The sequence below is a fragment of the Alloprevotella sp. Lung230 genome, assembly GCF_014385435.1.
GTDB lineage: Bacteria > Bacteroidota > Bacteroidia > Bacteroidales > Bacteroidaceae > Alloprevotella.
The window spans coordinates 1-57,671 of record NZ_JACSUD010000007.1 but is presented as its reverse complement, the minus strand read 5'-3'; the positions used below and the strand labels follow the sequence as shown (position 1 = coordinate 57,671).

Annotated in this window: 46 protein-coding genes and 2 pseudogenes (1 of these 48 running past the window's edge); 25 read left to right on the top strand and 23 right to left on the bottom strand. The window is 54.3% G+C overall.

The annotated features are described in order from the left end of the window. From H8527_RS05640 to H8527_RS05610, 7 genes are all read left to right on the top strand, one after another. Positions 1-115, top strand: the 3' end of a protein-coding gene (locus tag H8527_RS05640) for an imelysin family protein (protein ID WP_187546380.1). It extends 1,001 nt beyond the left edge of the window; only the last 115 of its 1,116 coding nucleotides appear in the window; its start codon lies off the left edge, out of view; it ends in the stop codon at positions 113-115. A 138-nt stretch (positions 116-253) separates the two neighbouring features. Then, positions 254-1,708, top strand: coding sequence for a di-heme oxidoredictase family protein (locus tag H8527_RS05635; protein ID WP_187546378.1), 1,455 nt, complete (start codon positions 254-256; stop codon positions 1,706-1,708). A gap of 220 nt (positions 1,709-1,928) precedes the next feature. Continuing rightward, entirely contained in the window at positions 1,929-3,155 is a 1,227-nt protein-coding gene (locus tag H8527_RS05630) for a porin (protein WP_187546377.1), read from the top strand. Between the two features lie 21 nt (positions 3,156-3,176). Next, a complete protein-coding gene (locus H8527_RS05625) occupies positions 3,177-3,905 on the top strand; it encodes a hypothetical protein (protein ID WP_187546375.1) in 729 nt (242 codons plus the stop codon). A 137-nt stretch (positions 3,906-4,042) separates the two neighbouring features. Continuing rightward, entirely contained in the window at positions 4,043-5,185 is a 1,143-nt protein-coding gene (locus tag H8527_RS05620; RefSeq protein WP_187546373.1) for a Rid family hydrolase, read from the top strand. Then, on the top strand, positions 5,163-7,190 hold the full coding sequence (gene ccsA, locus H8527_RS09970) for a cytochrome c biogenesis protein (protein ID WP_187546371.1): 2,028 nt from the start codon (positions 5,163-5,165) through the stop codon (positions 7,188-7,190). The genes H8527_RS05620 and ccsA overlap by 23 nt, the downstream gene beginning before the upstream one ends. 730 nt (positions 7,191-7,920) lie before the next feature. After that, positions 7,921-9,156, top strand: coding sequence for an IS4 family transposase (locus tag H8527_RS05610; RefSeq protein WP_187546365.1), 1,236 nt, complete (start codon positions 7,921-7,923; stop codon positions 9,154-9,156). Between the two features lie 175 nt (positions 9,157-9,331). Here H8527_RS05610 and H8527_RS05605 read toward each other — a convergent pair whose 3' ends face one another. From H8527_RS05605 to H8527_RS05570, 8 genes are all read right to left on the bottom strand, one after another. Then, positions 9,332-10,537 (bottom strand): saccharopine dehydrogenase family protein, encoded by a 1,206-nt coding sequence (locus H8527_RS05605; protein ID WP_187546363.1) that lies wholly within the window; start codon positions 10,535-10,537, stop codon positions 9,332-9,334. Between the two features lie 111 nt (positions 10,538-10,648). Beyond that, positions 10,649-11,692, bottom strand: coding sequence for a hypothetical protein (locus H8527_RS05600; RefSeq protein WP_187546361.1), 1,044 nt, complete (start codon positions 11,690-11,692; stop codon positions 10,649-10,651). A 364-nt stretch (positions 11,693-12,056) separates the two neighbouring features. Continuing rightward, a complete protein-coding gene (locus H8527_RS05595; protein ID WP_187546359.1) occupies positions 12,057-14,288 on the bottom strand; it encodes a ComEC/Rec2 family competence protein in 2,232 nt (743 codons plus the stop codon). A 281-nt stretch (positions 14,289-14,569) separates the two neighbouring features. Beyond that, complete coding sequence (locus H8527_RS05590) at positions 14,570-15,337, bottom strand: 1-acyl-sn-glycerol-3-phosphate acyltransferase (protein WP_187546357.1); 768 nt, start codon at positions 15,335-15,337, stop codon at positions 14,570-14,572. Then, a complete protein-coding gene (locus tag H8527_RS05585) occupies positions 15,334-16,251 on the bottom strand; it encodes a vitamin B12 dependent-methionine synthase activation domain-containing protein (protein WP_187546356.1) in 918 nt (305 codons plus the stop codon). Before H8527_RS05585 ends, H8527_RS05590 begins: the two co-directional genes overlap by 4 nt. Before the next feature lie 13 nt (positions 16,252-16,264). Beyond that, entirely contained in the window at positions 16,265-17,623 is a 1,359-nt protein-coding gene (locus H8527_RS05580) for a dihydroorotase (RefSeq protein ID WP_187546354.1), read from the bottom strand. A 78-nt stretch (positions 17,624-17,701) separates the two neighbouring features. Then, on the bottom strand, positions 17,702-18,454 hold the full coding sequence (locus H8527_RS05575) for a polyprenol monophosphomannose synthase (protein WP_187546352.1): 753 nt from the start codon (positions 18,452-18,454) through the stop codon (positions 17,702-17,704). A gap of 183 nt (positions 18,455-18,637) precedes the next feature. Then, positions 18,638-19,585 carry a PfkB family carbohydrate kinase gene (locus tag H8527_RS05570; RefSeq protein ID WP_187546350.1) on the bottom strand — a complete coding sequence of 316 codons (948 nt, stop codon included), beginning with the start codon at positions 19,583-19,585 and terminating at the stop codon, positions 18,638-18,640. A gap of 517 nt (positions 19,586-20,102) precedes the next feature. On the opposite strand from H8527_RS05570, the gene H8527_RS05565 reads away from it, so the two are divergent. From H8527_RS05565 to H8527_RS05555, 3 genes are read left to right on the top strand one after another with little or no spacing between them, the layout of a single operon-like run. Next, positions 20,103-20,558, top strand: coding sequence for an energy transducer TonB (locus H8527_RS05565; protein WP_187546349.1), 456 nt, complete (start codon positions 20,103-20,105; stop codon positions 20,556-20,558). Beyond that, positions 20,555-21,931 carry a sensor histidine kinase KdpD gene (locus H8527_RS05560; RefSeq protein WP_187546347.1) on the top strand — a complete coding sequence of 459 codons (1,377 nt, stop codon included), beginning with the start codon at positions 20,555-20,557 and terminating at the stop codon, positions 21,929-21,931. Before H8527_RS05565 ends, H8527_RS05560 begins: the two co-directional genes overlap by 4 nt. A gap of 34 nt (positions 21,932-21,965) precedes the next feature. Beyond that, entirely contained in the window at positions 21,966-22,694 is a 729-nt protein-coding gene (locus tag H8527_RS05555; protein WP_187546345.1) for a response regulator transcription factor, read from the top strand. A gap of 30 nt (positions 22,695-22,724) precedes the next feature. On the opposite strand, the gene H8527_RS05550 is transcribed toward H8527_RS05555, so the two are convergent. After that, complete coding sequence (locus H8527_RS05550; RefSeq protein ID WP_187546344.1) at positions 22,725-23,435, bottom strand: DNA alkylation repair protein; 711 nt, start codon at positions 23,433-23,435, stop codon at positions 22,725-22,727. A gap of 279 nt (positions 23,436-23,714) precedes the next feature. Here H8527_RS05550 and H8527_RS05545 point away from each other — a divergent pair, with 279 nt between their 5' ends. Together H8527_RS05545 and H8527_RS05540 are read left to right on the top strand one after the other, a co-directional pair. Beyond that, on the top strand, positions 23,715-25,007 hold the full coding sequence (locus H8527_RS05545) for an SO_0444 family Cu/Zn efflux transporter (RefSeq protein ID WP_187546342.1): 1,293 nt from the start codon (positions 23,715-23,717) through the stop codon (positions 25,005-25,007). A gap of 23 nt (positions 25,008-25,030) precedes the next feature. Beyond that, on the top strand, positions 25,031-25,600 hold the full coding sequence (locus tag H8527_RS05540; RefSeq protein ID WP_187546340.1) for an AraC family transcriptional regulator: 570 nt from the start codon (positions 25,031-25,033) through the stop codon (positions 25,598-25,600). Positions 25,601-25,663: 63 nt separating this feature from the next. Here H8527_RS05540 and mutY read toward each other — a convergent pair whose 3' ends face one another. From mutY to H8527_RS05525, 3 genes are all read right to left on the bottom strand, one after another. After that, complete coding sequence (mutY, locus tag H8527_RS05535; RefSeq protein ID WP_187546338.1) at positions 25,664-26,728, bottom strand: A/G-specific adenine glycosylase; 1,065 nt, start codon at positions 26,726-26,728, stop codon at positions 25,664-25,666. A gap of 84 nt (positions 26,729-26,812) precedes the next feature. Continuing rightward, entirely contained in the window at positions 26,813-27,868 is a 1,056-nt protein-coding gene (locus H8527_RS05530; protein ID WP_187546336.1) for a mannose-1-phosphate guanylyltransferase, read from the bottom strand. Between the two features lie 142 nt (positions 27,869-28,010). Continuing rightward, complete coding sequence (locus H8527_RS05525) at positions 28,011-28,412, bottom strand: DUF1573 domain-containing protein (protein ID WP_187546334.1); 402 nt, start codon at positions 28,410-28,412, stop codon at positions 28,011-28,013. A 140-nt stretch (positions 28,413-28,552) separates the two neighbouring features. On the opposite strand from H8527_RS05525, the gene ruvC reads away from it, so the two are divergent. Both ruvC and H8527_RS05515 read left to right on the top strand, forming a co-directional pair. After that, the gene (ruvC, locus tag H8527_RS05520; RefSeq protein WP_187546332.1) at positions 28,553-29,173 is read left to right on the top strand and encodes a crossover junction endodeoxyribonuclease RuvC; all 621 of its coding nucleotides are present in this window, start codon (positions 28,553-28,555) and stop codon (positions 29,171-29,173) included. Between the two features lie 70 nt (positions 29,174-29,243). Continuing rightward, positions 29,244-29,777: a hypothetical protein gene (locus H8527_RS05515; RefSeq protein WP_187546330.1), complete on the top strand. Its 534-nt coding sequence runs from the start codon at positions 29,244-29,246 to the stop codon at positions 29,775-29,777. A gap of 4 nt (positions 29,778-29,781) precedes the next feature. Here the strand turns inward: H8527_RS05515 and H8527_RS05510 are convergent, their stop codons facing one another. The 6 genes from H8527_RS05510 to H8527_RS05485 form a co-directional block, all read right to left on the bottom strand. Beyond that, on the bottom strand, positions 29,782-30,600 hold the full coding sequence (locus H8527_RS05510; protein WP_187546329.1) for a Cof-type HAD-IIB family hydrolase: 819 nt from the start codon (positions 30,598-30,600) through the stop codon (positions 29,782-29,784). A 21-nt stretch (positions 30,601-30,621) separates the two neighbouring features. Beyond that, positions 30,622-31,164 (bottom strand): phosphodiesterase, encoded by a 543-nt coding sequence (yfcE, locus tag H8527_RS05505; protein ID WP_187546327.1) that lies wholly within the window; start codon positions 31,162-31,164, stop codon positions 30,622-30,624. 108 nt (positions 31,165-31,272) lie between these two features. Continuing rightward, complete coding sequence (locus tag H8527_RS05500) at positions 31,273-32,319, bottom strand: endonuclease/exonuclease/phosphatase family protein (protein ID WP_187546325.1); 1,047 nt, start codon at positions 32,317-32,319, stop codon at positions 31,273-31,275. A 4-nt stretch (positions 32,320-32,323) separates the two neighbouring features. Then, a complete protein-coding gene (gene rlmH / locus H8527_RS05495; protein WP_187546324.1) occupies positions 32,324-32,797 on the bottom strand; it encodes a 23S rRNA (pseudouridine(1915)-N(3))-methyltransferase RlmH in 474 nt (157 codons plus the stop codon). A gap of 108 nt (positions 32,798-32,905) precedes the next feature. Beyond that, a complete protein-coding gene (locus H8527_RS05490; protein ID WP_187546322.1) occupies positions 32,906-33,733 on the bottom strand; it encodes a zinc ribbon domain-containing protein in 828 nt (275 codons plus the stop codon). 36 nt (positions 33,734-33,769) lie between these two features. Further along, entirely contained in the window at positions 33,770-34,549 is a 780-nt protein-coding gene (locus H8527_RS05485) for a Nif3-like dinuclear metal center hexameric protein (protein ID WP_187546320.1), read from the bottom strand. Between the two features lie 296 nt (positions 34,550-34,845). On the opposite strand from H8527_RS05485, the gene H8527_RS05480 reads away from it, so the two are divergent. Beyond that, the gene (locus H8527_RS05480) at positions 34,846-36,597 is read left to right on the top strand and encodes a 1-deoxy-D-xylulose-5-phosphate synthase (RefSeq protein ID WP_187546313.1); all 1,752 of its coding nucleotides are present in this window, start codon (positions 34,846-34,848) and stop codon (positions 36,595-36,597) included. Between the two features lie 522 nt (positions 36,598-37,119). Here the strand turns inward: H8527_RS05480 and H8527_RS05475 are convergent. The 5 genes from H8527_RS05475 to H8527_RS05455 form a co-directional block, all read right to left on the bottom strand. After that, the gene (locus H8527_RS05475; protein ID WP_187546307.1) at positions 37,120-39,132 is read right to left on the bottom strand and encodes a family 20 glycosylhydrolase; all 2,013 of its coding nucleotides are present in this window, start codon (positions 39,130-39,132) and stop codon (positions 37,120-37,122) included. A 24-nt stretch (positions 39,133-39,156) separates the two neighbouring features. Beyond that, positions 39,157-40,614 carry a tetratricopeptide repeat protein gene (locus tag H8527_RS05470; RefSeq protein ID WP_187546306.1) on the bottom strand — a complete coding sequence of 486 codons (1,458 nt, stop codon included), beginning with the start codon at positions 40,612-40,614 and terminating at the stop codon, positions 39,157-39,159. Positions 40,615-40,700: 86 nt separating this feature from the next. After that, a complete protein-coding gene (locus tag H8527_RS05465; protein ID WP_187546304.1) occupies positions 40,701-42,440 on the bottom strand; it encodes a glutamine--tRNA ligase/YqeY domain fusion protein in 1,740 nt (579 codons plus the stop codon). Between the two features lie 15 nt (positions 42,441-42,455). Next, a complete protein-coding gene (gene recQ / locus H8527_RS05460) occupies positions 42,456-44,651 on the bottom strand; it encodes a DNA helicase RecQ (RefSeq protein WP_222935112.1) in 2,196 nt (731 codons plus the stop codon). Positions 44,652-45,114: 463 nt separating this feature from the next. Continuing rightward, positions 45,115-45,675: a LuxR C-terminal-related transcriptional regulator gene (locus H8527_RS05455; RefSeq protein ID WP_255498529.1), complete on the bottom strand. Its 561-nt coding sequence runs from the start codon at positions 45,673-45,675 to the stop codon at positions 45,115-45,117. Between the two features lie 428 nt (positions 45,676-46,103). On the opposite strand from H8527_RS05455, the gene H8527_RS09965 reads away from it, so the two are divergent. The 10 genes and pseudogenes from H8527_RS09965 to H8527_RS05405 all read left to right on the top strand — a co-directional run. Further along, positions 46,104-48,281 (top strand): helix-turn-helix domain-containing protein, encoded by a 2,178-nt coding sequence (locus tag H8527_RS09965; RefSeq protein WP_187546301.1) that lies wholly within the window; start codon positions 46,104-46,106, stop codon positions 48,279-48,281. A 123-nt stretch (positions 48,282-48,404) separates the two neighbouring features. Next, complete coding sequence (locus tag H8527_RS05445; protein WP_187546299.1) at positions 48,405-48,815, top strand: HU family DNA-binding protein; 411 nt, start codon at positions 48,405-48,407, stop codon at positions 48,813-48,815. Beyond that, positions 48,728-49,513: pseudogene (locus H8527_RS05440) on the top strand (transposase); the annotation flags it as partial. The gene H8527_RS05445 and the pseudogene H8527_RS05440, both read left to right, overlap by 88 nt. 471 nt (positions 49,514-49,984) lie before the next feature. Further along, positions 49,985-50,464, top strand: coding sequence for a hypothetical protein (locus H8527_RS05435; protein WP_187546298.1), 480 nt, complete (start codon positions 49,985-49,987; stop codon positions 50,462-50,464). 115 nt (positions 50,465-50,579) lie between these two features. After that, a complete protein-coding gene (locus H8527_RS05430; RefSeq protein WP_187546296.1) occupies positions 50,580-51,887 on the top strand; it encodes an IS5 family transposase in 1,308 nt (435 codons plus the stop codon). A 2-nt stretch (positions 51,888-51,889) separates the two neighbouring features. After that, positions 51,890-52,192: pseudogene (locus H8527_RS05425) on the top strand (site-specific integrase); the annotation flags it as partial. A 292-nt stretch (positions 52,193-52,484) separates the two neighbouring features. Continuing rightward, complete coding sequence (locus H8527_RS05420) at positions 52,485-53,756, top strand: DNA methyltransferase (protein ID WP_187546295.1); 1,272 nt, start codon at positions 52,485-52,487, stop codon at positions 53,754-53,756. 2 nt (positions 53,757-53,758) lie between these two features. Continuing rightward, on the top strand, positions 53,759-55,984 hold the full coding sequence (locus H8527_RS05415) for a sensor histidine kinase (RefSeq protein ID WP_187546293.1): 2,226 nt from the start codon (positions 53,759-53,761) through the stop codon (positions 55,982-55,984). Between the two features lie 2 nt (positions 55,985-55,986). Continuing rightward, positions 55,987-57,195: a hypothetical protein gene (locus H8527_RS05410; protein WP_187546291.1), complete on the top strand. Its 1,209-nt coding sequence runs from the start codon at positions 55,987-55,989 to the stop codon at positions 57,193-57,195. A 120-nt stretch (positions 57,196-57,315) separates the two neighbouring features. After that, a partial coding sequence (locus H8527_RS05405; protein ID WP_187546289.1) for a transposase occupies positions 57,316-57,671 on the top strand: 356 nt, incomplete at its 3' end.

Sequence of the window (57,671 nt, the reverse complement as noted above, 5' to 3'; positions counted from 1 at the left end):
GTCAGGTGATTTCGATGAAGACAACAAGGCCATCGGTGCAGCCCAAGGGCTCCGCGGTTTCCACACGCTCGAATACCTCCTCTTCAAGGACGGCATGCCCCGCACCATCAAGTAAATCGCGCGGAGCACGAAACGGCTCTATCTCTCTTTCTCGCGGCTGCTCAAAGACCTCTTTGGAGCAGCTGCGAGTTTCTGCTTTTCTTTGACGGCTTTTCTTGGATAGGAAAAGTCCCTCCTTCTTTTACAGACGACAATGAACAATTTAAGTAAACTCACCTTTCTTTTGCTGCCCCTGCTTCCGCTGACGGCCTGCGAGGACAAAGGCGACGAACTCGAAGTCGTGGAGCAACCCGTACCCGAAGGTTTCGCCCTCTCGGCGGGCAACTCCACGGTGTTCCTCACCTCTACCTATGCCTACGATGCCAACAGCGACTGGGTGCGGGGCGAACTGGCCGCACGCTTCCGCGATGGCGACGGCCTCTATGACGACGCGCTGACCTCAAGCAGCGGTCTCGGCCCGGTCTATGCCGGCTACGCCTGCGGAAGCTGCCACCGCAACGCCGGCCGCACCACGCCATCGGTGTGGACGAAGCGTGCCGATGGCGCCTATGGATCGGGCGACTACGGTTTCTCCTCAATGCTCATCTACATCACCCGTCGTAATGGTGCTTTCTTCCAAAACTATGGCCGTGTCCTCCACGACCAGAGCATCTACGGCGTGCGACCCGAGGGCAAACTCAAAGTGGACTGGCGCTATGAAAAGGGACAATTTCCCGACGGCGAAACTTACGAACTCGCTGCTCCCACCTACACCATCACCGACTGGTACATGCCGGGGCTCGATGGCCGCAACATCCGCCCCGAAGAACTCTTCTGCACCGTGCGCATCCCTCTCCGCCACGTGGGCTTAGGCCAGATGATGGCCCTCGACCCGAAGGAAATCGAAGCCCTGGCGCGCAAGAGCAACTATCCTGAATATGGCATCTCGGGCCGTGCCAACTACATCTTCGAGCGCGGCCGGATGCAGCTCGGCCTCTCGGGCAACAAAGCACAACACGCCGACCTGACCGTAGAACTCGGTTTCTCCTCCGACATGGGCGCCACCAACAGCCGCTTCCCCGAGGAAATCTCCGAAGGTCAGCGGCAAATCCAAGAGGGCGGATCCATGGGCTTACGCTACCACAAGCTCGATGTCTCCACGCGCGACATGGAGGACGTCGACCTCTATCTCCACACCCTCGGTGTGCCGGCGCGTCGCAACGTGAACGATCCCGAGGTGAAGCACGGCGAACGGATGTTCTATCAAGCCAAGTGCCACCTCTGCCATGTCACCACCCTCCGCACGCGTCCCCGTGGTGCCACCCTCCTCAACGGCACGGAATTGCCCTGGCTCGGCAACCAAACCGTCCACCCCTATTCCGACTATCTCCTCCACGACATGGGCAGCGAAATCATGGGTGTCGGCCTGAACGACAACTATGTGAGCGGACTGGCCCGCGGCAACGAATGGCGCACCACGCCCCTCTGGGGCATCGGGCTGCAACAAACAGTGAACGGCCACACCTACTTCCTCCACGACGGCCGCGCCCGCAATGTCAAAGAGGCCATCCTCTGGCACGGCGGGGAAGGTGAAGCCTCGAAGCGCCTCTTCATGAAGATGAAAAAGGCCGACCGCGAAGCCCTCATCAAGTTTGTCAACTCGCTCTAAGCATCGCCCAAAACGCCAAGTCCTTGGAATTTTCTTTCCATGTCCTTGCCGCAAAAAACTCCGCGCCGTGGCGTTGCAACGCCGCCCCTTTGGCGATGAAACGCCACGCTTTTGGCGACGCGTCGCCACCCTTTGGCGATTTTGTGGCGACAGAGTTGCTTAAAATTCGGAGGGTTACGAAAATTCCTCTCCCTCACCTCATCCTTACAACTCCATAACAATGAAAAAATATCTCCTCGCCGCCTCCCTTTTGGCGGCTTTCCTCCCCACCTTTGCTCAAGAAGAGCGCATCGACAACGGTGTGGTCAGCATCGACGACGACCGCGCCATGACCATCCGCAGCAACAACGGCAACTTTGAGTTCAAGCCCTACCTCATGGTGCAGTCCAACGCCTCGTTCAACTGGTACGACGACGAAGGGCTCGACAAGGCCTACAACCAAGACAACGTGGCCAACTCCGGATTTGCCATGCCCTATGCCGTGCTCGGATTTACGGGAAAAGCCTACGACCGCGTGGCCTACAACCTCTCCATCAACGCTGCCGGCAGCGGTGCGGGTTTGCTCCAGCAGGCGTGGTTTGACGTGCGCCTCGACAAGCGCCTTTCGCTCCGCGCCGGTAAGTTCAAGACGCCCTTTACCCACGCCTTCAATACCACCTTGGGCGAAACCCTCATGCCCCTGCTCCCCACTTCGCTCACGGCCGCTGTGATCATGCCTCACTCTCTCAACGCCGTCACGCCCTCCATGATGACCGGCTGGGACATGGGCGTGCAGGCTCACGGCCTTTTGGGCAAGGACGGCAAGGACGTTGCCAAGTGGGGCTACGAAGTGGGCATCTACAACGGTACGGCCGGCAACACCAATGCCGCTACCAAAACCCTCTCCGACGATTGGCACATCCCCTCGCTCCTCTACGCTGCCCGCCTCACCTACATGCCGTGGGGCGTGATGCCCACCACGCAGGGCAACGCCAAGCGCCTGAACGAAAAGAAGATGCTCATCGGTGCGAGCGCCAACCTCAATGTGGAGAGTGAAAACGAGAGCACCAACGACACCCGCTTCGGCGTGGAATACGCCCTCCTCTACCACCGCTGGTATGTGGGCGCTGAGGCCTACATGATGCATGTCGGGTTCACCAAGCGCATGAAGATACGCGACACCTTCAACTATTTCGGTGCCTACGCCCAAATCGGCTATTTTGCCACACCGCAACTCCAGCTCGCAGCGCGCTACGACTTCTACGACCGCAACGGCAGCGGCCTCGATGGCTATCTCAACTCGCCGGCCGTGGGCATCAACTACTTCTTCCGCGGCACGGGACTGAAACTCTCTGCCATGTACCAATACACCGGCCGCTGGGGACACCAGACGCAGCTCGACCGCGACAACGACGACCTCGGCATCGCCACCCACTCGGCCCGTGTGCAGCTCCAATACTCATTCTAACGCCCTCCAACTGCCGTCCAAATGAAGAAAATCAGTATCTTTGCAGCGCTGTTGAGCCTCCTCGTCTTTGCGGCGTGCGACTCGGGCAACATCTATCCCAAGGAAATCTCGTTTGAACACGACGGACTGGTGGCCAAGCTCACCGGTGAGATTTCGGGCTTTGACCAATGGCCGGAGGAGTATGACCTCGTGCTGGCCGCTTTCGGCAAAGACAGCCCGTACTCCATCGTGCAGAAACACGTTTCGCCCGGCAGCCCGTTGGTGCTGGACAACATTTCGCCCCAAGCCTCCACCATCGAACTGGCCATCGTCGACCGCTTGCGCGAACGCATCGTTACGCTCGACAAAGTGGAGGTGACCGACGCCATGCGCAAAAACGAACGCGACACCCTCCGATTGGAGGTGAACAAGGTCGATGCCGGCATGTTCAGCACCCTCAAGCGAGTGGTGTTTGTGGAGAAGGGCGAATGCTCACGCTGCCATGGCCATCCCGACAAGGCTGCCGGTGGGATGAGCCTCCTGCCCGAACACGCCTACGCCGCCTTGGTAAACCATACCGCCACGGTCGACCCCACCCAGACGCGCGTCGTCCCCGGTGATGCCGACCACAGTTTTCTGGTGCGCGTACTCACCCCCGGCAACAGCGGACTTACCCACTATGCCGACCATCCCAACATCCTCAACAACGAGCAGGACTTGAAATACTTCAAACTGCTCAAAGACTGGATCAACCACGGGGCGAAAGAGTAAGCAACGCTCCACGCACAACGTAAGGCAATGAGGTTCTGCCCCGGGGCAAAGCCTCATTGACCGCATTCGGAGCACCCCTCCCGAAGGCGGACGCTTTGCCCCTCCTCTTCTTTCATCGACCAATCCTAAACACATTCATGACATTCCACCAATATCATTGGGACGAACTCGGCGTCACGGCCGAAATCTCTGCGTTCATCCCTGACAACGGCGTGGCCGAATTTCACCTCATGCTCCACGTCGCGCCCCATCGCGAACAGTTTGAAGGTCAGCTCCGTCGCCTCTATCTCGCCACCGAACAGCTCTCCAATTTCCCCCTCTTGCGCGACACAGAGGTGGTGATGAAGCGCTATTTCCTGAGCGACGCCACCAACCAGCATCCCCTCATGCGCGAGGAGCGCGACTGTGCTGTGTCGTTCATCCAGCAGCCGCCTCTCGATGGGTCGAAAGTGGCGCTGTGGGTCTATCTCCAGCGCGGCACCACGCTGCGCCAAGAGGCCGGCGTCACCCTCGTTGAGCACAACGGCTATCGCCACCTTTGGCAGATGGGGCTGAGCGACAGCCGCGGCGACTCGGCCGAGCAGACCACTACCGTCCTCACCGACTATGAGCGCACCTTGGCCCACTTCAACGCCACCCTTGCCGACCACTGCGTGCGGACGTGGTTTTTCGTGCGCGATGTCGACACGCAATATGCCGGTATGGTGCGGGCGCGGCTCGACAACTTTGAGCAGCAAGGACTCACGAAGGAGACGCACTACATCTCCTCCACCGGCATCGGCGGACTTCCGGCCGACCCGCACGCCCTCATCCAGCTCGGCACCTACGCCCTGACCGGTTTTCAGCCCGAGCAGCAGCGCTATCTCTACGCCCTCACCCACCTCAACCCCACGATAGAATATGGCGTCACCTTTGAGCGCGGCACTCTCCTCGAATTTGGCGACCGTGCCCACGCCTACATCAGCGGCACCGCCTCTATCGACAACAAAGGGGCGGTGGTGCACGTGGGCGATATCGTGCGGCAGACGCAGCGCATGTGGGAGAATGTCGAAGCTCTTCTGGCCGAAGGGGCGATGAACATCACCGACCACGTGATGCAAATCATCGTCTATCTGCGCGACACGGCCGACTACAAAACCGTGCGCGACCTCTTTGCCGAACGCTATCCCAATATCCCCATCGTCATCACCCTTGCCCCCGTTTGCCGCCCCGAGTGGCTCATCGAAATGGAGTGCATCGCCATTGCTCCCCGCACGAATGAAAACTACCGCGCTTTCTAAACTTCCCTTCCTCCTCATCATCGTGGTGGTGGCCGTCTTGGTCATCGCCACTTTTGTCGAGCACCGCTTCGGTTCGGCCGTCGCCTACACCCACATCTACCACAGCCTCGCCTTCCGCCTCCTTTGGGCAGCGCTTGCTGTCGCCGGCACGTGGCTCATCGTGCGCAAACGCTTGTGGCGGCGCCCGGCGGCGTTGTTGCTTCACGCGGCTTTTCTCGTCATTCTCGCCGGGGCGCTCACCACTTCCCTCACCTCGACGAGCGGGATGCTTCATTTGCGCAAGGGCGAAACCACGCGCACCTTCTTCGACGACCGGCGGGAGGTGCACACGCTCCCTTTTGAAGTGATGCTCACCGACTTCCGCGTCCAATACTATCCCGGCACCAACGCCCCACGCGACTACGAGAGTCGGCTTCGTGTCGGTGGTGCGCAGTCGATGGTGGTGGCGATGAACCACATCGGGCAGTGGGAGGGCCACCGCTTCTACCAATCGTCTTACGATGACGACCTCGAAGGCTCTGTCCTCACCGTGAGCTACGATCCCTACGGTATTCTGCTCACCTACCTGGGCTATGGGCTGCTTCTCCTCGCCATGTTCTGGCTGCTGGTCGACAAGCACGGCCGCTTCCGCACCCTCTTGCGTCATCCTGCATTGCGTCGCTCCGCCTTTGTCGTCCTGGGAGTCGTAGGCGCAACGCTGGTGCAGCCCCTCCACGCGGCACAACTGCCCACCATCCCCCGCACTCAGGCCGACAGCCTGATGCGGCGGCAGGTGGTCTACAACAACCGCATCTGTCCCGTCAATACGCTCGCCATCGACTTCTGCAAAAAACTCTACGGCCGCCCCACCTTCCGCCACCTCTCGGCCGAACAAGTACTCTTCTCCTGGCTCTTCTATCCCGAGGCGTGGCAGGACGTGCCGATGCTCAAAATCAAAAGCAGCGCCTTGCGGCAACGGCTGGGCATCGAGGGCGACTATGCCCGCCTCTCGCAGCTATATGACGGCACGACCTATCGTTTGCAGGCCATCGCACAGGGCGAAACCGACCCCAACTCCCCCCTCTCGCGGGCGGTGCAGGAACTCGACGAAAAGGTGGGACTCATCCTCATGCTCCACAAAGGCACGCTCATCGTGCCGGTCGATGTGCGTGCCCGAGACGCCCGTCTTTCGCCCTTGCAGGTGGACATCGAACTCCTCTACAACCGCCTCGATGTGGTGAAGTGGGGCTTCATGCTCTGCCTCACTTTCGGTTTCGTGGGCTTTGCCACGCTGGTGGGCGGTGTGCGTCGCCGCTGGTGGGCGCTTGTGCAGCGCCTCGTGCTGCTGTCCGCGCTCATCGTGCTGCTGTCCGTCTTTGCCTTCCGTTGGTATCTCGGTGGCTTTGTGCCGTTGAGCAATGGTTTTGAGACGATGCTGTTCATGGCCATCTGCACCCTTGTCCTCGCTCTGCCCTTGGGACGGCGCTTTCCCTTCGCCCTGTCGTTCGGTTTCCTCCTGGCGGGCTTTTCGTTGCTCGTTGCGCATTTGGGCAACCTCAATCCGCAGATTACGCCCCTCATGCCGGTGCTCACTTCGCCTCTGCTCAGTGTGCACGTCACCATCGTCATGCTCTCCTACGCCCTCTTTGCACTCATGGCGATGAACAGCCTTTATGCCCTCTGGCTGCTCCATCGTGCCCACCCGTTGCAGCGCGACCGCCTTGCCCAACTCACCGTGCTCAACCAGCTCTTGCTCACGCCCGCTGTCTTCCTGTTGGCGGCCGGCATCTTCATCGGCGCCGTCTGGGCCAACCAGTCGTGGGGGCGCTATTGGGGCTGGGACCCAAAGGAGGTGTGGGCGCTCATCACGATGCTCATCTATGCCCTCGCGCTCCACAGCGCTTCGCTCCCGTTCTTCCGCCGTGAGCGCAACTTCCATCTCTTTTTGGCGCTGGCTTTCCTTAGTGTGCTCATCACCTATTTTGGCGTCAATTTCTTCCTCGGCGGTATGCACTCCTACGCTTGATGCCTCCTCGCTGCCCCTGCTGTGCGAGCGTTGTCTCTTTTGTGGGAGGCTTGCTCCGATATTCGCCCTCATCGGGGAGTTCGTAGCATCTCAAATTGCAGATCGACAGAAGGTTCTGAAAATGTCGCAGTATTTCGCTGTAACAAAGCGCGAGAAGGAGACCTTTGGGCGATATCTTTCCCACCGTGAAAGTGCATCGCGAAAAGGGAAGAAAACCCTCAAAAAGAGAAGCCACTGAAAAACAACCACTTATAGGACACTGTACCTATACTCCTGGAAAAGAGTCCAACAGAAAGAACAAAAAACAGCCCGATACTAAGGAAATATAGTACCGAGCCAGTGAAAATTACCAAGGAAGTAATTGAATTTAGAAGGGAGGTAGAAAAAAATACGTGTGATGTAGAGAATTTTAGTCGTTAGGTAGCGGCTGCGGAAAGTGATTTACGACCGACGGAACGGCTCAAAAGATTTTTCAGTTCTCTTTGAAATGTCATTGTATTTCGCATAGAGGGAAAATGCTGTTCCCTATTTTCCCCTTTCAAGCCCAATCGAGGATGGGAAGGGGCAAAGGGGGAAGACTTCTTCCCCTTGCACTTATTTTATGCTCACAGATTTTGTAAATATTGCTGTCCGGTAAAAGTTTTTCTCTCCACATAAAATAAGGCTGAAGTCCGTAGTTGGACTTCAGCCTTTTGGTTTATCTTTGTTTTTACCACAAAACATGATAACCATGAACAAAGGTACTCATTTCTTCGGACAGCCGATGTACGGTCAGCTTATAAGTTTGCTCGACAAAGCGCAAATTCTTCGTATCAGTCAAGAAAACGGTGGAGAACGCTACGTCAAACACTTCGATGCTTGGCAACACTTGGTCGTTATGCTCTATGCAGTGGTTAAACGCTTTGACTCCCTGCGCGAAATTGTGGCATCTATGCTACCCGAAGCCCGTAAATTGGGACATTTGGGCATTAACGCCATGCCGCGTCGCTCCACACTCTCGGACGCCAACCTGCGCCGCAACGAATGTATCTTCGAAGCCATTTACCGAGAGCTGTATGCCACTTATAAGCACGTGCTTTCCGCGGACAGCCGACGGCGCGGGTGTCCAAAGTGGATCGAACGCTTGCAAATCATCGATTCGACGACCATTTCGCTCTTCTCCAATCTCATTTTCAAAGGTGTCGGACGGCATCCGAAGACAGGGAAAAAGAAGGGTGGGATCAAAGTCCACGCCAATATTCATGCCAACGAGTTTGTGCCCTCCGATATCCGCTTCACCTCGGCGGCAAAGGGTGATTCCTTTATGCTCCGCCCCTCCAACTACCACTGCGGCGATATCTTGGCCTTTGACAGAGCTTATATCGACTACACCAAGTTTGAAGAAATGACGGAAGCCGGCGTGAAGTATGTCACCAAGATGAAGAAGAATCTCCGGTACGAAACCCTTGAAGATGTGATGTATATGACCTCGGAAGAGGTGATGGTATACCGCGTGCAGCAAGTGGTGTTCACCAAACGGAGCAAAGGAGGAGAGGAACTAAAACACCGGGCAAGAATCATCACCTACGCTGACCGTAAGAAGCACAAAACCAAACTGATCTCGCTGCTTACCAATGACATGGAAATGTCGATTCAGGACATCATCGAGATCTATCGCCAAAGGTGGGAGATAGAACTACTTTTCAAGCAACTCAAACAGAATTTTCCCCTCAGATATTTCTATGGAGAGAGCGCCAATGCCATCAAAATTCAGATTTGGGTCACATTGATTGCCAATTTACTGCTCATGGTGCTGCAAAAGCGGATCAAACGCAATTGGAGTTTCTCTAATTTGGCCACGATGGTGCGCATCATGCTCATGTACTACATTGACTGCTATAGTTTCTTCGAGCATCCGGAAAAAGATTGGTTGAAGATTTTGGATACCCACGATAAGCCACCCACCGAACCTTCACTCTTTGACTAAGGGGGATTACTTTTCGAAAAAGGAATCCGCAATGCCTATTGATGGGCGTTGCGGATAGGGAAATCGTGTCGTTTTGAAGTTTAGCGGACAGCAATAATTTTGTAAAGAACTCTTACGAAAAAACTCCCCGACCTTGGGCCGTGGAGTTTTTTCGTAGGAGAGAAACGATAGGGACTTAAAGTTCGAGGTCGCCGTCGTGGATTTCGTGCCAGGGGAGACCCTGCTTGTTGAGTTCGTCCATGAAGGGATCGGGATCGAACTCCTCGACGTTGTGGACGCCGGGCTTGCTCCACACGCCTTGCATAAAGAGACGGGCACCGATGCAGGCGGGGACGCCGGTGGTGTAGCTCACGCCCTGCATGCCCGTTTCGTCGTAGGCGGCTTGGTGGGAGCAGTTGTTGTAGACGTAGTAGGTGTGTTCTTCACCGTTCTTCACACCGCGGATGCGGCAACCGATGGAGGTTTCACCCTCGTAGTTTTCGCCCAAATCCTGCGGGTTGGGCAGCACGGCTTTAAGGAATTGGAGGGGTTGAATCATGTGACCTTCGTAGTTGATGGGCACGATGCTGTCCATACCAATGTTTTGGATGACGCGCAGGTGGGTGAGGTATTCCTGCCCGAAGGTCATCCAGAAGCGGGCGCGCTTGATGGTGGGAAAGTTGAGGACGAGGCTTTCGATTTCCTCATGGTGGAGGAGATAGCTCTCGCGCGGGCCGATGTTGGGATAGGTGAGGGGTTGGTGGATTTCGAGGGGCTCAGTTTCCACCCATTGGCCGTTTTCCCAGTAGAGTCCTTTCTGCGTGATTTCGCGGATGTTGATTTCGGGGTTGAAGTTGGTGGCAAACGCCTTGCCGTGGTCGCCGGCGTTGCAGTCGACGATGTCGAGGTAGTGGATTTCGTCGAAATGGTGCTTGGCGGCGTAGGCGGTGTAGATACTTGTCACGCCGGGGTCGAAACCGCAGCCGAGAATGGCGCAAAGTCCTGCTTTTTCGAAACGCTCGCGGAAAGCCCATTGCCAGGAGTACTCAAAGTGTGCTTCATCCTTCGGTTCGTAGTTGGCAGTGTCGAGGTAGTTGCAGCCGGCCTGCAAGCACGCCTCCATGATGGTGAGGTCCTGGTAGGGAAGGGCGAGGTTCATCACGAGATCGGGGCGGAACTCGTTGAAGAGAGCCACGAGCTGAGGCACTTCGTCGGCATCGACCTGCGCGGTCTTGATGTCGTTGCGCAGGCCCATGTCGGCAATGCGCTTCGCAATGGCATCGCACTTCGACTTGGTGCGACTGGCAATCATAATTTCATCGAATACGTCGGAGTTCTTGGCCACCTTGACAGCGGCCACGGTGGCCACGCCACCGGCTCCGATAATCAGAACTTTTCCCATGTTGATTTTTGTTAGAATTATTTCGAAGGCAAATTTACGCTTTTTCTCTGAGATAGCGCGACTCAGTCCCCGTTTTTTCAGTGCGGTGTCCTTAGTATAGAGAAGAAATCATTATCGATAGTTCTTCTCAAAATCTAAGAGGTCTTCTTCGGAAATGTGTGTTGAGCTGAAAATGAAATAGTGGTCAAGACGGGTGCTGTTGCGCATGTGCTGTGCGATGCGCAAGCCTTCAAGTTGATAGGCATAGTTCTCCGCCATAGATTCTTTGGAGTAGGGAGCACCATCCTGATCTACGCGATAATACCAACTTTGAAACTCATTGTCTACTTCCGGAGTGTCGCAGAAAACCCCGATGAATCCTACCAATCTGTCTTGTTCGTTCCATAAGACCGCACCGGCTTCATCCGGCCAAAGATAACAAATCTCATCACGTCGAGGGGTGCGCTGATAGTTGGGGAAAACACAGCCCGGAAGGTCAAAACTAAAATGCTCCAAATCATCGGGAGCGTCAGGATTCCAAGAGAGAAAGAGTAAATCGACATCGTTGGGGAGTAGGTAACGCGAAAGTCGTGCTGCCTCCCAACCTTCCCACCAAACAAATTCTTTTTCGTAAGCAAATCGTTGGGGATTTGGGTTCTGGAGTGGATAACATTTTTCAAAATCTTTTACCCATACGTCCCCCAGATAGGGAGTTGTGGAAGGATAGGTCTTGGGGGCTTCTTCATAGACGGCCACTTCCTCTTGACTGCCACGAGGTTTGCCTTGCATATCCCAAAAGAGATGTTCTCCTTGGGGCATAATACGCAGTACCTCTCGAATCTGCACGAAATCGAAAGAGCGCTTCAGTTCTTTCTCTGTTATTGTGCGCCCATCTAAAAACATCTCCACGATAGGGGACTTAAAGAGATTGTAGAGTTTAAGAGGCTCACAGAAAGGAAGGTTTCGCTCGTGTTGCGCCATTGATGGAGACAAGATTGAAAAATGCGCCATCAGGGTATAGTAGACCGCTTTAATAAAGTAGAGTTTGGGACAGAATGCCAAAAGTTGAGGGTGTTCATCATCAATATAAGCATTGAAGAGAACATATTCTTCTGATGGGGCTGTGTTGATAGAGTCCGGTCGAAACAGACGCTCTATATAGAGCTTTTGTCGCATACCATACCATAGGTCGGGGTAAGGACTTGAGTCAGTCCAAATTTCTGAACAAACATCGGAAAAGTCAGGTAAAGTGAGCGTTTCCAAAAAAGAGATGAGCTGGTCGATACCCTCTAATTTGTCTATCCAAAAAGCAAAGCGCTCGGTATGATTGAGCACGAAGTCTATTTGTATACCTGTCGATTCGCAGAAGTGTATTTCAGTACATAATTTATCGTATTGAGGGCGTGGATTTTGGTATAGCATTTCGTAGATTTGACTACGAACACGATAGCGTTCTGCCCAAAAACTATTGAGGTGAGGAAAAAGGATACTCATCAGGAAGGGGGGAATTAGGTGAAGATGAACAACGCTTGATGGAAATTTAGGGTGAAGTGTGTACCGGTGAGATTTTCTCTAAAAACGCACCTTGGCGGTCGACATCGAAGACGGGGAGGCGGAGGGCGACCGCTTCTTCGAGATAGCGCAGACGATAGTGGTCGGAGAGATCGGCGGCCAGGAGTAGGAGGCGCGGCCGATAGAAACGGAGCAGTCGCGGAATATGGTTGCGAGCGCCGCGGGTGAGGACGAGATAGTCGACCGTAAGGGGCTCGCGCGGTGGAAAGAGCGGGAGCAACTCCCGGACGACGGCCCAGCGCCGATGGGCGAAGAGGACAACGCGCGGCGAGAAGTCGATGAGGGTCGGGGAGGCGTTCGGCCGACTGCCGGCGGGGGCGCAACGTTGCTGCAAAGCGGTGCATCCCTCGGCAGTGGAGAGGGCGGAGAGGGGGAGGAAGGCGACGTTCAGATTGTGGGCATCCCAGTCGCGGCGGGCGGTTTGGGCGAGGGCGCGGCGGGCACGGAGCGTGTCGGTGGCGAGGAGGTAGGAGTGCCGAGCGTCGGCGATGAAGTGGAGGGCCGTCACGCCGGTGGTGTGATAGAGTCGCACTTCCGGAGCGACCCGGGCACGTCGGTGGGAAATGTAGGCGAAGTGGACGCCGCCCACGAGCAGGAGACCGAGGCTCACGAACAGAAACCGCCGGCGAAGGGCTGCCGTCCGACTGCCGGCGAAGGCGACGCACGAAAGGAGGAACAGGTAGGAAAGGCCGACGGCAAAGAGGGTGGGATGGACCGTCAGCACACTGCCGGGTAGCGCTTGCAGCAGGCGAAGCCCACTTTCCATCGCCCCCAAAACACCGGAAAGAAACGGCGCCAAGAGGGAGCGGGCAAACGGCAGAAGGAGAAAAAGCAGACTGCCTGAAAGCAGTAGATAGGCTGCAGGGATGACCACGAGCGAGGAGAAAATCCCGTTGAGCGGCAGGAGATTGAAATAGTAGGCCACGAGCGGTGCCGTGCCCGCTTGTGCCGCGAGGGACACCGCAAGGAGTTCGTAGACGAAGCGGACGGCCGATTTTTTCCACCGGGTGAACCGCGGCAGCGGAGTGTAGGGGGGCAGGGTGGGTCGGAGGCTGAACCATTGCAGCGTGGGCAGCAGCGGACGCAGGATCAAAATGCCGGCCACGGCAGCGCAGGAGAGTTGGAAACCGACGTCGAACAGCCACGACGGACTGACCACGAGCATCACCAAGACGGCCAGCGTGAGACTGTGGAGCGGACGGGGAGGGCGCGAGAAAAACAGCAGCAGGCGGACGATGGAAAACATCAGAGCGGCCCGAACCAAGGAGGTGGGGAAACCGGTGAGAAAGGCGAAAGCCCAGATGAGCCCCAGCCCCAGCAGCCCGACCCCCACCTGACACGGAAGCGAACGGCGCCGCGACCACGCCCCGAGGGTGTACTCGAAGAGGGCATAGAGGATGGCGAGGTGCAACCCCGACAGCGCCAGGACGTGACTGGCCCCCGTCTCGCTGTAGAGCGCCCGCGTTTCGGCATCGACCAGTCCTCGATGCCCCAGCGTCATGGCCGAGAGCACTGCCATGTCGTGCGCCGGAAAATGGGCGTGATATTGCGCCACCCAGCGCTCGCGCAGCAGCAGGGCGCGCTCCTTCAGCGTGAGCGGTGTGGAGGCCGAAAGCACCCGCCACCGGCGGGCAAAACACAGGGCTGTGCCCGTCACGCCTTGCCGGCGAAGGAAGGTGGCGCGTTCGGTCTGCCCGGGATTGCGATGCGGTCGAAGCGGCCGGACGGCAAAATGACCGACTACGACATCGCCCAAACGGAGCGGCCGGCGGCGGTCGACCAAGATGGCTTCGAGGGTTTGCCCGCGGTTTGCCCCGTCCATCAGCAGCAGCCGTGCGCGCCATGCCTTCGCCGTGGGTTTCGGGATGTCGCACACTCTGGCGCGATAGTTTGCCGCAAGGGGCATCGCGGTGTTGTCGTGGGTCGGCCAAACGACCGCCTGCCCGCGGCGTTCGCCCCACAAAAGGAGTACTCCCAAAAGGAACGCCGCGACGACGAACAGCCCATTTTGCACATGCCGAAGTGTCCACCGGACCTTCCGCCCCGATGCCAAAACCCCAATCACGGCCGCAACGACCACGCCCCACAACCCGAGCGTGAGGTCGGGCTGTGGGGCGAGGCGATTGTAGGTGCATTCTCCCAGAGCGATGCCGGCAGCCATCGGGAGCAGCAAGCGGAGGAGCGGCGAGGCAGAAATCATGATGTGAGCAGGGGAGGTGGTTAGGCAGATGTGTCGGCGGTGGAAACACTATATATAAGGTGTCGTTCGGCCCGGTGAGAAAAATGTGATATTATATTTTGTGGAATGTGATATCACCCTTGGAAGAATATGACGTTATCTTTGTCCGATTGAGACGTCATATTTCTTCGATTGAGACGTCATCTTGGTGGAGGGCGGTCGGGAGGGCAAATTTCTGAGCGACAGACCCAAAAGAGGTCTGAGGGTTCATCATGCCTTGGGGGAGATGGGCCGGCGGCGTGCTACTGGTCGGCGTTCTTCACGTAGCCTTGGTGTCGCTCGGGGAGGGCGGCCATGATGATGCGGTAGCTCTCGTCGAGCAGGTGCTTTTGGTTGTCCGCGCCTTTGCCGATGGGGGCGATGGGAGCGTGGATGACCATGCGGAGGGGGTGCCACGTGACGAAACCGAAGCCGCGCATGCGGGGCAGGAGGTCGAAACAGCCGTCGAGAGTGATGGGCACGACGGGCAGTTGGAGGGTGTCGGCGAGCTGGAAGGCACCGCGGCGGAAGTCGCCCATGTGGCCCGTGAAACTGCGGGCGCCCTCGGGGAAGACGGCGAGAGAGGTGCCGCCTTGCAAGCGGGCCTTGGCGGTGCGCATGGTGTTGATGATGCCTTGGCGGGTAGATTTGTCGACGAAAATGAAGCCGGCCTTTTCGCTGGCATAGCCCACGAGGGGGATGCGGCGGAGCGATTGCTTCATCATCCATTTGAACTCGCGGCCGAGGAAGCCGGAGAGGAAGAAGATGTCGAACGCGCCTTGGTGGTTGGCCACGAAGACGTAGCTCTGGCCGGGCTGCAGGTGGTGGCGACCTTCGACCGTGACGGGGATGAAAAGGGCGCGGATGAGCGTCCATCCCCACAATTTGCTGGGCGTGAAGGCAAACCACCGCGAGAGGCCGAGCATGCACCCGAAGGCGGTGAAGAAGGCGGTGAGGAAGGTGGTGAGCAGGAGGAAGGGGGCGATGAAGACGAGCTGATAGAGGCGGTAGAGGAGGGTGAGAGGGTTCATTTCTTGGGTACGAATTTGCGCATTTGTTCGAGAGTGGTGCCACGGCGTCGGGCGTAGTCGGAGAGTTGTTCGTCGCTGACCTGTCCGATGGCGAAATAGTGGGAAGCGGGGTGGGCAAACATCAGTCCGCTCACCGAGGCGTGGGGGCGCATCATCCCATTTTCGGTGAGGGAGATGCCCACGCTGTCGAGGGGGATGAGGTCGCGGAGCAGGAAGTTGAAACTCTGGTCGGGGATGGAGGGATAGCCCACGGCGGGGCGGATGCCTTGGTAGCGTTCGGCCAGCAGGTCGGCCTGGGTGAGAGCTTCGTGCGGTGCATAGCCCCAGTGGGTGGTGCGGATGTCTTGGTGGAAGCGCTCGGTGGCGGCTTCGGCCATGCGGTCGAGCAGGACCTGGATGAGCATCCGTTCGTAGGGGTCGTCCGGATTGTCGAGCTCGGGGACGGTGTCGACCGATACGGCAAAAGCACCGAGGCAATCGGCCACATGGTCGGCATCGACATAGCCCTTTGGCGCGATGAAGTCGGAGAGGCAGAGGTTGGGGCGGTCGGTCTGTTGGTGCTGCTGGCGGAGGAAGGGGAGGGTGAGGGTGCTGCCGTCGGGATGGGTTACGATGATGTTGTCGCCCTCGCTGTAGGCTGGGAAGCGCCGGAAGAGGGCGTGCACTTTGATGCCGGCCTCGTCGAGGCGGCGCAGGCGGTCTTGCGCATCGAGGTAGAGGCGGAGGGTTTCGCGGGCTTCAGCTTGTTCCTCTTCCGGAAATCCACTTATCCAGCCTTCGCGACAGGCCGGACAGTCGTGGGTGGCGAGGACATCGGCCACGGTGGCAAACTTGGGCTTGATGTTCCAAGCAAAGAGGAAGAAGGTCCAGTTGACGTAGTCGGTGAGTTGGTGGAGCGCGTAGTGAACGAGCATAAGTTGGCGAGGATTATCGGCGAGGGGCGCGGCGCGGCATGTAGGTAATCATTCGGCCGTGGTGCCCATCGTTGGTGATTTGTCCGTTGTTGTAGAGTAGGTAGCCGTTGACATAGGTGCGTTCGATGCGCCAGTGGAACGTGTGCCCCTCCATCGGGCTCCAGTTGCACTTGGAGAAAATGCGGTTGGGCGTGAGCGTCCACGGCGAATGGGGGCGGAGCAGGACGAGGTCGGCCATGTAGCCTTCACGCAGGAAACCGCGGTTTTCGATGCCGAAGACGCGCGCCGGGTTGTGGCACATGAGTTCGACCAGGCGCTCGATGGGCAACACCCCCTCATCGACCAGGTCGAGCATCGAGACGAGGGAAAACTGCACAAAGGGCATCCCGCTCGTGGCGCGGGCCGCACCACCGGTTTTCTCGCGGAGGAGATGGGGCGCGTGGTCGGTGCCGATGCAACGGATGCGCCCATCGGTGAGGGCGGCACGTAGTCCGGCACGGTCGGCCTCCGTCTTGATGGCAGGGTTGCACTTGATGCGGCTGCCCAATCGCCTATAGTCCGTGTCGGAGAAGATGAGGTGGGGCAGGCAGGCTTCGGCGGTGATGCGGCTGTCGGCCGGATCGAAGAGTTCGAGTTCGCGAGCCGTGGTGATGTGCGCCACGTGGAGGCGGGCACCCGTGAGCCGCGCCAGTTCGATGGCTTTGGCGGTGCTGCGATAGCACGCTTCTTCGCTTCGGATGGCAGGGTGGTGGGCGATGTCCGGGTCGTCGCCATATTGCGCTTTGTGCGCTTTCATGTTGGCCGCGATGGTGGCGTTGTCCTCGCAATGCACCACGATGGGCAGGCGGCTTTGCTCGAAGATGGCGGTGAGCGCATCGTCGCCTTCCACCTCCATTTCGCCCGTGCTGCTGCCCATGAAGAGCTTGATGCCGGCCACGAGGTTGGGCATGATGTTGCGCAGTTGGTCGATGTTGGTGCGCGTGGCACCGATGAAGCACCCGAAGTTGACGTGGCAAGACTCTGCGGCGATGCTGAGCTTCTCCACGACCGCTTCGCGCGTTACGCTCGGTGGCAGCGTGTTGGGCATGTCGAGAATCGTGGTCACACCGCCTGCGGCAGCGGCCAAGCTTTCGGTCGAGAAGTCGGCCTTGTGCGTGAGACCCGGGTCGCGGAAGTGCACGTGCTCGTCAATCACCCCCGGCAGGAGGTAGCACCCCGTGGCATCGACCACCTCGTCGGCGGGGAGTTCGGGCACGGCATCGGGGCTGGTGAGGATTTCGTCTATGCGGTCGTGGTCGATGAGCACGCTCCCCACAAAGGAGCGCCCTTCATTGACAATCGTGGCGTTCTTAATCTGAATTCTGCAAGACATGGCAGGAAGAATTTGAAACAAAATGAAGGCGATGCCACGGTGAGAGGAAACCACTGTCGCATCGCGAGAAGCAAATGTTTAGACTTTGCGTGGACGGATTTGTCCCGTCAGTGCGGCCCAGCGCAGGCGCATCACGCCGAAGAGCGCTTCGCCAAAGATGCCACCGCTCATCTTGCTCGTGCCGAGGCGGCGATTGACGAAGACGACCGGTACTTCCTTAATCTTGAAGCCTAAGCGGTGGGCGGTAAATTTGAGTTCTATCTGGAAAGCGTAGCCTTTGAAGCGGATGGCATCGAGGTCGATGGTCTCCAGCACGCGGCGGCGGTAGCACTTGAAGCCCGCGGTGGTGTCGCAGATGGGCAGGCCCGTGACGCAGCGCACATATTTCGAAGCAAAATAGCTCATCAGCACGCGGCCCATGGGCCAGTTGACCACGTTGACCCCCGACACGTAGCGGCTGCCGATGGCCACATCGTAGCCCTCTTCGGCGCAGGCCTTGTAAAGGCGGGGCAGGTCCTTGGGGTCGTGACTGAAGTCGGCGTCCATCTCAAAGATGTAGTCGTAGCCGTGCTCCAGCGCCCACTTGAAGCCGCAGATGTAGGCCGTGCCCAGGCCCTGCTTGCCGCTGCGCTCCACGAGGTGCAGGCGCTCGGCCAGTTCGCCGGCCATCAGCGCTTTGACAATGTCGGCGGTGCCGTCGGGACTACCGTCGTCGATGATGAGCACATCGAAGGTGTGCTCTTCAAGCGAAGTCACGGTGCGGACGATGGCTTCGACATTTTCCTTTTCGTTGTAGGTGGGGATGATGACCAGACTGTCGTTTCTTTCCATAAGATATAGGGTGTTTCTAAACGCTGCAAAATTACCATTTGTTGGGCGAAAGGCAAAGCAAAACGAGGCTTTTCTTGCTTTCGCTCCCGCTCTTTGTGAGCAAATCAAGGACAGAGGACTTCACCGGACAGCGCGCGCAGGCGGCGGAGAGAGAAAAACTCGTGTCTCATAAGGCAAAACTCCTCAATAGCTCTGCGGCAGGCGGTGCGTACTGCCGAAAGCCGTGTCCACATAGTTCTGATAGCTTTGCACCACATGGAGCGAAAACTCCTGGCCGCGCATGATGAGCGCCGTCCACAGCTCGGGTGAAAGCCCCTCGAAGTCGGCACGCCGCAGGCCCAGCAGGATGGTTTCGTAGACAAAACCCGCGTTGAAGTTGTCGCCCGCCCCGATGGTGCTCAACGTCGTCACCTCCGGCACATCGAAGCGCAGGCGGCCGCCGCGCCCGTCGAACACCACCACCTCGCGCCCGCCGTCGGTGCAGATGAAGTGCGGGCAGTGCGGGCGGATGTGGCGCTCATAGATTTCGTCCGGGTCGGTCAGGTCAAACAAGTAGCCGAAGTCCTCGAGCGAACCGCGCACCACGGTGGCAAAGTGCATGTTCTCCTCAATCGAGGGCAGGAGTTCGCCCACTCGGTGCCGATAGTTCTTGCGGAAGTTGAGGTCGTAATAAATCGTGGCGTCGGCCTGCCGGGCCGTTTCGAGAAATCGCAGCGTGTGGGGGCGGATTTCGGGATTGATGGAGAAGTAGGAGCCGAACATCACCACATCGTCGGCCGTCATCACGGGCAGTCGAGCCGTGATGGCTGCGTTCTCGTGGTCGCGGTAGTACTCATATTGCGCATCGTTCTGCTCGTTGAGGAAGGCGAGCGAAAGGTGGCTCTTCGTGCCGGGATGGGTCTGCACAAAGTCCGTGCGCACGCCGTTGTGCTCCATGTAGCGGCGGATGAGCCCCGCCACGAGGTCATCGCCCGTCTCGGTGATGAGCGAGGGGTGGAGGCCGCAGCGGCCGAGGGTGATGAACGAATTGAGCGTCGAGCCTCCCGGGACGGCGCTTTGCGGCATGTCGTCTTTGAAGATGATGTCGTAGACAGCTTCGCCGATGCCATAGATGTTGCGAAAGGTTTGCATAGTTGTCAGCGTGTTTCGTTGGGTAATCCGTGTGTTTTTGCGGGCAAATATAAGGATTAAAAAGCAGATGCAAGCATATAAACTTGATTATTTTACCTCCGACCTCGGCATTTTCTTCTCCCGCTTTCCCCCTCTCGCTCCCTCTCCTCCGTGACGGCAGGTCGTCTGTTGCTCTAGTTTCAGACGTCTGAAACTCTCAGTTCCGACGCCTGAAACTCGGTGTTTCAACGTCTGAAACTTGGTGTTTCAACGTCTGAAACTCAGTGTTTCGATGTCTGAAACTCCCACAAAGGGCGCGAGCCGGACGGCCGAAAGGCTTATCAATGCTTAAGAAGGCTTGCGGTAAACTTATCTTTTTCAGGGCGAAAGGCACTTTTTCGGGGCAGGCATTTGGAGCGCTTGGGCGAAAACTGTAATTTCGCAGTGTCAGTCATCCCGACCTCGAGGCGGCCGATGACGACGCCCAACCCTTCGCGAAGTGTTAAGTATTATGTTCCACCCTCAACACCTTTACGTCATGAAACGCTTATTCTTCTGTCTCATCACCCTCTCGGCCGCTTGCACATCGGCGGCCTTTGCCTCCTGCATGGACTTTGCCGGCGAGCGCATCACCATCGTCGACACCACCTCCGACGAAGGACTGCCACCGCAGCAAAAGCAAAAGAAGTTCACCGTCGACACGCAGCCCGTCTACCAAGGTGGCAACGTGCAACTGATGAAAGACCTTGCGGCACGCTACCCGACGGAGTGTTTCGCCGAAGGCATTGAAGGCCTGGCCATCGTGAAGTTCACCGTCACGAAGCGAGGGCGCATTTCCGGGGTTCATATCCAGAAGACCGCGGGCAATGCTCTGCTTGATGCCGAGGCCGTGCGTGCGGTTATGGCACTTCCCGGCAAGTGGACACCGGCCACGACAAAAGGCAAAAAGGTGGACGCTGTCTTTGTCGTACCGGTGCGCTTTGTTTTGAGATGAATTTTCTCCAAACGATTTGTGCGATGCGGCTTTCCTCGCGACAACTCCTCTTCGTCTTTTCGCTCGGCATCTTGATGGTGCCGGGCTTTTTGGGTTGGTGGATGGTGGTGAGTTTTGTTCAAAGGGTGGGGGAGAAGGAGCAACGCATTGCCGATCGTTTTGTGGAGGTTGATTTGCAGGAGATTGTATTGCGCACCCATCGTCAGCACGAAGTGGACAATCTGCTTTTTCACTTTCCCACCGACCACACCCTCTTCGGAGCGACAGCGCACAACCTCAATCCTACGCGGGAAGTGGCGCTTGAGATGCAGCGCAGCCAGCACGAAAGCCTTGATGGGTGGCTGCCATTACAACCCCGAACGACCGACAGCCTCCTGCATGCGGCCTTCGTGGCCGACCATCTGCCCATTGCTTACGAGTTGCGCTGGGAGCATCTTTACGAAGGGCGCACCCTCTTTGTCGCCCACCACACCTACCGCCGCTGGTGGCTCTTATCGGCCCATCCGCGCTTGGCAGCGGCCGACACCCTCTACCTTGACAACGACCACCTTCGTGCCTATGTGCTGCGGCGGGAAAGCGTGGTGCCGTTGGTGTTGCAGGAGATGTGGCCTGTCTGGCTGCTTTTCGTGCTGCTGTTGGGTGCGGGGATTTGGCTCATCCGCCTGCTGATGTTGCGCCGCCAACTCGAAGCCACGGCCCGCGACTTCACCCATAACATCACCCACGAACTCAAAACGCCCATCGCCGTGGCGCTCGCGGCCCACGAAGCCTTGGCCGACTTCGGCGGCGACCTCGACCCCGTGCGGCGGCGCCACCTGCTCGCCACCTCGCGCCGGCAGTTGCAGCGCCTTGCCGCCATGGTGGAGCAGTTGCTTGCCGTCAGTAGGCCCGCCTTTGCTCCGACCGGGCTTCACCTCACCGTCGTCGACCTCCTCCCGCTCCTCCACCGCTTGCAGGACGAACACGAGCTCAAAGCCACGAAGCCGGTGAGCATCTTTGTGCAGGTCGTCCCCGAGGGCCTCACCGTCCGCGCCGATGCCGACCACCTCACCCACGTGCTGAGCAACCTCATCGACAATGCCGTGAAGTATTCGCCCGAGCAGGCGGAGGTCGACCTCCTTGTGGAGCGCGACAAGGCCCGTCGGCGCATCGTCTTTTCGGTGACGGACCGTGGCATCGGCATTCCAGCCCGCTATCGTGAGCGGGTGTTCCGGAAGTTCTTCCGCGTGCCGCAAGGCGATCGGCACGAGGTGCGCGGCTATGGTCTGGGGCTCTTCTATGTCCGTTCGCTCGTCGAACTCCACGGCGGTCGCATCGGCATCGTCCCCACCGCCTCGGGCACAACGGTGCGCTTCTGGTTGCCCGATGCTTAGACCGGTTCACCTTTTATCTCCTCCTCCTTTGCTTATGAAATCTCCCCTCATCCTCATTGCCGAAGACGAAACAGACCTCGCCCACATCCTGCGCGACACCCTGTGCATGCTCGACTATCGGGTGGTGCTCGCTCCCGATGGCCGAACGGCCTTGCAGCGCTACCACGAGGAGCGCCCTGACCTCGTGGTGACCGACGTGATGATGCCGCAGATGGACGGCTTCACCCTCCTGCGCCACATCCGCAGCATCGATGCCGACACACCAGTGATTGTGCTCACGGCACGCACCGACACGGACGATGTGGTGAGCGGCTTCAAGATGGGGGCCACCGACTATCTGCGCAAGCCCTTTGCCATGCGCGAACTGCTGGTGCGCATCGAGGCGGTCCTCCGGCGGCAGGGGGCGCAACCGCCGCCCATCGCTGCCGCTGCTGCACCGCCTGAACCCGTGCCCTCCTCGGTCACGCTCACCCTGGGGCGCTTCACCCTCCATCCGGCTGGGCAGCTCCTCGCGGCCGACGACGGGACTTCGCAAGGGCTGTCCTCTCGCGAGGCGGCCATCCTCGAGCGCCTCTTCCGTGCGCCGGGTCGGGTGGTGGAGCGCACGCCCCTCCTCCTCGCGCTGTGGGGGAACGACACGGTGAGCAATGCACGTTCGCTCCATGTGTTCATCTCCCGCCTGCGCACCAAGCTCGCCCTCGATCCGCGCCTCCACATCCACAACGTCCACGGCGTGGGCTACCGCCTCATGTTGGAAGGTTGAAGAGAGTACTGAACTCGTGAGATGGGAGGTTCACCCCTCGCGTTTCAGCGCTCGGAGGGCTTCTTTGTCCGCCTTGTCCACCTGGCGGGACTCGCAAATCTTCTGAATGGCCTTGTTGTGCGTCCATGCGGGGAGGCGCTCTTGTCGGAGAAAGGCGAGGGTGACTTCGGGAAAGGCGATGTAGGCATACGACACGCCCCAGGCCACGGCCATGCGCACATAGTAGCCCTCGTGGACGATCGCGGCGTAGCGCTCGAGGAGCGGAAGGAGGTGGGTCTCGTCGATGAAGTACTGCAACGTCATGACCACGCCGAAGCGCACCTCATACTCGTGTGGGCTTTCCATCCACGTGCAGAGGTATGGCCAGAGGCGGTCGGCATGGGCCGCGACAAAGTGTTTTCCGCCCGAGAAGGCAAACACGTCGCACACCGACCAGGAGTTGATTTGGCGCACGAAGGTGGAGACGCGGGCGAGGTAGGCCTCCACATCGTCCACCGGGATGAGGCTTAGCACGAGGCCGTGGAGCATGCGCTCTTCCATATATTCATGGCCCGGATCGGAGAGATAGTCCGGCCAGCGGCCGCTCTTGACGATGCGCCGCGCCAAAGCGCGGAGGTCGGGCACACGCAGGCCGAGGACGTTGTCGATGCCGGGGTGCAGGGATTGGGTGAAGGCGGTGTTGGCGTTGGGGCGGAGCGCGAGGAGAAGGTCGCGGAGGGGGTGTTGGTCGAGGATAAACATAAGGACGAAGAGGGGATTGGAAGGGGTTGAAGTTGTGCTGCAAAGGTAGGGGATTGCAGTGGATTGAAGAAATGTTTTTCATGATTATTAGTAGGGCGGGAGCGATGAATGTGGACTTTTTGGCGTACCTTTGTGCTCGAAAAAGCGAAGTCGTCTGCAACGGAAGGCGTGATGAAAACGTGAGGGAGATAAGTTTTACTGAAAATTCTGTAACACCTTGTCGTGTAAAAGCCACTACCTTTGCCGATGCAGAACAACAATACAACAAACCGCAACGTTATGACAGATTTTCTCAACTTGGTCAACGAGATGGCCCCCTACCTCCTTCTGGGGTTCTTGATTGCCGGATTGATGCACGCTTTTGTGCCCGGCCGCCTTTACAGCCGATACCTCTCGGCAGGCAATCTGCGCTCCGTGCTTCTGGCCGCGCTTTTCGGTATTCCGCTTCCGCTTTGCTCCTGCGGGGTGCTGCCCACGGCCATGTCCCTGCGCCGCGAAGGGGCATCGAAGGGCGCGACGGTCTCGTTTCTCATCGCCACGCCCCAGACGGGGGTCGACTCCATCATCGCCACCTTCTCGCTGCTGGGACTTCCTTTTGCCATCATCCGCCCTCTTGCGGCACTCGTCACTTCGGTGTTCGGGGGTGTGCTGATCAATCGCTTTGACCGCAACAGCGATGACAACGCCACCGCCGACACGCCTGCCGCTGTCCACGAGCACACCGGCCACTGCTGCTGCGAGGGGACGTGCGACGCCACCCAGGCGCCCGAACCGCCCCAAGGCTTTGGGGCAAAACTGCTTCTGGCTCTGCGCTACGGCTTTGTGGACATGATGCAGGACATCGGCAAATGGCTCATCATCGGACTCATCGTGGCGGGGCTCATCACCGCCTTTGTGCCGGCAAGTTTCTTTGCCGACTACGTCAATACGCCCCTTCTGAGCATCGTTCTGGTGCTCTTGCTGGCCGTGCCGATGTACCTCTGCGCCACCGGAAGCATCCCCATCGCGGCGGCGCTGATGCTCAAAGGGCTGTCGCCCGGCGCGGCTCTGGTGCTCTTGATGGCCGGCCCGGCTTGCAATGTCGCTTCCATCCTGGTCATCAACAAAGTGCTGGGCCGCCGCACCCTTGTGCTCTACCTCATCTCCATCGTCGGCGGCGCCGTGGCCTTTGCCTTGGGCATCGACTACCTCCTCCCCCACGAATGGTTCATCCCCACCTTTGCCGGCGAGATGCACGACTGCTGCACTCCCGTCACGCCGCTCTACCAGTGGCTGTCCACGGGACTGCTCCTGCTCCTGCTCTTCAACGCCTTTGTCATCGACCCGCTCCGCAAACGCCGCATCGCGCCGGCGGTGCATGCCCATGACACGAAGGTGCAAACCTTCTCCGTTGGCGGCATGTCGTGCCACCACTGCCAGCACAATGTGGAGCGCGCCATCCGTTCGGTCGAGGGCGTCGAAGACGTCGAGGTGAACTTGGAGCGCGGCGAAGCCTGTGTGAAAGGCAGGGCCGACGCTCAGGCCATCTGCACGGCGGTAAGCCAACTCGGCTACGAGATTTCCATTTCCTAACTCCCCTTCAAATCCTCTGGTTTATGCCCGGCAACGTCATCCACATTAAGAACATGGTGTGCAACCGCTGCAAGATGGTGGTCGAACAACTCTTTGAACGCCTCAATCTCCCCACGAGGAGCATTGAGTTGGGCGAAGTGGTCTTTGCCCACGACCTGACGCCCGACCAAACCGCACAGATAGAGCAGGAGCTTTCGGTCCTCGGGTTTGAACTCATCAGCGACCGGCGGGCGCGCACCATCGACCAAATCAGCACCGCCGTCATCGCCTATGTATCCGATCCGCACCTCATGGGCAAGCAAAATCTCTCCGACTTCCTCTCCGACCGCCTGCACACCAACTACGCCACCCTCAGCACCCTCTTCTCCACCGACCGCGGCATCACTATAGAGCGCTACTGCATCCTGCAGAAGATTGAGCGCGTCAAGGAACTGCTCATCTACGACGAGCTCACCATCTCCGAGATCGCCTACCGGCTCCACTATTCCAGCGCTGCCCATCTGAGCGCCCAGTTTAAGTCGGTCACGGGGATGTCACCGCGCGACTTCCGCAATGTCCGTCCTTCGCATCGCATCTCCCTCGATGAAGTGTAAGTCGCACCTCGTTTTTACGAAAACTCCCCCATCGCCTATGTTGTAGCGATGGGGGAGTTTCGTTCATTCCCGGCGGTCGAGATGGTCGAAGAGGATATTGACCAGACGAGGGAAAGCCACCGTGTTGCGCTCGGCGAGGGACAACCGGCGATAGTCGCCCCAGAGCGGATGGTGGGCGAGCCGGGCGGGGTCGAGGTGGGTCACGAGATAGCAGTCGGCGTGGATGCGGCGGTGGGTGAGGACGTGGGTCAGGCCGAGGACGACGGGGCGGAAGGTGAGACCGGGGCCGAGGGCGTGCACCGCGGGGTGGTCGACGAGGGTAGCGAGTGAGGGCATCTCGGGAAATTCGAGCAGCGGTGGTTCGTAGAGTCCGGCCCAGATGTCGCCCGTGGGACGACGGTGCACGAGCATTTCGCCCTCGGTGGTCTGGAGGATGAAGTAGACGAAGTGGCGGTGGGCGACGGCGGTTTTCTTCGACTTCACCGGGAGCACTTCGATGGTGCCGGCCGCGAGCGCGGCACAACTGCCGGCCAGCGGGCAGACGAGGCAGCGGGGCGAGCGGGGCGTGCACTGGATGGCGCCGAAGTCCATGATGGCTTGGTTGTAGGCCGCGGGGTGGTGAGGATCGATGAGCCGAGCAGCGAGATCGGCAAATTGCTTTTTCCCTGCCGTGGTGTCGATGGGGGTCGACAGGCCGAAGTGGCGGGCCAGAACGCGATAGACATTGCCGTCGACTACGGCCGTAGGCAGCCCGTAGGCAAAGGAGCAGATGGCCGCTGCGGTGTAGTCGCCCACGCCTTTGAGGGCCCGCACACCGGCATAGTCGGTGGGAAAAGTGCCGTGCTCCACGATTTGTCGGGCTGCAGCGTGGAGGTTTCGAGCCCGGGAGTAGTAGCCCAGTCCCTCCCATTGCTGCATCACCTCGTCCTGTGAGGCGGCGGCCAGCGTGTCGACCGTGGGGAAGCGGCGAACGAAACGCAGGAAGTAGTCGTAGCCCTGTGCCACGCGGGTCTGCTGGAGGATGATTTCTGAAATCCAGATGCGGTAGGGGTCGGTGGTGTCGCGCCAAGGGAGGTCGCGGCCGTTTTGGGCGTACCAGTCGAGGAGGGTTTGGGTGAAGTGGGACATGTGTCAGGGATAGCGAAAACATTCCCGAAAACCAAGGCGTGCGGTGGTTTTCGGGAACGAGACGAGGTTGTGCCGTCGATGGGATTAGTGGAAGAGTTTGATGCGTTGCTCTTCGGAGAGCTTACAGATGAGCAGAGCATCGTCTTTTTCCACCACGATGCAGTCTTCGAGACCTTGCACCACGACTTTTCTGTGGCCGGAAGTGTGGACGATGCAGCCGGTGGTGTCGAAGAGGCTCACGTCGGTGCCGACGATGGAGTTGCCGTAAGGGTCGTGCGGCAGTTGCTCGTGGAGGGAACTCCATGTGCCCAGGTCGCTCCAGTCGAAGGCCGATGGGCGGACGTAGACTTCGGTGGCTTTCTCCATGATGGCGTAGTCGACGGAGATGTTTTCGCACTCGGGGAAGCGCTCGTCGATGAGGGCTTGCTCACGCGGCGTGTCGTAGTCGGGGAGGAGCTGTTCGAAGATGGTGGATGTCTGCGGAGCGTAGACGCGGAAAGCATTGACGATGGTCGAAACGCTCCACACGAAGATGCCGGAGTTCCAGAAGTAGTTGGGTTGGGCGATGTATTCTTGGGCGGTTTCCAAGTTGGGCTTTTCGCGAAACTGGTCGACGGCGTAGATATTTTGCCGCCGTGAGGAGGAGTAGGTGAGGTCGGCCTTGATGTAGCCGTAGCCGGTGGAGGGGAAGGTGGGCTTGATGCCGAGGGTGACGATGGCGTCGGTCTCCGCAGCAAAGTCTATCGACTCGGTGATGGCGGTGCGGAATGCGGGGATGTCGCCCACCTTTTGGTCGGCAGGGGTGACCACCACGCAGGCACGAGGGTTGCGCTTCTTGATTTTCCACGACACGTAGCAGATGCAGGGGGCGGTGCCGCGCATGCAGGGTTCGAGGAGGATGTTGCCCACCGGCACTTGGGGGAGTTGCTCCCGTACCAAGTCGGCATAGCGTGCTGAGGTGACCACCCACACGTTTTCGGGAGAGATTATCCCCTCGAAGCGGTCGAAAGTGAGCTGTATCATGGTGCGTCCACAGCCCAGAATGTCGATGAATTGTTTGGGGCGGGCTTCGCTGCTCATCGGCCAAAAGCGGCTGCCGACACCGCCGGCCATAATGACGAGATGGTTGTTGTTTGCCATAGGGGAAAAGGTTTTCTGGTGAAAAGAAGAAAGGGGTATAAACAAATCTCACCATCCTAACCCCTCGACAAAAGGAGGCGGATAAGATGGTGGGATGTCATCGGAGCATCAGTGGGATGCTCAGAAAGCGAGGCGGTGATTTTTACTTCTTGTCGCCTTCCTTGGGAGCGGCCGTCATGTCGCCCTCAATGTAGATGCGTTCCAAAGAGTTGGAAGCGTTAGAGCGAACGGAGATAGACTTTTGGAAATGACCGGGGAACTTGCCGCGGCCGTTGTAGACCACCTTAATCTTGCCGGTCTTTCCGGGGGCTACGGGTTCCTGCGTGTAGGTGGGAACGGTGCAACCGCAGGAGGCAACGGTCTGCTCGATGACGAGAGGCTTGTCGCCGGTGTTGGTGTAGACAAATTCGTAAGCTTGTTCTTTGTCTTCGGCAAACTTACCAAAGTTGTGTGTGGTCTTCTTGAAAGTGATCACAGCTTGAGCAGCTGCACTGGCAGTGCCCAATACAAGTGCTGATGCCAGCACGAAAAATACTTTTTTCATCATTGTAAATAGGTATTTTGAAGTGATTTACGTCGGCAAAAGTAAACATTTAATTCTGAAAAGCAAACAAATTCGTAGGGAATAACAAACTTTTATAGAATAATTTTCAAGCATTCTTCCTTATTGTGTATTTTTGCCGCATGAAAGTTAGCAAAACGACACTTACCGAACGTATCATTCTCGGTGTCGACCCCGGCACCAATGTGCTGGGCTACGGACTGCTCTCTGTGCGCGGTCGGGAGGTGAAGATGCTGGCGATGGGCGTCATCGACATGCGGCGGGTGAGCGATGTCTACCTCAAACTCGGCCGCATCTACGAGCGCATCATGGGCATCATCGATGCCTTTCATCCCGATGAACTGGCCATCGAAGCGCCCTTCTTCGGCAAAAACGTGCAGTCGATGCTCAAACTCGGGCGGGCACAAGGGGTGGTCATTGCGGCGGCCATTGCGCGGCAAATCCCCATCTGCGAATACGCTCCGATGCAAATCAAACAAGCCATCACCGGTACGGGAGCCGCCTCCAAAGAACAAGTGGCCGCACTCATGCAACGCTTGCTTGCCATTGCCGACGATCAGATGCTCCCCTTCCTTGATGCTACCGACGCGCTGGCAGCGGCCTACTGCCACCATCTCTCCACGATGCAGCGCGGGGTGAAAGGAACTCTTCACACTGCCACAGCCACGGCTGCCCGCTCTCGCAAGAGCAGTGCCTCGTGGGCTGACTTTGCCAAGAACAATGCCGAGCGCATCCGCCGCTGAGCCGACCTCTCACATTCCGTTGCTTGAAAAAACGCTCCATCACACGCTATATATAATAAGGTATCCTCTCATGAAAAAAACGCTTCTCATTCTCCTGCTGTCGCTACTGGCCGGTGTCTCGGTGCAGGCGCAGACGGTCTACCAATTTGAGTTGGAAAATAGTGCGCGCACCATGGGCAACTCGATGGCCGGCTTTGTCCCGATGCGGCTGGCCACGTTCAAAAACGCAGCCCTAGTCTACATGCAGCGGAAAGCCGATGCAGCCATCACTCCCTCGCGCGACCGCTGGCTCGACAATCAAGCCTACCATCTGGCCGACTTCCTCACGCTCTACCAAATCGAAGTGACTGACCAGAACATCAGCGAGGCCGACCACGCCCGGCTCAAGATGATGTTTCGCGATGCCACCTTGGCCCACCCCGCCTTCGTTGACCCCGACGAGACGACCTCCTTGCAGTTTGTCAACAGCACCTGCTCCAACTTCACGCCCTTCTCGCTCGACACCGATTGGGAAAAGGCGTTCGACAACATATACAAAGCCCTGCGCACAGCAGGATTTCAAGAAGTCCTCCAGCGCTTTCGCCAAGAGCAAGACAAGCGCTAATTTTTCATTTCAGCACAAAGCGCTCCAACACTTCGGCCACACCATCCTCGTCGTTCGACAGGGTGATGTGGTCGGCTTCGTTTCGGACGTAGTCTTCAGCGTTGGCCATCGCCACCCCAAGGCCGGCAAAGCGAATCATCGTGAGGTCGTTGCCGCCGTCTCCGCAAGCGATGCTCTCTTCACGGGACAGCCCGAGATGGGTCAACAAGCGTTCGAGCGAAAGCGCCTTGTCCACCCCGCGGGGCATGAGTTCTAAGAAGAATGGGGCGGAACGACAAATCTCCATCTCTGCCCCCAAGGCCGCCTTCATCTCCTCTTCGAGAGGCACGAGGCGTTCGGGGTCACCGCCCATGAGGAATTTGGGCACACCGTGAGGCAGTGCTGCTACTGTGGCCAAGAAGTCGGGAGCGTGGCGCACGGGCAGGTGATTGATGCCGGCTTCGAGAGCGATGTAGTGGTCGGGCTCGCTGTTGCAGAGGATTTCGCCCTTGGTGTAGGTCACGATGGGCAGACCTTCGCGTTGAGCAAAGGCATAGACCCGCTGATGGAGCGCCGGGTCGAGCACTTGCTCAAAAATCACCTCCTTCGTGCGCCAGTCGACAATGCGACCGCCGTTGAAAGAGAGCACGTATCCGCCGCGTTGGTCCAGGCCGAGCTGGTCAGCCAGCGGTGCGATGCCGTAGGTGGGGCGGCCCGAGGCGAGCACCACTGTGACGCCCTGTTCCTGTGCGCGCTGCAAGGCGCTGAAGGTGCGGGGTGAAATTTCTTTTTGACTATTGGTGAGAGTGCCGTCGAGGTCGAGGGCAATGAGACGATAAGCCATAATGGATGGAGAAAGTGGAGATTAGAATTGATAGGATTGCCACACCGTGCCGTCGAGCAGACGCAGCGAGAGGTCGCCGCCGTCGAGCAGGGCAAAGGTGGGTGGATTGCCGCCTTTGGGGAAAGTGGGGCTACCGGTGTTCAGGCACACCGATCCATCGAGTTGCGGAGCGATGTGCGGCAGGTGGGTGTGTCCCTGGCAGAGGAGATCGAAGCTCCCCCTCGGTCGGCACTCTTCGCTATAGACATGGCCGTGGGTGAGGAAGATGCGCCGTCCTTCGTCGATGACCCAGGCGTAGTCCGCAAGGACGGGGAAGTCGAGCAACATTTGGTCGACTTCGCTGTCGCAGTTGCCGCGCACACAGACGATGCGGTCGGCCAGTGTGTTGAGGCGTTCGGCCACGGCACGCGGGTCGAGACCTGGAGGCAGACTGTTGCGCGGACCGTAGTTGAGGAGGTCGCCCAGCAACAGGAGCATGTCGCAGCGTTCGCGCTCAAAGTGTTGGAGCACGGTGTCAAGGGCATTGATGGAGCCGTGGATGTCGGAGACGATGAGGTATTTCATAAAGCAGAGGGATGGGAGGATAAGTAAGAAGGTGGTGAGTGAGAAAGGAACACTCGTGGGAGGCCGTTTCCCTTCGCGCCGAGGCGTGAATGTCGTGATGCGTTGCGGTCAATACCACAGGTCAATGAGCAGCGGCAGGTGGTCGCTGATGCCGCCGTGGTATCTCGGGCCGAGGTAGGTGTGGCGCGGCCGATGCTCACCGATGTTCACCTCTTCGAGCAGTTCCGGAAGGGCCAGGATGCGGCACGCATCGGGACGCGTGTGGAGCGGAGCTGTGGGCGAGAGCAGGGTGGAGGAAACGAGCAGATTGTCGATGCGACTCCATCGGCGGCGGAAGAAGTAGGTGCCGCGGATGTCGTCGTTGCCCGCTGCAGGGAGGGGGCGGGCTTCGGCTGATATGGGGACAAGGCGCGAGGCGAGCACTTCGCTCACGGAACGATTGGAAGGCTCGTCGTTGAGGTCGCCCATCAGAAGGAAAAGGGGGCGGGTACGTCGCAACGCCAAACTGTCCATCAAGGCCACAGCCACACCGGCAGCGCGCAGACGATAGGGCTCGGTGAGGTGGGCACCACCGCGTCGGGAAGGAAAGTGGGCGAGCACCACGTCGAGGGTGTCACCCGTGGGGAGACGTCCCGAAACAAGCAGCAACGGACGCGTGGGGCGCTCGCGCAGACTGTCGTGAGGGACGGAGTGTTGCGACCAAGAGAGGAGGGCAAACGTCTCGGGCTGGTAGAGCAGCGCGAGATCGATGCCGCGGCGGTCGGTCGAGTGAGTCACCACGGCTTTGTAGCCCAGTCGTGCCAAGCGGGTGCGGTGCGTGAGATGGGCAATGACGCTGTCGTTTTCCACCTCACACATCCCGACCACATCGACCGGCTGCATGCCGCCTGCCGCCACAATCACCCGGGCCAGTGCCCCCTGTTTGTGCCAATAGCGTGAGGAGGTCCAGCGCCGATCGGATTCGGGCAGAAACTCGCGGTCGTCGAAGCCCGCATCGTGGAGCGTGTCGAAGAGGTTTTCCACGTTCCACCACAGCACGCGCATCCGCCGCTCCTGGGTGGCCGTGGGGCGTGTGGTCGAGGAGAAGATTTGAGCTTCGGCACAAAAGGCCGCGAGCACGAGGAGGGCGAAGAGCAGAGAACGGAGCGTGGGCATCGGCTTATTCGTGATGATAGGGCTCGCCGCGCAGGATGGTCATGGCGCGATAGAGCTGTTCGACCATGAAGAGACGCACCATTTGGTGGGAGAAGGTCATGCGGGAGAGGGAGAGTTTTTCGCGGGCAGCGGCATAGACTGCGGGCGAAAATCCGTAAGGTCCGCCCACCACGAATACCATGCGGCGGGCCATACCGGCCTGTCGTTGCTCCAGATGAGCCGCCCATTCGATGGAGCGAAATTCGCGTCCGCCTTCGTCGAGCAGCACGAGGTGGTCGCCTTCGCGCAGGGCTTTGAGGATGAGTTCGCCCTCGCGCTCCTTCTGCTGGTCGGTGGTGAGCGACTTGGCGTTTTTGAGTTCGGGGATGACTTCCAGTTCAAAGGGCATGTAGTGCTTGATGCGTGCGGCGTAGTCGGCAATGAGCGCATCGAGATACTTGTCGACGGTGCGCCCCACAACGAGAAGGTGGAGTTTCATGAGGAGGGTGCGTGGGGAAAGGAGGGAGAAGGGTGTGAGGAAAATTAAAAATGCGCTGCCGTCAGCATTCTCTGGCGGCAGCACACGTGTTTTTGTCTACTGATGGGGTCAATCTTCTTCTTCCGTCTTCTTGCGGCGGGTGGTGCGGCGCTTGGGCTTTTCTTCCACAGGCTTTTCAATCTTGACGCCGGCGAGCTCGGGGTCGATCATGATGCGACCGCAGTATTCGCAGACGATGACTTTCTTGCGCATGCGGATGTCGAGCTGGCGCTGTGGGGGAATCTTGTTGAAGCAACCGCCGCAGGCATCGCGCTGCACGTAGACAATGCCCAGTCCGTTGCGTGAACTCTTGCGGATGCGCTTGAAGGCGGTGAGCAGGCGGGGTTCGATGGCGGCTTCGAGCACCTTAGACTTCTCGCGGAGTTTCTCCTCTTCGGCCTTCGTTTCCGACACGATTTCGTCGAGTTCCGACTTCTTCAGGTCGAGGTCCTTGCGGCGCTCTTCGAGCACACCGCGGCCGCGTTCGAGATCGTTGGTCTTGGCGTTGATGAGGCGTTCGGCTTCGCCAATCTTCTTCTTAAGGAGTTCAATCTCCAAACCCTGAAATTCGATTTCCTTCGTGAGGTTGTCGTATTCGCGGTTGTTGCGCACGTCGTCGAGTTGCTGCTGATAGCGATTCATCATGGCTTGTGCCTCGTCGATGTCGGTGTGCTTCTTTTCGATGTCGGCTTTGAGGCGCTCAATCTCCTCTTCATACTTGTGGAGGCGGTGGGTGAGCCCCTCAATTTCGTCTTCGAGGTCCTGCACTTCGAGGGGCAGCTCGCCACGGAGCGTCTTGATTTTGTCGATTTCAGAGAGTTTGGTCTGAAGCTGATAGAGGTTTTTGAGCTTCTGTTCCACCGCGTTGTCGGTGGCGGTTTCTTTCTTGCTTGCCATATAGATAAAGTGTTTTTGTTGTCTGAAAGGTAGGGTTTAGAGATATTGGATGGGGTTGGTGTTGCACCGCGTCTTGTGGATGGGCAGCGTCGGGAAGGCCGCGTGCACAATACGTTCCATCAGGTCGATGGTGTAGCGCTCGCTCTGATAGTGGCCGAGGGCAGCGAGCCAAAGGTCGTTCTCGTGGCCGAAGAAGCGGTGGTAGCCGATTTCGCCTGTCAGGAAGAGGTCGGCCTCGGCGGCGATGGCGCGGTCGATGAGAAAGTCGCCGGCCCCGCCGCAGAGGGCGATGCGCTGCACCTGTTGCTGCCGGGCGGCGGCATATTGCAGGCTCTCCACCCCGAAAGTGGCTTTGAGTTGCCGGAGGAAGGCGTGGGCTTCCATCGGTTGCGGCAGCCGCCCGATGATGCCGCTTCCACTGCGTCCATCGGGAGCCGGGTCGAGAAACTCCACCTCTTGCAGTCCCAGGCGGTGGCCCATCTCGTGGCACACACCGCCTTGTGCATTGTCGAGATTGGTGTGGGCGGCATAGAGCGCAATGTCATGGTGGATGGCCAGACGTACACAGCGCTCCACCTGCGTGGCGTCGGACACGCACTTCAACCCGCGGAAGAGCAGCGGGTGGTGGGCTATGACGAGGTTCAGCCCCTCGCGGGCGGCCTCCTCGATGACCGCTTCGGTCACGTCAAGACACAATAATGCCCCTGAACACTCACTCCCTGTTATTCCGATCTGCAAGCCGGCATTATCGTAGCTTTCTTGCAGGGGCAGCGGAGCAAACTTTTCAAGGGCCTCAACGACTTCTTTGATGTTCATAAGGACGAAACAACAGCGTTCTGATTTCCGCCATTGCGTTTGCGCTGCAAAGGTACGACTTTTCGCATAAGGGTGCAACCTTTCGCCGTGGTTTTTTGCGGCTGCAAGCGCTGGCAGCGGTTGGTTTTACATTCATCTTCGATATTTTTAAGGATAAATGCAGCCTAAGAGGGAAGAATAATCTTTCGGAAAGTTGTACTTTTGCGATGGCTTTTACGCCGAGAAAGGCGTAAGGGCCTTTTTCGTATCCGTAAAGGACTCTTTCCGGATTGCAATTCCTCCAAAACGTTCTACCTATGCTTTTAGAAAACATCCAATCGCCGGCCGACCTCAAGGCGCTGTCGACCGACCAACTTACCGACCTTTGCGCAGAAGCCCGCACCGCGCTGCTGCAAAAACTCTCCGACCACGGCGGACACATCGGCCCCAACCTCGGCATGGTCGAGACCACCGTGGCGCTGCACCGCGTCTTTCACTCGCCCACCGACAAGATAGTCTACGACGTGAGCCACCAGTCTTACATCCACAAGATGCTCACCGGACGCGCCGATGCTTTCCTCAATCCCGAGAAGTACGACGACGTGTCGGGCTACACCGAGCCTTCCGAGTCCGAACACGACCTCTTCGTCATCGGCCACACCTCGACGTCCATCAGTCTGGCCTGCGGTCTGGCCAAAGGGCGCGACCTCTGCGGCGGCACGGAAAACGTGATTGCCCTCATCGGCGACGGCAGTCTGTCGGGCGGTGAAGCCCTCGAAGGGCTCAACACGGCAGCCGAACTGGGGTCGAACCTCATTATCATCGTCAACGACAACCAGATGTCCATCGCCGAAAATCACGGCGGACTCTACAAGACGCTGGCCCGTCTGCGTGAGACCAACGGCGCCTCGCCCGACAACCTCTTCCGCGCCATGGGACTCGACTATCGCTATGTGGCCGAAGGCAACAACGTGGCTGCGCTCATCGAAGCCTTTGAGGCCGTGCGCGACATCGATCATCCCATCGTGCTCCACATCAACACCGTCAAGGGCTGCGGCTATGCGCCTGCCGAGGCCCACAAGGAGCGCTTCCACTGGGGATTTCCCTTCGACCTCGCCACCGGAGAAACGAAACCGGCCTACCATTTCGGCGAAAGCTATGCCGACATCACCGGCCGTCTCCTCCTCGACGAGATGGAGCAAGACCCCACCGTTGTGGCCATCGCTGCCGGCACACCCTCACTCTTCGGCTTCACACCCGATGTGCGCCGCCGTGCCGGCCGGCAGTTTGTCGATGTCGGCATTGCCGAACAGACCGCCGTGGCCATGGCTTCGGGCATCGCCAAGCGCGGTGGTAAGCCCGTCTTTGCCACTGCCTCCACCTTCATGCAGCGTGCCTACGACCAGCTCGCGCAGGACGTGTGTGTCAACGAGACGGCCCCCCTCTTCCTCCTCACCTACGCCACCATCTGCGGCATGAACGATGTCACCCACCTCGGTTTCTTCGACATCCCCCTCATTGCCAACATCCCCAACATGATTTTCCTCTCGCCCGCCACGAAGGAGGAATACATCGCCATGACCCACTGGGCAATCCACCAGACGCACACTGCCGTGACCATCCGCATGCCAAGCCGCGTGGTGAGCACGGGCGAGACGGTGGCCCCCGACTTCTCCCTCACGCCCAAAAGCGTGGTGACGCGTCGCGGCACGAAAGTGGCCCTCCTCGGGCTGGGCAACTTCCTGCAACTGGCTCATCAGGTGGCCGATGCTCTGGCGGCAAAGGGCGTGGACGCCACGGTGGTCAATCCCCGCTATGCCAACGGTGTCGATGCCGAATTGCTTGACGAACTGGCGGCCGACCACACCCTTTTTGTCGCGCTTGAAGACGGCTGTCTGGCCGGTGGATGGGCCGAAAAGGTGGCGGCTCACTTTGCCATGACCGACCGCAAGGTGCTGCTCCGCGGGGCCACGCGCGAGTTTCAAGATCGCTACGACTACACCGCTCTGCTCAGCCAATACCGCCTCCTGCCGGAACAAATTGTCGACGACGTGCTCCAAGCTCTCTAAGGTTTCCCTTCTGAAGCTTTTCTCTGGAGCTTCCCTCGACACTGCTCCATCACCATTCATTTCCATTTGCGCCCCCGCACCGTCTCCTCGGTGTCGGGGGCGCAGTGGTGTCGATCGGTTGCTCACCCATGGGCGCTACCTGCTGTTGGTGTGCCGTGTCTTCCGCTCGTCCACACGTCCCTCGCCGTCCGTTCTCACACGCATTCCGTCATCGTCCCTTCCCGAAGAGACGAATGTCCCTTCGCGAGGGGACGTTTGTTTCCTCTCGAAGAGACGTTTGTCCCTTCCCGAAGGGACGAAATCTACCCGCGGGAGAAATGCCACCGGAACTCACCCGTGGAGACGCGGAACATACCACGAGTGAGGGGCGAAGCGCTTCCACCATCGGCAATGCCGGTACCGCTTCCGAGGGGGCACAAACAAACCTCCGCCCTATCCCGTGGGGGATAGGGCGGAGGTGGAGAGGAGGGCGCAGCTGTGCAGGCGTTGCCTTCCCTATCTCTTTCGGAAAGAGGAGAGCGACTATTCGATGAAGTTCGACACACTCAGGTTCATGATTTTTCCGTGGAACGCTCCCGTGCGTTGGAGGGGGAAGACGAGGGTGCGCTGATAGTACATCTTGGCCGCGCTATATGGATTGGAAGTTGCGCCTGCCGCGCCAGCATTGGGCGAAACAGCACCAAGAGTGAGGGGATAGAGCGCTTGATGGAAACGCCCATTGACAAGCAGGCGGGTTTCGTGGCGGTTACCTTGCAGCGTCAGACGCACGCGCTTGCCTTTGGGCACCGCATAATCGAACTCATTGAGGCATCCTTCACGCACAAAGGCGAGTTTTCCGCTTTCGGGCGAAGCGAGATAGAGGATGGCATTGGGAGAGGTGAAGAGAGTGTCGCCCTTGTTGACGGCGGTGGCTTCGAGGTCGAAGGAGACGGAGTAGTCGTAGCCGATTTCAGGACCTATCCAGTCGAGGGTGGTGGAGGGGAGGAGGGTGGTGTTGGGATAGTCGGCCGTGGTGCGCGTGCCTTTGCCGAGGGTGCGACCGAGTTCGTCCACACCGGGGGCTTCGCTCAAGAAGCGGCTTTGTCGCTCAAAGTCGGCATAAGGCAGAGAAGTCTGCTTCGCTGTCCAGCACTTGGTGGCGAGCGTTTGCAAAGCGGGCATCACGCGATGGTGAATATCTTTGACGGTAATTCCGTTACCCACGTGGTCGTTCCAAACGGCAAACATTCCGCCGAGGAGCGAGGGGTCGCCTTCTTCAAACTTCACCGAACCGATGGTGGCCGGTGTCCAGTTGTTGTAGAGCCATTGGGTGTTGAGATAGTCGTAATAGTAGCCGGCAGCGGGCACGATGTAGACCTGTCCATCGGGAATACTCACCAGTTTGTAGCCCAGTTCTTTCATTTTCAGAGGGTCGGCATAGCCATTATACCAAATCTGCATCTTTACGTTATCGACCTTGACCGGTGTTTCTCCCTGAGCATGGGTTAAAGCACCCCACACCATGGCCTGCTTGCCGTGCTTCTCAACGTGGCGGATGAGGTGGTCGGTGAGTGCACGAAACTTCTCTACAACCGCTTTATCTTTGTTGCTGTACTCGTCCGTACCGATATGAACTGTCTTACCGCGAAACACAGGATTGCTGCCGCCGCAGTATTCGGTAAACAGACTGTCAAGGAAGGGAACAACAGCAGGGTTGTTGAGATCGAGATGGTCTATGCCGTACTCCTTCGAGCCGAGTGAGGGACGATAGTGGGAGAAAGCGAGGGAGTGGGCAGGAACGTCGATTTCGGGGACGATGTCGACATATTGCTGTTCGGCTATCTTTTGGAAATCGATAAACTCACGCTTGGTGTAACTTCCGTCTTTTGCCGTCAGTCCGGGAAAGAAATTGCTTTCAAGGCGGAAGGCCGACTGCGTCTTGTTCCAATCGTTGCCGAAGTATTGCTTAAAACCATTGTCGTTAAGATGAACTTGAAGGGTGTTCATCTTGTAGTAGGCCATGACACTGACGAGCTTGTTGAGATAGTCCATGGGGATGAACTTGCGGCCGCAATCAATCATAAATCCGCGCAGGGCGTAGGCGGGGATGTCGGTAGTGGTGCCGCAGGGTAGGGTGTGGCTGCGGTTTTGTTCGCTGAGTTGCAGCAGGGTGCGCGTTGCCCAGTACGCCCCCTGTGCATCGGCAGCCGACACAGCGGCTGTCTTTCCGATACGGAGCACGTAGCCCTCTTTGCCCAAGGAGCGTTCGGCCACGTCTTTTTGGAGGGAGAAGACAAAGTCGCCAGCTTGGGCATCACCGCTCACGAGGGTGAGCTTTCGGCCAAACATTGTGGCGTAGTCGGCGGCAAAGCGTTCAGCCACCACCCGCAGGGACTTGTTGGGAGGCACGACGATGCGACCCGAGGGGACAAATCGGCCTTCGGCGCCCTGCCAAGAGGTGAGTTCGGGCACGACGAAGGGTTTGGGATTGACTTCGGCCAGCACGGCCAAGGTGCCACCGAAAGCGAGCAAAAGCGCAAAGAATGCTTTTTTCATGGAGGATTAAAAAGGTAAAGGAGTTTAAGTGTGGGCTTCCGGAAACTCGAGGCGTGCTTGCGTCAAGTAGTCCGAAAGCGCAGCGTTGGGATAGATTTGTCGGAAGATTTGTTGCGTGGTGGTCGGGTCTTCATAGAGAGCATAGGCCAACCAGAAGTGGTATTCGCGCACCCGCATCAGCCGCCGCGCGGCATAGGCCAGATAGGGCGCGGCAAGGGTGGTGCCGCTTTCCGTCACTTTGAGCAACTGCTCCCATACAGCCCCCACTTCGCCGAAGAGGTTGCTCTCGCAGAGCATGCGAGCGATGCGCAGACGGGTGCCGGCGGTGAGGGTGTAGACTTCGAGGTAGTGCGTCAAGGCGCGGACGACAAAGGGGAGATGCCGGTAGTGGAGCGCCATCTGCACGGCCTGCAAGAGCACCTCTTCATAGTTCGACCCGAGCGAGCAGCAGCCCAACAGGGTGTCGTAGGCTTTGGACATATTGCCTTGGGCGGCATAGGTGGTGGCAATGTCGGAGAGAATGCGTGCCTTGTCGGGGTTTTCGTTGGGACACATCTGGTTGGAGCGCACCAGTACCTCGCGCGCTGCATCGAACTTGCCCTGATTGAGGAGGATCTCTCCGGCCGAGAGAGCCATTGTGTAGTCGTTGGGGTAGAGCGTGCGGTAGTCCTCATAGACCGTCAGTACCTCTTCATAATGTTCCTGCCCCAGTGCAGCCACGGCCTTGAAGCGCAGCGCTTTCTCGTTGTGAGGCTCGATGGCGAGGGCAAAGTTGGCGGCTTCGCTGCACTTGGCAAAGTCCTTCGCCTCGTTGCTCACGTCGGCCACCATGAGCCACGCATCGAGATAGTAGGGATTTTCGTCGAGCAGCGTCTCCAACTGCCGGAGAGCAGTGTCGGTGTCGCCCAGTTGGAAAGCACATTCGGCCAGGAGCATCTGTGCGCGCTGGTGTTCGGGGGCATCGGCGGCAATCTGTTTTAGGAACTTCTGTGCCCGGGCTATGCTGCCATAGTCGAGGAAGAGTTCGCCCACTTCGAGCAGGAGGTCGCTCACGCCCATCGGCATTTCGCCGTCTTCGGCTAAGAGTTGGGCATCTATTTCGCGCTCGCCTTTCAGCCCCTCGTTGAAAAGCTGTTCGGCGCGGTCGAACTCCAGGCGGCTCAGTGCGATTTCGGCCAAGAAGAAACGCACATCAAGGGTGTCCTGTTCGGGCAAGGCACGCACCACTTCCTCGGCTTCGGCCAGCCGTCCTTCGTTCTTCAAGCGGTAGGCGCGGCGGATGACGACCTCCGGATTGTCGGGATGCAGGCGTAGGGCGAGACGCATGCACTGCTCCGACTCGAAATAGGCATTCTGCTGTTCGAAATGGTCGAGCACATCCAAGAGGTCCGTGGCTTCCATCCACAAGGGGGCGGGCGCTTTGGCCAGTTGTTGCTCGTAGTGACGGACGAGCTGCTGCACTTCGTGGGGATTGCGTTTCATGGGGTGGATAACTAAAAATAAAAAGGGCAGAGACTCGCAGGGAAGCGGTTCTCCACGAGTCTCTGCTGTGCCAAAGCGGCGAATGATTATTTGTGCTTGTCTTCTTTGAGCGAAACGGTGCTGTTGAAAATCAGGTGTTCGGGCGTCGAGTCTGGGTCGACGTTGTAGTAGCCCGTGCGGGTGAACTGCAAATAGTCGAAGGCTTTGCGGGTGAGCAGGAACTTCTCGACAAAAGCACGCTTGTTGATGCTGATGCTGTTGGGGTTGAGGAAGGGGCGCATCGCGTCAATCCCGCGCACGCCGTTGGCTTCTTCGTAGTCCTTGATGGCGTCGCGAGGATTTTCGCACGTCCAGAGGCAGGCGTAGTTGCGCACTTCGGCCGGGAGGCAGTGCCCCACGCTGAGCCAGTGGATAGTGCCTTTCACCTTGCGGTTTGAACCTTCTGTACCTGCCTTTGAAGAAGGGTCGTAAGTACAATAGATTTCTTCGATTTCGCCCGTGGCTTCGTTCTTCTTGCAACCGGTGCACTCCACGATGTAGGCACCTTTCAGGCGGGTTTCTTTGCCCGGAGTCATGCGGAAAAACTTCTTGTCGGCTTCTTCCTTGAAGTCGGCACGCTCAATCCAGAGTTCGCGACTGAACTCGATGGTGTGTGTGCCGTCTTCGGGACGTTCGGGATTATTCTGCATCTCCAGTTCTTCCACCTGCCCTTCGGGGTAGTTGGTGACGATGAGCTTCACTGGGTCGAGCACGGCCGAAACGCGGGTGGCACGCTCGTTCAAATCGGTGCGTGCCGCACTTTCCAAAAGTTTGATATCGTTGAGGGCATCGAAGGTGGTGTAGCCGATTTTGTCGATAAACTTGCGGATGCTTTCAGGACTGTAACCGCGGCGACGGATGCCGCTGAGGGTGGGCATACGCGGGTCGTCCCATCCGTCCACCACACCTTCCTGAGTGAGGATGAGCAGGTTGCGCTTCGACATGAGCGTATAGTTGAGGTTGAGCTTGTTGAACTCAAACTGGCGGGGACGGTTGTCGGAGAGGTCTTCACCGCGGGTTTCTTTCATCCAATCGACAAACAAGTCGTAGAGTGCACGGTGGGGCACGAACTCAAGCGTGCAGATGGAGTGGGTGACACCTTCGAGGAAGTCACACTGTCCGTGGGTGAAGTCGTACATCGGGTAGGCGTTCCACCTGTTGCCGGTGCGGATGTGAGGCAGGTTGAGCACACGATACATAATGGGGTCGCGGAAGTGCATGTTGTCGCTCGCCATGTCGATTTTAGCGCGTAACACCATCTTACCTGGTTCCACACGACCGCTGTTCATCTCCTCAAACAGCCGCAACGACTCCTCAATGGGGCGGTTGCGATAGGGACTCTCCACTCCCGGACGGGTGGGAGTGCCTTTCTGTTGGGCAATTTGTTCGGACGATTGCTCATCAACGTAAGCACGTCCCATCTTGATGAGCGCCACGGCAAAATCCCAAAGATCTTGGAAATAGTCGGACGCATAAAGCACCTTTCCCCAATGATAGCCCAACCACTGGATGTCGCGCTCAATGGCTTCGACATACTCGTGGTCTTCTTTCTGCGGATTGGTGTCGTCCATACGGAGGTAGCACACCCCGCCAAACTTTTCTGCGATGCCGAAATCCATCGCGATGGCTTTGGCATGCCCGATGTGCAGATAGCCGTTGGGTTCGGGTGGGAAGCGCGTCTGGAGGCGTCCGCCGTTCTTGCCTGCTGCGAGGTCGTCTTTCACAATCTGCTCAATGAAGTTGAGCGTTTCTTTTTTCTCGGTTGTACTTTCGGGAGGGGTGCACATATTTTTCTGTTATCGTTAGTTTGCCATTTCCGAGAGGAACTTGATGCGCACAAGGCGGATTTCCTCTTCGCTGTAGTCATCGCCCAGTTCGTCCACCGCCTCTTTCAGGCTGTCGGTGTCCGACTCTTTGAAGTAGTCGTAGATGTCGAGCACGGCATCTTCGTCCATCACCTCGTTGATAAAGTAGTCGATGTTGATTTTCGTACCGCTGTAGACAATGGCGTCAATCTCGTTGAGCAGGTCGGTAAATTCGATGCCCTTCACTTTGGCGATGTCGTCGAGGGCTATTTTGCGGTCGATGCTTTGGATGATGTCCACTTTGATTTGCGACTTGCGCGCCACGGTGCGGATGCGGAAATCTTCGGGACGCTCGATGTCGTTGTCCACGCAGTAGTTGCGGATGAGTTCGCAAAACTTCTGCCCATAGCGTTTGGCCTTTCCTGCGCCTACACCAGGGATGTTTTGGAGTTCATCGATGGTCTGCGGATAGATGGTGGACATCGCTTCGAGCGAAGCATCTTGGAAGATGACGTAGGGCGGCACGTCCAGTTCTTTCGACATCTTCTTCCGCAGGTCTTTAATCATTTGGTAGAGCGTGGGGTCGAGTGCTCCCGCGGCGCCGCTCTGAGGGGTATGACCCGATTCGTCTTCCTCAAAGTCGTTGTCTTCCACAATTTTGAAACTTGTGGGCTTCTTGAGAAACTTCTTGCCGGCGGCGGTCACTTTGAGCACTCCATAGTTGTCAACGTCCTTTTGCAGATAGTTGGCAATGAGGGCTTGACGAATCACGGCATTCCAGAGGTGTTCGTCATCATCATCTTCGGCACATCCGAAGTTTTCCAAATCATCATGATGATGGGCCATCACCTCTTCGGTCGCCTTGCCCATCAATATATCTTTGATATAGTCATCTCGGAAGTTCTCCTTCGTTTCGAGAATCACTTCAATGACTTTACAGAGATGGTTCTTTCCTTCCACTTGTTTTTTAGGGTTTTTACAGTTGTCACAATTACCGCAATTCTCCGGCTCATAATTTTCACCAAAATAGTGCAGCAGGAGTTTGCGTCGACACACGGCCGATTCCGCATAGGCAGCGGTCTCTTTCAGGAGCTGTCGGCCGATGTCTTGTTCGTTCACGGGTTTGCCCTCCATGAACTTTTCCAGTTTTTGTAAGTCTTTGTTTGAGAAGAATGCCAAGCAGTAGCCGTCGCCACCGTCTCGGCCGGCACGCCCCGTCTCTTGGTAGTAGCCTTCGAGACTTTTGGGGATGTCGTAGTGGATCACGAAGCGCACATCGGGCTTGTCGATGCCCATGCCGAAAGCGATGGTGGCCACAATCACGTCGATGTCCTCCTTGATGAAGGCATCCTGCGTGTCGGAGCGCGTCTGAGCGTCGAGGCCGGCATGGTAGGCCGCTGCTTTGATGTCGTTGGTGCGCAACACTTCCGTCAACTCTTCCACGCTCTTGCGCGAGAGACAATAGATGATGCCGCTCACACCGGGGCGCTGCTTGATGAACTTGATGATGTCGCGATCCACCGTTTGCAACTTCTGTCGCACCTCATAGTAGAGGTTGGGGCGGTTGAACGAGCTGGTAAATTCCGCTGCGTCCTGCATCCCCAGATTCTTCTTGATGTCGGTGCGCACCTTTTCGGTGGCAGTAGCGGTGAGGGCAATCACAGGCGCTGTCCCGATTTTTTGGATGATGGGGCGGATTTTCCGATATTCGGGACGAAAGTCGTGTCCCCATTCCGAAATACAATGGGCTTCATCAATCGCATAAAACGAAATCTTGATGGAGCGCAAGAATTCAATGTTCCCCTCCTTGGTGAGCTGTTCCGGTGCTACATAGAGCAACTTGGTGCGGCTGGAGGTGATGTCGCTCTTCACCTTATCGATGGCAGCCTTGGGGAGCGAAGAGTTGATGAAGTGGGCCACGCCATCGTCGTCGCTCGTCTGGCGCACGGCATCCACCTGATTTTTCATCAAGGCGATGAGTGGCGAAATCACGATGGCCACTCCTTCCATCAAAAGCGATGGGAGTTGGTAGCACAGCGATTTGCCGCCTCCGGTGGGCATCAAGACAAACACGTCCTTGCCATCAAGCAGGGTGCGGATGATGGCCTCTTGGTTGTCTTTGAAGGTCTCAAAACCGAAGTATTTCTTTAACGCATCGTGCAGATTGTCGTGCAGGTTGATGTCGGTTGCCATAGGTATAAGGATAAAGGTGGAATTTGTTGCTATCGCAAAGTTATAAACAACTTTCGAGACAAACGAACAATTCTACAACTTTTTTACCTATGGGCTGCAAAAAGACAAAGTGGCAACGTAGCCCCCTTTCGTCTTCTCGTCCGAAGTGGTAAGGGGCCACTTACCTCAGACGTAGTTGCATCTACCTCTGAGGTAGAATTATTTTTCTCTGAGCTGAGAAAATCTACCTCCTATGCCAGCAAATCTACGGCCAAACGGCTCACTTTCCTGCGTCTCTTTTTTCTTTCTCGCGCGCGTATACACTATTATAGGTGCGTTTTTTGCCTTCACTGCCTTCACCTTGTGCCCATTCTTTGAAGCTTTTCCTTTGGAAATCTTTCACCCGCAATGGCTTGATTTCCTGTGCTTTATCCGCGAGGTGAAGGCAGTGAAGGCAGAGTGGCCTCCCTTCCATAGAGGTGCCCTATTCCCCCAAGTCGATGTGCCCGTTCATCACGGCGTAGATGATGACGTCCGAGAGCGAATGGGCGTTGAGTTTAGTCATGATGTTTTTGCGGTGGGTGATGACCGTGGTCAGGCTGATGTGGAGCTTGTCTGCAATCTCCTTGTTGATGAAACCTTTGGCCAAGAGCGTCACCACTTCAATCTCGCGGGCGGTGAGGGGCTGAATTTCGGCATGGCGCTCCTGGCTCATCGGTTGGCGCACCACGTGCGGACCGCGTCCGTGGCCGTGGCTGTGGAGTTGGAGCAAGTCGGTCACTACTTCCTGTTCTGACCGACAGATGTTGAGCGTGAGGATGCCTGGCATCGGGGGAAGATTTTCACCGTTAATGAGAACAATGGTGCGATAGGCCAGCCGGCGGAAGAACTGGGTGTGCTCGAAATAGAGGCGTGCCGACACGAAATAGTGGGCAAAGTTTTCAGGCTCGTCGGCCATCAAGTCGTCAAACGAATGGTAGACTTGCACGGTCGCTATGGGGATGATGTTTTGCAGGATGTGGTGCAATCCCATGCAGGCCAGCATGTTGCTGTCTACGATGGCCACACGGATGGAGGGGCGTCCCTGCACGCTGGGGTGGAGCGGGGTGTCGGAGTGTGGGTGTCCTGTCGGGCGGGGAGTGGTGGAGTCCACCACATCGGGATGGTGGTGAGGCCGAGAAAAGGAATCTGCAGACATGGTCAAAATTTTGGCTGCAAAAGTACGACTTTCGCATCAGGCTTGCAAGAATTTTGGTCACAAATTCGGCAAAAGATGATGACCACACCACCCATCGATTTGTTGCACTTCGATTTTGAAAGTACGGACACCTCTCTCGAAAAGGAGGGAAGCAGAAAAGAAGGGCGAACCCTGCTCATCCGAGAATAAATGCTTAACTTTGTGCGGTTTTGCTCGCAACGCCTTCTGCATCCGTTCTTTTTCACCGTTTTTTCATCTTCTCTATCATGTCCAACATGTCCAACCCTGAAATTGCTTTGGCTCGCCAAATCATCGAAAACACCGACACACACGTCTTCCTTACCGGAAAGGCGGGCACGGGGAAGACCACCTTCCTGCGGCGTTTGGTGGCCCAAAGCACCAAGCGCTTGGTGGTGCTGGCCCCCACGGGCATCGCGGCCATCAATGCAGGAGGGGTGACGATACATTCGTTTCTGCAAATCCCATTTGCCCCCTACATCCCCGGGGCCAATTACAGCCGGGAGCAGTTTCGCGTGAGTGAGCGCAAAAAGCGGCTCATTCGCTCCCTCGACCTCATCGTCATCGATGAAATCTCGATGGTGCGCGCCGACTTGCTCGACAACATGGACGCTGTGCTGCGCCGCTATCGCGACCGACATCGCCCCTTCGGCGGGGTGCAACTGCTCATGATCGGCGACTTGCAACAACTTTCGCCCGTGGCCAAAGAGGAGGAGTGGGCACTGCTCTCCAACCATTACAATTCGCTCTATTTCTTTGCGAGCCATGCTTTGCAACAGACGGAATTTGTGACCATCGAACTCAAAACCGTCTATCGACAAAGCGATGAGCGTTTTTTAGCCCTCCTCAATGCCGTGCGCACCAACACGCTCAACAGCGATTCCATTGCCGCACTCAACAGCCGCTACCTCCCTCACTTTGTCCCGCCTGCCGACAAGGCTTACGTGCGGCTCGTAACGCACAACTATCAGGCCGACCGCATCAATCAGGAGCGACTCAAAGCCCTCACCACTCCCGAATTTTCGTTCACCGCCGTCGTGGAGGGCAACTTTCCCGCCGGCTCCTACCCCACCGCCGAAACCCTCCTGCTCAAAGTCGGAGCGCAGGTGATGTTTGTCAAAAACGACAGTTCAATCGAACACCGCTATTTCAATGGTATGCTGGGCGAAGTGGCCTCGATGACGCAGCAAAGCATCGTGGTAAAAGCACACGACAGCGGCGACCTCATCGAGGTGGAGCGCGAAAAGTGGCAAAACACACGCTACGCCCTCAACGAGCGCACCAAGGAGATTGAAGAGGTGGTGGAGGGTTCGTTCGAGCAATATCCGCTGCGCACGGCCTGGAGCATTACCATTCACAAAAGTCAAGGGCTGACCTTCGACTACGCCATCATCAATGTCAGCGGCTCCTTTGCCCACGGGCAGGCCTATGTGGCACTCTCACGCTGCAAAACCCTCGAAGGGATGGTGCTTTCTGCCCCCATTTCGGGCAGCAACGTGATTGAAGACGCCACGGTGCTTCATTTCACGCAGGGCATCGAACAGCAACACCCCACCTCCGAGAAAGTGGAGCAGATGGAGCGCAACTATCTCCTCCACCGTGTGAGCGATCTTTTTTCTTTCTCGGCCTTACAACAAGAAGTGCAAGGCTTTGTGCGCATTCTCGATGAGTTTTATTATAAAACCTTTGCCGGTGTGGTGGCCGACTTCAAAAAGGCACAACACGACTTTGAAGTTCAAGTGGTCGGAGTGGCCGAGCGTTTCTATCTGCAATATGCGCAACTCTTGGCACAAACAGCCGATTATGCGGCCGACACCACCTTGCAGGAACGTCTGAAAAAGGGGGCGGACTACTTCAACCAGCAACTCCAACCGCTGTGGCAGTTGCTCCTCAACACGCCTCTATCCACCAACAATAAAGAGACGGCCAAGCGTACCAAGAAGGTGCGGGAAGATTTGTTTGAAAGTTTGCGCCTCAAAACCGCTCTCCTCCGCCACGTTGCCGCACAGGGCTTTGAATTGAAAGCCTTTCAGCAAGCTCGCATCAATGTGCTTCTCGGCGATGGCAAAGAACCTTCCTCCGCTTCCGGTAAGAAAAAGGCCGAAAAGACACCGAAAGAAAAGAAAATCCCGACCGGTGAGCTCACCCTCCAACTTTACAAAGCAGGCAAACGCATCGAAGACATAGCCCGAGAGCGCAACCTCACCACCGGCACCATCTTCAGCCATCTGGCGCAACAGGTCGAAGCGGGAAGACTGCCCCTCTACGACCTCGTTCCTCCCCAACAGATTGCCCGTATCACTGCTTTCTACACTCAAAATCCTTCACCCTCCACCCTCACCGAAGCCCGCAAAGCCATCGGCGAAGATGTTGAGTTTGCCGCCATCCGATTGGTGCACGACATGATGGTGGCCGAGAGTGAAGAGGAAAGATAGGTTGATTTTGTAGTGTTGTATCAACAATACAAAATGGTAGGCAAAATTTAGCCTTTTTGCTTTGGAGTTAGATAGAAAAAAACTACATTTGCAACGATTATCAACCCCTTAAATTTATAATTTATGATTAAGTACGTCATTCGTGCAAAGAAAAATCCACTGAAAAAGGATGTAGTCAAGTATTATCCGCAAATGGCACCGACCTCTCCGCTGACTCTTGATCAGATTATCAAACGTGTGGAAAAACGTTCCACTGTTTCGAGTGCCGATGTCAAAGCGGTTTTAGACGCCTTGCAATATGAGGTGATGGAAGCGTTGGCATCAGGAAGCACCGTCCGCCTCGGAGACTTGGGTTCTTTCCGCCTCACCATGAAATCAGAAGGAGCAGAAACAGCTGCCGAAGCCAAACGGAAAGGTGCACAACTCATCAAACGAGTGAATGTGCAATTCACCAAGAGTACAACCATGCGCGATACGCTTTCGGTTCACCTCTTAGACTCCGGTGCTACCCCAAGAACCGCAAGAAGGCACTGAGAGCAGACCGGAAATTGCGGACAATAGCCGGGCGGTTGGTTCGAGAGCTCAAGCGCAATCTTGGAGAGAATTCTCTCTACACTGAACTCATTGATAGATTTCAAACCATTCTTTCACAAAGACGTAACAGTCGTAAAAAACTTTATTCCATTCACGATTCCATTCACGAAGCCCAGGTGCAATGTATCAGTAAGGGAAAAGAACACAAGAAGTACGAATTCGGCAACAAGGTCTCCATCATACGTTCGGCTACGGGTATCATTCTTGGTGCGATGTCTTTTCGTAATGAATATGACGGACACACGATAGAAGCTGCGTTAGGACAAGTTGAACGTCTCACACAACGAAAGATTAAAATACTTGCAGGGGACAGAGGTTATCGAGGTAGGAAAGAGGTGAATGGTACTCAGATTTTAATACCGGACAGCCCCAAGCCATCAGAGAGCAGATATCAAAGGCGCAAGAAACACAAACTATTCTGCAAGCGGGCAGGCATATAACCTACCATTGGCCATTTGAAAGCAGATCATCGTTTAGGCCGCAACTTTTACAAAGGTGTGGTCGGAGACGCTGTAAACATACTGATGGTTGCAGCTGCTTACAACTTCAAAAGAGCCATGAGAGTTCTTTTGTGGCTGCTCAAAATAATAAGCGAGAGGCAGGAAAGGAATGACTTTTCACTTATCAAAGCTTTTTAAGGGACGACTTCTTAGTATATTTGCATGTTGAAAAGACAAGAAGCTGCATGGTAATAAGAAATGTTGGCGTTAGTTGTTTATTTCTTGAAACTATGAAGATAGGCTGCACAATAGATCTCTACTTTTGCGCCTAAGATTTAATTACTCACATTAAAAACAAATGAAGTATGACAACATTAAGAACCTACTAGATGCAAATGCGGGTATGAAGTACAAACTGAACCCACTGGGCATTATGAACTTTTCGCCGGAGAGTTTTACAACTTCCGCTGTGCAAAATGCAAAGAAATAATTTCCATTTCGGCTGACGACCTTGCGGCTCAGAGCTATCTCCCTACATGTCCAAAATGTGGGGCTCAGAACGAAAAAATACACAACTGGAATCCTATCGAGGGACATTGCCCAAAATGTGGTAAGAAAATGCAAACAGTTCCTGGAATGATTATAATGGCAGATTAAAATCTCACGAATATGAAAAAAGCAGTTTTCTTTCTTTTGTTGATTTCAACAATCGGCGTAAACGCACAGACCGCAAAGACAACCACTAATGCCAAGTCTGTGAAGCACGAGCAGAAGGTTGACTCCTTTCTGTCCAAAATCGACACGCTTCTTATGATTAACAATCAGCTTTTGGAGCACTTGGATATAAACTCCTCTCTAAAGGGACGCTACAAATTGTATCAAACTGACAACATATATACTTTCCTTCAGCTGGACACAAGAACGGGTATGATAGAACAAGTTCAGTGGTCGTTAGATTCTGACAATGAAGGAAGTGTAACCATTAACTCAGATGATTTAACCTATGGATATGGTTATGGTTCCGGGTCTTTTGAGTTGTACCCAACCAAGAACATGTATCAGTTCATACTCATTGATAAAACAAGTGGCAAAAAGTGGCATGTGCAATGGGGAATGGAAAGTAGTAAACGTTGGATAAGAAGAATATAAGTAGTCGCCCCTTAAATTCCCATTTATCATCTGATATTCAGTAAATTAATCAAGATATACCTTTGATAAATCTGCAAGTTTTCTTATCTTTGTATTCAGAAACTTGCAGATTTTTATGATTAAAAAGCCCTATACCAGTCCTTCATTATTCAGCAGTTTGTCGGATATGCTGAACCCCTCTCACCCTCTCTACAAACTCTCCGACAAAATAAATTGGGAGAAATTCGATGCTGCTTTCCGTCCTTTGTATTGTCAGCACAATGGTCGCCCAAGTAAGCCGATACGTTTGATGTGTGGTTTGTTGATACTCAAGCACCTTCGCAATCTCTCAGATGAATCCGTTGTGGAGCAATGGAGCGAAAACGCTTATTATCAATACTTTTGTGGTATGCAGGAGTTTATACCCGGTGCTCCTTGTGCCTCTTCCGAATTGGTTCACTTTCGCCATCGCATTGGGGAGGAGGGTATTGAACTCATCTTTCAGGAAAGTATTCGTGTCAATAACGAAGATGATGATGAACATCACCATGATACCGCTTTTATCGATTCAACCGTTCAGGAAAAGAACATCACTTTTCCTACGGATGCCAAGTTGCATAAAAAGATAGTGGGCAAGGTGCTGCATCTCGTCGATAAACTGCATCTTCCTCTTGGCCAAAGCTATACCTTTGTGTTGAAAGGCATTTATCGCGACCAACGTTTTCGCAATCATCCCAAGAATCGCAAGAAGGCACTGAGAGCAGACCGGAAATTGCGAACAATAGCCGGGCGGTTGGTTCGAGAGCTCAAGCGCAATCTTGGAGAGAATTCTCTCTACACTGAACTCATTGATAGATTTCAAACCATTCTTTCACAAAGACGTAACAGCCGGAAAAAACTTTATTCCATTCACGAAGCCGAGGTGCAATGTATTAGTAAGGGAAAAGAAGACAAGAAGTACGAATTCGGCAACAAGGTCTCCATCATACGTTCGGCTACGGGTATCATTCTTGGTGCGATGTCTTTTCGTAATGAATATGACGGACACACGATAGAAGCTGCGTTAGGACAAGTTGAACGTCTCACACAACGAAAGATTAAAATACTTGCAGGAGACAGAGGTTATCGAGGTAGGAAAGAGGTGAATGGTACTCAGATTTTAATACCGGACAGCCCCAAGCCATCAGAGAGCAGATATCAAAGGCGCAAGAAACACAAACTATTCTGCAAGCGGGCAGGCATAGAACCTACCATTGGACATTTGAAAGCAGATCATCGTTTAGGCCGCAACTTTTACAAAGGTGTGGTAGGAGACGCTGTAAACATACTGATGGCAGCAGCTGCTTACAACTTCAAAAGAGCCATGAGAGTTCTTTTGTGGCTGCTCAAAATAATAAGCGAGAGGCAGGGGAGGAGTGACTTTTCACTTATCAAAGCTTTTTAAGGGACGACTATATAGATGTGTCCAACCTCACTCCCGATCACATCGTCACCCTTGGCGATAAGCAGTGGATTATGACTCAGAGACAGAAAACAAGTGTGGAAACAAATGTTCTTCTTTTGGACATTCCCAAAGCAATCATTGCTAAGTATGGTGGGAAGACTTATCGAAACGGCAAACTCTTTCCAATGCTTACCAATCAGAAAACGAATTCGTATCTCAAAGAAATTGCCGATATTTGTGGTATCAAGAAAAACCTCACCTTCCATTTGGCTAGGCATAGTAAATCATCTTTCTTGTTGAAAGAGAGTAATTTATAATCGCTTAATTTTCGACAGGTAACGATTTAGAAACGAGCATAGTTCTATATTCTGTCTTATTTTGCGTTAAATCAAAAGAACACTTATTCTTGAATACAAAGATACTAATTTTCAACTTACAATAACACATTGAAAAGACATTTTTATACGGTCTTATTTTTTCGAACCAATAAACATTGTACATATGAAGGATTTTTTGTACTTTTGCTTATAACTTGGGTGCGTTGTATACGCACACTTGTTTGCGCTAATATTGTAAGGAATAATATAAATATTTGTCATGAATATCACAATTGATAATTATCGTACACTCAATTTTGATACGATAGATATACAGGAAGAATGGAATATGACAGCCGAACGGGAAAAACGTATGCATAGTATCCATGCATATCCTGCGAAATTCCCTGCATTTATAACGACAAAAGCAATTCATAAAGCCGAAGAAAGCGATATATCAGTTAAAACCGTAGCGGATATTTTTTGTGGCTGTGGCACAGTTGCATATGAAGCTGTACGAAATGGTAAACATTTTTGGGGATGCGACATTAACCCTGTTGCAACCCTTATAGCAGAAACAAAAAGCCAAAGTTATGATGACGAGATTTTAGAAGAATATTATAATAATATAATTTCTTGTTATAATACATGTGTAGTCAACAAAGATGATGAAATATACAAGAATGAACGTATAAGATATTGGTTTGATGATGGTCATATTGATGAATTGTTAAAGCTTAAGACCGCTATTTGCGAAGGAGTGAATAACGAGATCTATCGTAATTTCTTTCTTTGTGCATTTTCGAACATATTGAAGCCTTGTTCACGATGGTTGACCAAGTCGATTAAGCCCCAAATAGACCCAAACAAGGAGCCTAAAAATGTATTGGTATCGTTTAAGTCTCAAGTAAAGATGATGCGTAATGCAAACTTGGATAATACTGGTAACACACAAGGGAGCGCAGATATCAATTGTGTAAATTTTCTTGATGTTGACATATCATTTTCTTTTGTAGATTTAGTTGTTACAAGTCCTCCCTATGTAACTTCCTATGAATATGCAGATCTTCATCAATTATCTACTTTATGGTTAGGATTTACAAATGATTTTCGAACTCTTAGAGAGGGTACAATTGGAAGTTTATATCATGCTGATAACTTTAATGATAATATAAATAAATTGAATGAAACGGCTCAAGATATAGTATCTAAGATGTATTCAATAGACAAGAGAAAAACTCGTTCTGTCGCGCAGTACTATATAGATATGCAGACCACTGTCCATAAAGTTTATAAGATGCTAAGATCAAATGGTGGTTGTCTTTTTGTTATAGGTAATACTGAATATAAGGGTGTTAAAATAGATAATGCAAAACATTTAACCGAGTGTTTGTTAAAAGAAGGTTTTATAAATGTAGAAGTTGACAGGCGTAAAATTTCCAATAAAATTTTAACTCCATATCGAGATGCAAACGGTAAGTTCGCAAAAATAAAAGGAAGTAGCAGAAAGATCTATTCAGAAGAGTTCGTAATATTTGCAAGAAAGAAATAATTATGGCTATAATCGAAAATAATAGTATGCCCTTTAAGCCATATGCAAGGCTTATGAATATTTTAGGAGATCAACTAATCACCGATAAAATAGTCGCTGTTATAGAACTTCTAAAAAATTGCTATGATGCAGATTCCCCTATTGCTGAAATCAGATTTGGCAATATGGGTAACATTGGTTTTAACACTTTGCCATTGGAAGAGCAAGCATATATTGAAATTAAAGATTTTGGTAGTGGCATGAGCCTTCAAACAATAAAAAATGTATGGTTACGTCCTGCAACTCCTGACAAATTGAATAAGAAAAAGCAAAAGCAAGCAAGGACTCCTCGTGGTAGGGTAATTCAAGGAGAAAAAGGGATTGGACGTTTTGCTATTCACAAGTTAGGAGAGAAGATAGAACTGTATACTAAATCCAACGGTGAAAATGAGATTAAACTGTTGATGGATTTTTCCGATTACAATCCTGAGAATGCAAACTTGTTTAATCAAGACATATCATCATATAAACTATTAGAAGATGTGAAAAATGTTTGGTATGTAAATGATCCACCGGAATTATTGGATTATAAATCTGGCACCATAATTCGCATATATAATTTAAGGGAACATTGGACTGTTGCAGATTATAAGAATCTATATAAAAATATTCAGCGTTTAATTCCTCCTACAGATATGAACGCTACATCTCTAGGTATTAATATACAAAGAGATTTTGATATTTCTATGTTTATAGATAATACCCCTTACTTATCAGAAGAAGTAATGACTTTTGACGATGTAATTGAGAGGGCTCAATTTACAATGATTGGAGCTATTGATAATAATTGTAATATTAATTTCAAATATACTTCAAAAGCCCCACAAAGAGTCTTGGAATATTCTTTGAATCTAATGGATAATGATGTTCTTTCAGAAAGAGGCTATAATTTAACCGGAATTAAAGAAATTGAAAAAGCAGAACGGCAACCTCAATGTGGGCCATTCTGTTTCACTTTTTATGCATTTGACCTCAAAAAGCCAGATAGAACAATCTTAAATGAAGATCTAAAGAGGTTTATCAAAGATAATTTTGTATATGTCTTACGTGATGGGGTTAGGGTCTATCCTTATGGAGAAAAAGGTGTTGATTGGTTGGAGTTAGACAAAAAACGTTCAACTATTAAGGCTGGGCAATTTATTAGTTATAATGACTTAACGGGTTTTGTATATATTAGCCAAGAAAATAACCCACGACTTAGAGATGCCTCAAATAGACAAGGGATAGTAAATACAGATGGCGCATTTGATGATTTTAGAAATCTTGTTACTGCTGCTACTGAAATTTTTAATGCGGAAATTAAAATAGACAAGTATAAAATTGAATTGCAGCAAAAAAGACATTTCAATCAAACTAAAAGTGTTTTAAGTTCTTCTTTTGAAGAATTAAGGAATAAGTTAAATAAGATTGATGATAAAGAATCACTTGCTGCAGCCAATAAATTTATTTCTGTATACGACAAGCATTTAGCGGTTGTAGAAAAAAGGATGCGAATAGTAGAGGACCTTGCAGGACTTGGTATGGCTGTTGAAAAATCATCACATGATACTTTACGATTACTTCTTTTAATGAGGGAGAACATCAAGGGCATTATCCACAATCTTAAAACAAATTCAATTTCAATTGATGATATTATTGATTTCATGAATGAAATAGATGAAAATCTGATGTTAGTATATGATGATTTACAGCTCATTCAACCACTGTTTAAGATTCAACGTAAGGCTATTAAAGATGTTTCCATACTAGGCAGCATTAATAAGGTTGTAAAATATTTTAGATATGAATTCACTGATAAGATAGAAACAAACATTGATAAAATATCAACTGACTTTAGTGTATCAACAAATGAAGGAGCCATCTTACAAGTGTTAATAAATCTTATTGACAATTCTATATATTGGCTTAATGAAACAAAGAGGCAAAATAGGAAACTATTCTTTGAAATTAATCCCACTGAAAGAACTCTCATTATTGCTGATAATGGCAATGGCGTTAGAGAAGATATCGCACCATTCATATTTGATGAGTTCGTTTCGATGAAGGCTGATGGTCGGGGACTCGGTTTATATATAGTGAAGGAACTATTGTATAGAATAAATGCAGAAATTCATCTTTTGAGTAATAGTAATGATGTGATTTTACCTGGTGCTAATTTTATAATTAAGTTTAAACAAGAGGAGGCTTAAAAATGGATGGAGTAGTTGTTTTTGCAGATAATAAAGTGTTAGAAGTTGAATCATTTGAAAATAAACTATTTAATAAACTTAGACAAGATTCATCTTTTTCAGTCCTTCCTGTGTGCAGCATACATGATTTAGAGTCAACAATAAAAGCTACGTCAACATTTAAAGCTATTATTTTGGACTGGAATTTTAAAAATGAGGGAGATGAACTCGAAGAATTAGAAGGAGCAGTACTGCCAGACAAAACACCAGAGCAACTTTTAAATGTCGCAGATATTTATTCATTGATATATATTTATTCAGAGAATGAATTAGGTGCTATTACTAAGAGTAAGTTACAAAAACGATATAAAGAAAAGGTTCAATTCAAGAAGAAGACACCAGAGGCTATTGACGATGATGCCGCAATGATAATAAAAGAAATCAAAGATTTTGAAGAAATTAATAGTCATATGAAGATTCCATTTGTTTGGAGTCATGCTATTAACCAATCTGTTCAAAAAATTTTCTACGATCTGGAGATTGCTAATAAACATTGGATCAAAGAAGTTAAAGACACTGTATTAAATGATGGAGGAGACCCAACTTCCGAATTGATAGAGATGTTTCATAACTTACTAAATGAATCTTTGATACAAGATGCTACTTTACGAAAAGAACTAGAAGAGTATAATCCTGAGCAGCATGACGTTGTAGAAGCAAAGACAATAAAATTATACAGAAGGATATTTTATACAGTCATTCCTACAGAGGCTCCTTTAATGACAGGTGATATTTTTAAATTTAATGAAAACGAATATGGGATTTTAATTACTCCTGAATGTGATTTAGCGAGTAGATATATGGATGGTAGAAAGACCTTTGAGTTCTTAGTGATTGATAAGACAGAATCCAAAGAATATCAAAATCAGAAGAAGAAAAAGCATGATAAAAACCCAGATTCCGTTAATGACGTCTTTAATAATGGGGTAATTAGTCGACATGTATTAGCGTCCTTTCCTTTTGAAGAGGAAATATACAATGATATTGCTTTGATAAATTTTGCCTCAGCAATGCGTGTTGTTAAAGAAGATAGTGATCTGTTGAATAAAAGATATAGATATAAATTGAACTCTCCATATATTCATCAGTTAAGACAGCGATATATTGCATATATTGGTCGATATGGAGTACCGGCACTTCCGAATAGCATACGAAGACACTATTGGGAATAACTTATATAGTCGTCTCTTAAATTCCCATTTATCATCTGATATTCAGTAAATTAATCAAGATATTCCTTTGATAAATCTGCAAGTTTTCTTATCTTTGTCTTCAGAAACTTGCAGATTTTTATGATTAAAAAGCCCTATCCCAGCCCTTCATTATTCAGCAGTTTGTCGGATATGCTGAACCCCTCTCACCCTCTCTATAAACTCTCCGACAAAATAAATTGGGAGAAATTCGATGCTGCTTTCCAGCCTTTGTATTGTCAGCACAATGGTCGCCCAAGTAAGCCGATACGTTTGATGTGTGGTTTGTTGATACTCAAGCACCTTCGCAATCTCTCAGATGAATCCGTTGTGGAGCAATGGAGTGAAAACGCTTATTATCAACACTTTTGTGGTATGCAGGAGTTTATACCCGCTGCTCCTTGTGCCTCTTCCGAATTGGTTCACTTTCGCCATCGCATTGGGGAGGAGGGTATTGA

Excerpts from the sequence above, each read along its gene's own strand:
- H8527_RS05635 (WP_187546378.1), top strand. The coding sequence starts at position 254 with ATGAACAATTTAAGTAAACTCACCTTTCTTTTGCTGCCCCTGCTTCCG.
- ccsA (WP_187546371.1), top strand. The coding sequence starts at position 5,163 with ATGAAAACTACCGCGCTTTCTAAACTTCCCTTCCTCCTCATCATCGTG.
- H8527_RS05465 (WP_187546304.1), bottom strand. The coding sequence starts at position 42,440 with ATGTGCACCCCTCCCGAAAGTACAACCGAGAAAAAAGAAACGCTCAAC.
- H8527_RS05480 (WP_187546313.1), top strand. The coding sequence starts at position 34,846 with ATGCTTTTAGAAAACATCCAATCGCCGGCCGACCTCAAGGCGCTGTCG.
- H8527_RS05470 (WP_187546306.1), bottom strand. The coding sequence starts at position 40,614 with ATGAAACGCAATCCCCACGAAGTGCAGCAGCTCGTCCGTCACTACGAG.
- H8527_RS05600 (WP_187546361.1), bottom strand. The coding sequence starts at position 11,692 with ATGCGACAAAAGCTCTATATAGAGCGTCTGTTTCGACCGGACTCTATC.
- H8527_RS05410 (WP_187546291.1), top strand. The coding sequence starts at position 55,987 with ATGGATGGAGTAGTTGTTTTTGCAGATAATAAAGTGTTAGAAGTTGAA.
- recQ (WP_222935112.1), bottom strand. The coding sequence starts at position 44,651 with ATGGCAACCGACATCAACCTGCACGACAATCTGCACGATGCGTTAAAG.
- H8527_RS05560 (WP_187546347.1), top strand. The coding sequence starts at position 20,555 with ATGAATTTTCTCCAAACGATTTGTGCGATGCGGCTTTCCTCGCGACAA.
- H8527_RS05540 (WP_187546340.1), top strand. The coding sequence starts at position 25,031 with ATGCCCGGCAACGTCATCCACATTAAGAACATGGTGTGCAACCGCTGC.
- H8527_RS05485 (WP_187546320.1), bottom strand. The coding sequence starts at position 34,549 with ATGAACATCAAAGAAGTCGTTGAGGCCCTTGAAAAGTTTGCTCCGCTG.
- H8527_RS05545 (WP_187546342.1), top strand. The coding sequence starts at position 23,715 with ATGACAGATTTTCTCAACTTGGTCAACGAGATGGCCCCCTACCTCCTT.
- H8527_RS05530 (WP_187546336.1), bottom strand. The coding sequence starts at position 27,868 with ATGGCAAACAACAACCATCTCGTCATTATGGCCGGCGGTGTCGGCAGC.
- H8527_RS05490 (WP_187546322.1), bottom strand. The coding sequence starts at position 33,733 with ATGGCAAGCAAGAAAGAAACCGCCACCGACAACGCGGTGGAACAGAAG.
- H8527_RS05550 (WP_187546344.1), bottom strand. The coding sequence starts at position 23,435 with ATGTTTATCCTCGACCAACACCCCCTCCGCGACCTTCTCCTCGCGCTC.
- H8527_RS05565 (WP_187546349.1), top strand. The coding sequence starts at position 20,103 with ATGAAACGCTTATTCTTCTGTCTCATCACCCTCTCGGCCGCTTGCACA.
- H8527_RS05630 (WP_187546377.1), top strand. The coding sequence starts at position 1,929 with ATGAAAAAATATCTCCTCGCCGCCTCCCTTTTGGCGGCTTTCCTCCCC.
- H8527_RS05475 (WP_187546307.1), bottom strand. The coding sequence starts at position 39,132 with ATGAAAAAAGCATTCTTTGCGCTTTTGCTCGCTTTCGGTGGCACCTTG.
- H8527_RS05580 (WP_187546354.1), bottom strand. The coding sequence starts at position 17,623 with ATGTCTTGCAGAATTCAGATTAAGAACGCCACGATTGTCAATGAAGGG.
- H8527_RS05430 (WP_187546296.1), top strand. The coding sequence starts at position 50,580 with ATGATTAAAAAGCCCTATACCAGTCCTTCATTATTCAGCAGTTTGTCG.
- H8527_RS05420 (WP_187546295.1), top strand. The coding sequence starts at position 52,485 with ATGAATATCACAATTGATAATTATCGTACACTCAATTTTGATACGATA.
- H8527_RS05595 (WP_187546359.1), bottom strand. The coding sequence starts at position 14,288 with ATGATTTCTGCCTCGCCGCTCCTCCGCTTGCTGCTCCCGATGGCTGCC.
- H8527_RS05525 (WP_187546334.1), bottom strand. The coding sequence starts at position 28,412 with ATGAAAAAAGTATTTTTCGTGCTGGCATCAGCACTTGTATTGGGCACT.
- H8527_RS05515 (WP_187546330.1), top strand. The coding sequence starts at position 29,244 with ATGAAAAAAACGCTTCTCATTCTCCTGCTGTCGCTACTGGCCGGTGTC.
- H8527_RS05445 (WP_187546299.1), top strand. The coding sequence starts at position 48,405 with ATGATTAAGTACGTCATTCGTGCAAAGAAAAATCCACTGAAAAAGGAT.
- H8527_RS05610 (WP_187546365.1), top strand. The coding sequence starts at position 7,921 with ATGAACAAAGGTACTCATTTCTTCGGACAGCCGATGTACGGTCAGCTT.
- H8527_RS05585 (WP_187546356.1), bottom strand. The coding sequence starts at position 16,251 with ATGCTCGTTCACTACGCGCTCCACCAACTCACCGACTACGTCAACTGG.
- H8527_RS09965 (WP_187546301.1), top strand. The coding sequence starts at position 46,104 with ATGTCCAACCCTGAAATTGCTTTGGCTCGCCAAATCATCGAAAACACC.
- H8527_RS05555 (WP_187546345.1), top strand. The coding sequence starts at position 21,966 with ATGAAATCTCCCCTCATCCTCATTGCCGAAGACGAAACAGACCTCGCC.
- rlmH (WP_187546324.1), bottom strand. The coding sequence starts at position 32,797 with ATGAAACTCCACCTTCTCGTTGTGGGGCGCACCGTCGACAAGTATCTC.
- H8527_RS05455 (WP_255498529.1), bottom strand. The coding sequence starts at position 45,675 with ATGCTGGCCTGCATGGGATTGCACCACATCCTGCAAAACATCATCCCC.
- H8527_RS05590 (WP_187546357.1), bottom strand. The coding sequence starts at position 15,337 with ATGAACCCTCTCACCCTCCTCTACCGCCTCTATCAGCTCGTCTTCATC.
- H8527_RS05605 (WP_187546363.1), bottom strand. The coding sequence starts at position 10,537 with ATGGGAAAAGTTCTGATTATCGGAGCCGGTGGCGTGGCCACCGTGGCC.
- ruvC (WP_187546332.1), top strand. The coding sequence starts at position 28,553 with ATGAAAGTTAGCAAAACGACACTTACCGAACGTATCATTCTCGGTGTC.
- H8527_RS05415 (WP_187546293.1), top strand. The coding sequence starts at position 53,759 with ATGGCTATAATCGAAAATAATAGTATGCCCTTTAAGCCATATGCAAGG.
- mutY (WP_187546338.1), bottom strand. The coding sequence starts at position 26,728 with ATGTCCCACTTCACCCAAACCCTCCTCGACTGGTACGCCCAAAACGGC.
- H8527_RS05435 (WP_187546298.1), top strand. The coding sequence starts at position 49,985 with ATGAAAAAAGCAGTTTTCTTTCTTTTGTTGATTTCAACAATCGGCGTA.
- H8527_RS05510 (WP_187546329.1), bottom strand. The coding sequence starts at position 30,600 with ATGGCTTATCGTCTCATTGCCCTCGACCTCGACGGCACTCTCACCAAT.
- H8527_RS05570 (WP_187546350.1), bottom strand. The coding sequence starts at position 19,585 with ATGCAAACCTTTCGCAACATCTATGGCATCGGCGAAGCTGTCTACGAC.
- H8527_RS05500 (WP_187546325.1), bottom strand. The coding sequence starts at position 32,319 with ATGCCCACGCTCCGTTCTCTGCTCTTCGCCCTCCTCGTGCTCGCGGCC.
- H8527_RS05620 (WP_187546373.1), top strand. The coding sequence starts at position 4,043 with ATGACATTCCACCAATATCATTGGGACGAACTCGGCGTCACGGCCGAA.
- yfcE (WP_187546327.1), bottom strand. The coding sequence starts at position 31,164 with ATGAAATACCTCATCGTCTCCGACATCCACGGCTCCATCAATGCCCTT.
- H8527_RS05575 (WP_187546352.1), bottom strand. The coding sequence starts at position 18,454 with ATGGAAAGAAACGACAGTCTGGTCATCATCCCCACCTACAACGAAAAG.
- H8527_RS05625 (WP_187546375.1), top strand. The coding sequence starts at position 3,177 with ATGAAGAAAATCAGTATCTTTGCAGCGCTGTTGAGCCTCCTCGTCTTT.